At 71.9% G+C, this 45155-nt stretch carries 39 protein-coding genes and 2 riboswitches (1 of these 41 running past the window's edge); of the genes, 26 read left to right on the forward strand and 13 right to left on the reverse strand.

Annotated features, from left to right (window positions below):
- A protein-coding gene (locus ACZ60J_RS33125; protein ID WP_469687593.1) for an energy-coupling factor ABC transporter permease crosses the window boundary here: on the reverse strand, positions 1-166 show its 5' end (the start). Its footprint begins 530 nt before the window's first position; the window shows 166 of its 696 coding nt (coding positions 1-166); it begins with the start codon at positions 164-166; its stop codon lies off the left edge, out of view.
- 29 nt (positions 167-195) lie between these two features.
- Positions 196-389, reverse strand: a riboswitch (cobalamin riboswitch).
- 280 nt (positions 390-669) lie between these two features.
- On the opposite strand from ACZ60J_RS33125, the gene ACZ60J_RS33130 reads away from it, so the two are divergent.
- The gene (locus ACZ60J_RS33130) at positions 670-1395 is read left to right on the forward strand and encodes a flavodoxin family protein (RefSeq protein ID WP_469687595.1); all 726 of its coding nucleotides are present in this window, start codon (positions 670-672) and stop codon (positions 1393-1395) included.
- Positions 1396-1401: 6 nt separating this feature from the next.
- On the opposite strand, the gene ACZ60J_RS33135 is transcribed toward ACZ60J_RS33130, so the two are convergent.
- From ACZ60J_RS33135 to gcvT, 8 genes are all read right to left on the reverse strand, one after another.
- Complete coding sequence (locus tag ACZ60J_RS33135) at positions 1402-1926, reverse strand: AMIN-like domain-containing (lipo)protein (protein WP_469687597.1); 525 nt, start codon at positions 1924-1926, stop codon at positions 1402-1404.
- A 114-nt stretch (positions 1927-2040) separates the two neighbouring features.
- On the reverse strand, positions 2041-2448 hold the full coding sequence (locus ACZ60J_RS33140) for an SsgA family sporulation/cell division regulator (protein ID WP_469687598.1): 408 nt from the start codon (positions 2446-2448) through the stop codon (positions 2041-2043).
- 239 nt (positions 2449-2687) lie between these two features.
- A complete protein-coding gene (locus ACZ60J_RS33145; RefSeq protein ID WP_469687600.1) occupies positions 2688-3002 on the reverse strand; it encodes a hypothetical protein in 315 nt (104 codons plus the stop codon).
- A 281-nt stretch (positions 3003-3283) separates the two neighbouring features.
- Positions 3284-4666 (reverse strand): L-serine ammonia-lyase, encoded by a 1383-nt coding sequence (locus ACZ60J_RS33150; RefSeq protein ID WP_469687601.1) that lies wholly within the window; start codon positions 4664-4666, stop codon positions 3284-3286.
- A 144-nt stretch (positions 4667-4810) separates the two neighbouring features.
- Positions 4811-6463, reverse strand: a complete 1653-nt coding sequence (locus ACZ60J_RS33155; RefSeq protein WP_469687603.1) for an APC family permease — start codon at positions 6461-6463, stop codon at positions 4811-4813.
- Between the two features lie 173 nt (positions 6464-6636).
- A complete protein-coding gene (glyA, locus tag ACZ60J_RS33160; protein WP_469687605.1) occupies positions 6637-7893 on the reverse strand; it encodes a serine hydroxymethyltransferase in 1257 nt (418 codons plus the stop codon).
- Between the two features lie 14 nt (positions 7894-7907).
- Positions 7908-8288 (reverse strand): glycine cleavage system protein GcvH, encoded by a 381-nt coding sequence (gene gcvH, locus ACZ60J_RS33165; RefSeq protein WP_469687606.1) that lies wholly within the window; start codon positions 8286-8288, stop codon positions 7908-7910.
- 107 nt (positions 8289-8395) lie between these two features.
- Complete coding sequence (gcvT, locus tag ACZ60J_RS33170; RefSeq protein WP_469687608.1) at positions 8396-9511, reverse strand: glycine cleavage system aminomethyltransferase GcvT; 1116 nt, start codon at positions 9509-9511, stop codon at positions 8396-8398.
- Between the two features lie 183 nt (positions 9512-9694).
- Positions 9695-9798: riboswitch (glycine riboswitch) on the reverse strand.
- 179 nt (positions 9799-9977) lie between these two features.
- On the opposite strand from gcvT, the gene ACZ60J_RS33175 reads away from it, so the two are divergent.
- The 11 genes from ACZ60J_RS33175 to ACZ60J_RS33225 all read left to right on the forward strand — a co-directional run bounded on the left by ACZ60J_RS33175 (position 9978) and on the right by ACZ60J_RS33225 (position 22291).
- Entirely contained in the window at positions 9978-10664 is a 687-nt protein-coding gene (locus ACZ60J_RS33175) for an AAA family ATPase (protein ID WP_469687610.1), read from the forward strand.
- A 108-nt stretch (positions 10665-10772) separates the two neighbouring features.
- Positions 10773-11483, forward strand: a complete 711-nt coding sequence (locus tag ACZ60J_RS33180; RefSeq protein WP_469687612.1) for an enhanced serine sensitivity protein SseB — start codon at positions 10773-10775, stop codon at positions 11481-11483.
- A gap of 68 nt (positions 11484-11551) precedes the next feature.
- The gene (locus ACZ60J_RS33185; RefSeq protein WP_383953039.1) at positions 11552-12292 is read left to right on the forward strand and encodes an enhanced serine sensitivity protein SseB C-terminal domain-containing protein; all 741 of its coding nucleotides are present in this window, start codon (positions 11552-11554) and stop codon (positions 12290-12292) included.
- A gap of 474 nt (positions 12293-12766) precedes the next feature.
- Positions 12767-13762 (forward strand): ABC transporter permease, encoded by a 996-nt coding sequence (locus tag ACZ60J_RS33190; RefSeq protein WP_469687614.1) that lies wholly within the window; start codon positions 12767-12769, stop codon positions 13760-13762.
- A gap of 102 nt (positions 13763-13864) precedes the next feature.
- The gene (locus ACZ60J_RS33195) at positions 13865-15646 is read left to right on the forward strand and encodes an ABC transporter substrate-binding protein (RefSeq protein WP_469687616.1); all 1782 of its coding nucleotides are present in this window, start codon (positions 13865-13867) and stop codon (positions 15644-15646) included.
- Between the two features lie 126 nt (positions 15647-15772).
- Positions 15773-16771 carry an ABC transporter permease gene (locus ACZ60J_RS33200; protein ID WP_469687618.1) on the forward strand — a complete coding sequence of 333 codons (999 nt, stop codon included), beginning with the start codon at positions 15773-15775 and terminating at the stop codon, positions 16769-16771.
- Positions 16768-17889, forward strand: coding sequence for an ABC transporter ATP-binding protein (locus ACZ60J_RS33205; RefSeq protein WP_469687619.1), 1122 nt, complete (start codon positions 16768-16770; stop codon positions 17887-17889). The genes ACZ60J_RS33200 and ACZ60J_RS33205 overlap by 4 nt, the downstream gene beginning before the upstream one ends.
- Positions 17890-17894: 5 nt before the next feature.
- Positions 17895-19013, forward strand: coding sequence for an ABC transporter ATP-binding protein (locus ACZ60J_RS33210; RefSeq protein ID WP_469687621.1), 1119 nt, complete (start codon positions 17895-17897; stop codon positions 19011-19013).
- Positions 19014-19227: 214 nt separating this feature from the next.
- Positions 19228-19884 (forward strand): trimeric intracellular cation channel family protein, encoded by a 657-nt coding sequence (locus ACZ60J_RS33215; RefSeq protein WP_469687624.1) that lies wholly within the window; start codon positions 19228-19230, stop codon positions 19882-19884.
- Positions 19885-19963: 79 nt separating this feature from the next.
- Positions 19964-20821: a thioesterase family protein gene (locus ACZ60J_RS33220; RefSeq protein ID WP_469687626.1), complete on the forward strand. Its 858-nt coding sequence runs from the start codon at positions 19964-19966 to the stop codon at positions 20819-20821.
- Between the two features lie 306 nt (positions 20822-21127).
- Entirely contained in the window at positions 21128-22291 is a 1164-nt protein-coding gene (locus ACZ60J_RS33225; protein ID WP_469687628.1) for a cysteine desulfurase family protein, read from the forward strand.
- A gap of 51 nt (positions 22292-22342) precedes the next feature.
- On the opposite strand, the gene ACZ60J_RS33230 is transcribed toward ACZ60J_RS33225, so the two are convergent.
- Positions 22343-23020, reverse strand: coding sequence for an N-acetylmuramoyl-L-alanine amidase (locus ACZ60J_RS33230; RefSeq protein ID WP_469687629.1), 678 nt, complete (start codon positions 23018-23020; stop codon positions 22343-22345).
- A 70-nt stretch (positions 23021-23090) separates the two neighbouring features.
- Here ACZ60J_RS33230 and mnmA point away from each other — a divergent pair, with 70 nt between their 5' ends.
- Positions 23091-24233 carry a tRNA 2-thiouridine(34) synthase MnmA gene (mnmA, locus tag ACZ60J_RS33235; protein WP_469687631.1) on the forward strand — a complete coding sequence of 381 codons (1143 nt, stop codon included), beginning with the start codon at positions 23091-23093 and terminating at the stop codon, positions 24231-24233.
- 79 nt (positions 24234-24312) lie between these two features.
- Here mnmA and ACZ60J_RS33240 read toward each other — a convergent pair whose 3' ends face one another.
- A complete protein-coding gene (locus tag ACZ60J_RS33240) occupies positions 24313-25236 on the reverse strand; it encodes an NADP-dependent oxidoreductase (RefSeq protein WP_469687632.1) in 924 nt (307 codons plus the stop codon).
- 145 nt (positions 25237-25381) lie between these two features.
- Between ACZ60J_RS33240 and ACZ60J_RS33245 the strand changes: the two genes are divergently transcribed.
- From ACZ60J_RS33245 to gatB, 12 genes are all read left to right on the forward strand, one after another.
- Complete coding sequence (locus tag ACZ60J_RS33245; RefSeq protein WP_469687684.1) at positions 25382-26416, forward strand: GlxA family transcriptional regulator; 1035 nt, start codon at positions 25382-25384, stop codon at positions 26414-26416.
- Positions 26417-26479: 63 nt separating this feature from the next.
- On the forward strand, positions 26480-29890 hold the full coding sequence (locus ACZ60J_RS33250) for a S8 family peptidase (protein WP_469687633.1): 3411 nt from the start codon (positions 26480-26482) through the stop codon (positions 29888-29890).
- A gap of 103 nt (positions 29891-29993) precedes the next feature.
- Positions 29994-30338 carry a DUF1330 domain-containing protein gene (locus tag ACZ60J_RS33255; protein WP_469687635.1) on the forward strand — a complete coding sequence of 115 codons (345 nt, stop codon included), beginning with the start codon at positions 29994-29996 and terminating at the stop codon, positions 30336-30338.
- A gap of 91 nt (positions 30339-30429) precedes the next feature.
- On the forward strand, positions 30430-31119 hold the full coding sequence (locus tag ACZ60J_RS33260) for an SDR family oxidoreductase (RefSeq protein ID WP_469687637.1): 690 nt from the start codon (positions 30430-30432) through the stop codon (positions 31117-31119).
- Complete coding sequence (locus ACZ60J_RS33265) at positions 31116-32111, forward strand: methionine synthase (RefSeq protein WP_469687639.1); 996 nt, start codon at positions 31116-31118, stop codon at positions 32109-32111. Before ACZ60J_RS33260 ends, ACZ60J_RS33265 begins: the two co-directional genes overlap by 4 nt.
- A 31-nt stretch (positions 32112-32142) precedes the next feature.
- The gene (ligA, locus tag ACZ60J_RS33270) at positions 32143-34353 is read left to right on the forward strand and encodes an NAD-dependent DNA ligase LigA (RefSeq protein ID WP_469687641.1); all 2211 of its coding nucleotides are present in this window, start codon (positions 32143-32145) and stop codon (positions 34351-34353) included.
- A gap of 388 nt (positions 34354-34741) precedes the next feature.
- Positions 34742-36949 (forward strand): putative bifunctional diguanylate cyclase/phosphodiesterase, encoded by a 2208-nt coding sequence (locus tag ACZ60J_RS33275; protein ID WP_469687642.1) that lies wholly within the window; start codon positions 34742-34744, stop codon positions 36947-36949.
- Positions 36950-36954: 5 nt separating this feature from the next.
- Positions 36955-37407: a nucleoside 2-deoxyribosyltransferase domain-containing protein gene (locus ACZ60J_RS33280; RefSeq protein ID WP_469687644.1), complete on the forward strand. Its 453-nt coding sequence runs from the start codon at positions 36955-36957 to the stop codon at positions 37405-37407.
- Positions 37408-37764: 357 nt separating this feature from the next.
- Positions 37765-38061, forward strand: coding sequence for an Asp-tRNA(Asn)/Glu-tRNA(Gln) amidotransferase subunit GatC (gatC, locus tag ACZ60J_RS33285; RefSeq protein ID WP_007266718.1), 297 nt, complete (start codon positions 37765-37767; stop codon positions 38059-38061).
- Between the two features lie 5 nt (positions 38062-38066).
- Positions 38067-39566, forward strand: a complete 1500-nt coding sequence (gene gatA, locus ACZ60J_RS33290; RefSeq protein ID WP_469687646.1) for an Asp-tRNA(Asn)/Glu-tRNA(Gln) amidotransferase subunit GatA — start codon at positions 38067-38069, stop codon at positions 39564-39566.
- Positions 39563-39814, forward strand: a complete 252-nt coding sequence (locus tag ACZ60J_RS33295; RefSeq protein ID WP_266904189.1) for a hypothetical protein — start codon at positions 39563-39565, stop codon at positions 39812-39814. The genes gatA and ACZ60J_RS33295 overlap by 4 nt, the downstream gene beginning before the upstream one ends.
- Positions 39815-39829: 15 nt before the next feature.
- On the forward strand, positions 39830-41338 hold the full coding sequence (gene gatB, locus ACZ60J_RS33300) for an Asp-tRNA(Asn)/Glu-tRNA(Gln) amidotransferase subunit GatB (RefSeq protein WP_308402544.1): 1509 nt from the start codon (positions 39830-39832) through the stop codon (positions 41336-41338).
- Between the two features lie 120 nt (positions 41339-41458).
- Here gatB and ACZ60J_RS33305 read toward each other — a convergent pair whose 3' ends face one another.
- Positions 41459-43405, reverse strand: a complete 1947-nt coding sequence (locus ACZ60J_RS33305; protein WP_469687649.1) for a protein kinase domain-containing protein — start codon at positions 43403-43405, stop codon at positions 41459-41461.
- Between the two features lie 159 nt (positions 43406-43564).
- Between ACZ60J_RS33305 and ACZ60J_RS33310 the strand changes: the two genes are divergently transcribed.
- Positions 43565-44368 carry an alpha/beta fold hydrolase gene (locus tag ACZ60J_RS33310; protein WP_469687651.1) on the forward strand — a complete coding sequence of 268 codons (804 nt, stop codon included), beginning with the start codon at positions 43565-43567 and terminating at the stop codon, positions 44366-44368.
- A 53-nt stretch (positions 44369-44421) separates the two neighbouring features.
- Here the strand turns inward: ACZ60J_RS33310 and ACZ60J_RS33315 are convergent, their stop codons facing one another.
- Positions 44422-44940 (reverse strand): DinB family protein, encoded by a 519-nt coding sequence (locus tag ACZ60J_RS33315; protein WP_469687652.1) that lies wholly within the window; start codon positions 44938-44940, stop codon positions 44422-44424.
- Between the last annotated feature and the right edge of the window lie 215 nt (positions 44941-45155).

Consider the following 45155-nt stretch of genomic DNA (forward strand, 5'->3'; position numbering starts at 1 on the left):
ACAGGACGAAGGTGAAGGCCCCGGACGCCCCGAGCAGCAGCGTGCTCTCCGGGTTGGCCTTCACCTCGCGGGTGAGCGCGCGGACGCCGTGGACGACGAACGGGGCGGACGCGGCGCCCCAGGCGACCGCGTGCAAAGGGGGCAGGAACCCCTCGGCTATATGCATGGGTAGGGAGACCTCTCCAGCACCTCGTGGATGGACAACGCGCCCCGGCCGGTCTCCTGGCTCACGGGTTGGCGTCCATGCCCCGCCTTCCCGGGCAGCGCGGAACCTCCCGCGCAGCCCAGTGGCTTTCCCGCAGGAGTGGAGCCGGACTTCCCGATCACAGTGGCGAGGGCCGCACCGGTTTCCCACCGGTTTCCCGAACACCAAGGCCCGCTGACCCTAGTCGGCCGCACGGACCGGGAACAACCCGCCCCAATCACGCCGGGCGGTGACCGGATTCCGCTTCTGCGTCACCCTGTGCGCCCGTGGCGCCACCGTCCGCGGCAAGGGCCGCACCTGAAAAGGGAGTTCCGCATGCCCGCGGCCACCGAAGGCCTGCTGCCCGGCATCGCCGCCCCGTTCCGGCTGCCGGGCCCGGGCGGCTCGCCGCGCCGGACGGCCCGCCGCGCCCGGACGGGTGCGGTCCGGTGGCGGGGCCACCGGGGCCCGGTGAGGCTGGACGCGTGGCTACCGACCCCGCGCAGGACCTCGACTACTCCGACCTGACCGCCGTGTACGTCAACTGCACGCTCAAGCGATCGCCCGAGCCCAGCAACACCGAGGGCCTGATCGACAAGAGCCGGGCGGTGATGGAGGCGGCCGGGGTGCGGACCTCGCTCATCCGGGCCGTCGACCACGACATCGCCACCGGTGTCTGGCCCGACATGACCGACCACGGCTGGGAGAGCGATCAGTGGCCGGTGCTCTACAGCCGGATCATGGACGCCGACATCCTCGTGCTGTGCGGCCCGATCTGGCTCGGGGACAACAGCTCGGTGATGAAGCAGGTCATCGAGCGGCTCTACGCCTGCTCCTCGATCCTGAACGAGCAGGGCCAGTACGCCTATTACGGGCGCGTGGGCGGGGCGCTGATCACCGGCAACGAGGACGGCGTCAAACACTGCGCCATGAACGTCCTCTACAGCCTCCAGCACCTCGGCTACGCGATCCCCCCGCAGGCCGACGCCGGATGGATCGGCGAAGCCGGACCCGGGCCCTCGTACCTGGACCCGGGATCCGGCGGCCCCGAGAACGACTTCACCAACCGGAACACGGCCTTCATGAGCTGGAACCTCATGCACCTGGCCGCGCTGCTCAAGCGGTCCGGCGGGATGCCGGCGCACGGCAACCAGCGCTCCCTGTGGGACGCGGGATGCCGCTTCGACTTCCCGAACCCCGAGCACCGGTAGGCGCCGTCAGCGGACGTTCGGGTGCGCGACGTCCAGGACGAAGCGCTCCGGGGCGTGCAGTGTGAAGGAGGTGTAGGCGGGCTTGGTGTCGAAGGCGGCGCCGAAGGTCACGTACCCCTCGTAGTCGCCGGTCAGGGCGATGCCCTTCAGCTTGGGCAGGTTGATCTTGAGGAGCTTGGGCCCGCGGTAGACGTTGGTGCCCGCGTCGTCGTGTCCGGCGGCGGGGTGCAGGCGGACTTCCAGGAAGTACCGCCCGGCCAGCGGTACGGGCTTGCCGGACCCGTCGTAGACCAGCTTGGCGACGGGGGTGACGGTGACCCCGGGGACGTACCCCTGAAGGTCGATGACCACCCGGTCGTACGTGCAGTGACCGCCCCAGCGGGCATTGACGACGAGCGGAGTCTGGGTGGCAGTGGTGGTGGATGCGGCCGTGGTGGCCGCGGCGGAAGCCGGTGCGGCGAAGGCCAGGGTGGCGGCGAGCAGTGCGCCCGCCCCCACTGCGACGGCCTGCCGGCGGCGTGGACGGTTCATTGCGTCCCCTCGATTCCGAGAGACGGGGAACGGTGACACCCGTGAAGACGCGCCCGCTACGGCCGTGGTTGCACCGGGTTCGCCGGCTCCACCGGCTCGACCGGGTTTGCCCGGTCAGCTGGGCAGGAGGGCGCTCAGCTCGGCGTCGAGGTCGTAGTGCCGGTGCTCCTGGCCGCGCGGCACCAGCTCGGTCATCCTGCGGCACAGCGCCTGTACGTCCTTGGCCCGGGCCGACACCACGCACGACTGCTCGCCGTTGCTGAAGGCGAAGAAGACCCGCGGCTCGGTGCCCTTCCAGCGCGGCCACACCTGTATGTCGCCCTCGCCGGTGGCGCAGACCTGGCCGTCGAGCAGCAGTTCCCGGGAGAAGACCCAGCGGGCGAGGTGCATGCCGGCGCCCTCGAAGTCGAGGGAGATCTCGTAGGGCCGCTCCGTGCGGTACACGAAGACGCCCCGTACCGGGACGGCCGTGGGCGAGGCCTCCAGGCGCAGTGGGAGGACGCGGTGCTCGGTGCCGGTCATGCGGGCGCCTCTCTCTCGGGGGGCACTCGCCGGCGCACGCGCCACATGCCCACTCGGGCAAGCTAGCCCACCCCCGGGCCCCTTTCCCGCGGCCGAAGGTCCCGTCCGGCCGGGCCGCTCGGCCCCACTTCGCCCGCCGCGCCGCGCCGAGCCCCGGCCCGACGCACCGAGCCCCGGCCTCCGGGGGGAGGTCGGGGCTCGGCGGAAGGGCGTGACCGGGGCGGGGGCCCCGGCCGGAACTACGGGAGCGGGTTGTAGATGAAGGACTCGTGCGCGTTGGACTGGCCGATCGCGGTGAAGCCCGAACCGTTGGCCTGGGCGCCGTTGTTCTGGTTGGAGGCGCCGAAGCCCGAGGCGACCTGCTGGGCCGTGGAGGAGTTGCCGGTGTTGCTGCCGCCGACCCCGCTGCCGAGGACGCCGGCGAGGGCCGCGTTCGACGCGGTCCCGGCCGCACCTGCCCCGTTGTCGGCCTGGGCGACGCCCGAGAAGAGCGCGAAGGCGAGGGGGAGAGATGCGGCTGCCGCCATCACGCGGATGCTGCGGGTGCTTGCCATGTTCCAAGTCCTCCAGATGAGCAAAACGGCTGTGGTCCAAGACGGTTGGCCGACCGCCGGGGGTGTGGACGCGACGTCGTGCCTTCACCCTGGCGCAAGTGATCATCAAGAAACCAGCCCAGACTGCCTTGTTCCCCCGCAAGCGTGATCAACTTCTTGCCAAACCTCATATACCCCCCAATCTCGAACGAAGTTACTGGCGTAACCCGCCTGCCCGGCAGGGGAAACGACGAAGGCCCCGACGCCAAGCGTCGGGGCCCGAATCGGTCAGAGGGTGCGGGTCAGCACTCGATGACGTTGACCGCGAGGCCGCCGCGGGCGGTCTCCTTGTACTTGACCTTCATGTCGGCGCCCGTCTCCTTCATGGTCTTGATGACCTTGTCGAGGGAGACCTTGTGGCTGCCGTCGCCGCGCATCGCCATCTTGGCCGCGGTGACGGCCTTGACCGCCGCCATGCCGTTGCGCTCGATGCAGGGGATCTGCACGAGGCCGCCGACCGGGTCGCAGGTCAGGCCGAGGTTGTGCTCCATGCCGATCTCGGCCGCGTTCTCGACCTGCTCCGGGGTGCCGCCCAGCACCTCGGCCAGCGCGCCGGCCGCCATCGAGCAGGCGGAGCCGACCTCGCCCTGGCAGCCGACCTCGGCGCCGGAGATCGAGGCGTTCTCCTTGAAGAGCATGCCGATCGCACCCGCGGCGAGGAGGAAGCGGACCACGCCGTCCTCGTCGGCGCCGGGGACGAAGTTCATGTAGTAGTGCAGGACCGCCGGGAGGACGCCCGCCGCGCCGTTGGTCGGGGCGGTGACGACCCGGCCGCCGGCCGCGTTCTCCTCGTTGACCGCCATCGCGTAGATGGTCGCCCACTCGCTGCGGTGCAGCATCGGGTCGCCCTCGGTGCGCAGCTGGCGCGCGGTGGCCGCGGCCCGGCGCTTGACCCGCAGGCCGCCGGGGAGGATGCCCTCGCGGGACATGCCGCGCGCGACGCAGGCCTGCATGACGCGCCAGATCTCCAGCAGACCCTCGCGGATCTCCTCCTCGGTGCGCCAGGCCTTCTCGTTCTCCAGCATCATCGAGGAGATCGACAGGCCGGTCTCGTTCGCGAGACGGAGCATCTCGTCACCGCTGCGGAAGGGGTACTTCAGCACGGTGTCGTCGAGCTTGATCCGGTCCTCGCCGACCGCGTCCTCGTCCACGACGAACCCGCCGCCGACCGAGTAGTAGGTCTTCTCCAGCAGCGGGGTGCCGGCCTCGTCGTACGCGAAGAGGGTCATGCCGTTCGCGTGGTACGGGAGCGAGCGCCGGCGGTGCAGGATCAGCTGGTTCGGCTCGTCGAAGTCGATCTCGTGGCCATCGCCTATTTCCGTGCCGAGCAGGCGCAGCCGGCCGCTCTGGCGGATGCGCTCGACCTCGTCGTCGGCGGTCTCCACGTTCACGGTGCGGGGAGAGTGGCCCTCCAGGCCCAGCAGCACCGCCTTGGGGGTGCCGTGGCCGTGCCCGGTGGCCCCGAGGGAGCCGAAGAGCTCGGCGCGGACCGAGGCGGTCTGGGCGAGGACGCCGTCCTTCTTGAGCCGGGTCACGAACATGCGCGCGGCGCGCATCGGTCCGACGGTGTGGGAGGAGGAGGGACCGATGCCGATCGAGAAGAGATCGAAGACGGAGATGGCCACGGTTGCGGACTCCTATGTCTGCTCGTGGGTGGGAAGCGTGGGCAGGAGGGGTTGATCGGGGTGATCTGCGGATTTTGTCCGGCAACCGAGCTTAACGCGGTGAGGTGAACGGCTCGGTCGCCGGACGGGTCGGGAGGGGGACGCTCAGGCGTGGCTCAGTTCGCGCTCCGGTGCGTCCGAGTGCTCGGCGGTGGCGGGGTCGGCCGCGGGGGCGTCCAGGACCGGGTCCGGGCCCGGCAGGCCCGCGTAGTGGGCCTTGACCCCGGACCGTACGGCCCAGAAGTAGAAGCCCAGGGCCGAGAGGCCCACGAGGGCGATGTCCACGCCGCCCGGGATGACCCCGTGGCCGCCGAATTCCTTGCTGCCGAGCGCCGACAGGGTGCCGAGCCACAGCAGGAAGGCGATCATCCACCAGGCCGGGGCGAACTGCTTGGCCAGGTTCTTCTCACCCTTGCGCTTGAGCACGACGGCCGCGATCGGGGCGGCGACCAGGGTGAGCAGCACCACCTTGCCGGTGTCCGGCCACTTGGACCAGTACAGGGCGCAGGCGGCGAAGGCGAAGGTGATCGGGCAGAGGACCTTGGCGGCCGGCAGGCGGAAGGGGCGCGGCAGCTCGGGCTTGGTCTTGCGGAAGACGCCGACCGCGATCGGGCCGATGAGGTACGAGACCACCATCGCGGCGGAGACCACGCTGGCCAGGGCCTCCCAGCTGTGGCCGACGGTGACCAGCAGCAGGATCGAGAAGCCGAGGTTCAGCCACATCGCGGGACGGGCGGTGCCGTACTTCGGGTGGACCTCGCGGATCTTCTTCGGGAAGAAGCCCGTGTCCGCCAGGTTCTGCGCCATGTACGAGGCCGAGGCGACGTTGCCGATGTTGGCGCCGGACGGGGAGATGAAGGCACCGAACTGGAGCATCGTGACGACCCAGTGCAGCATCAGCATCTTGGCGAGGTCGGCGAACGGCGAGGCGAAGTTGATGCCGCTCCAGCCGCCGGCCTCGGCCAGCTTCTCCGGCGGGACTCCGCCGATGAAGGCGATCTGCAGGGCCAGGTAGATGACCAGGCCGAGGGAGAGCGCACCGACCAGGGCCAGCGGAATGGCACGGCCGGGGTTCTTGGCGGCGCCGCCGAGGTTGACGACGGCCTGGAAGCCGTTGAAGGCGAAGACCACGCCCGAGGTGGTGACGGCGGTCATGACCGCCGACCAGCCGTTGGGCGCGAAGCCGCCGTGGTCGGTGAAGTTGCCGGTGTGGAAGCCGGAGGCGATCAGGGCGATCACGGCGAGCACCGGGATGGCGAACTTGACCAGGGTGAGGAGGTTGTTCGCCTTGGCGAGCAGCGCGACCGACCAGTAGCAGGCCAGCCACAGCGCCACCGTCAGGAACAGCGCCATCGCCATGCCGGAGGTCGTCAGGCCGCCGTTCTCGACCAGGCCCTTGGCCCAGCCGAAGTTCCAGGAGGACATGTACTGCGTGCCGGCGATGGACTCGATCGGGATCAGGGCCGCGATGGCGATCCAGACCGCCCAGCCGGTGATGAAGCCCAGCACCGGCCCGTGCGAGATGGTGCCGAAGCGGGCCATCGAGCCGGGCAGCGGGTAGGCGGCGCCCACCTCCGCGTAGGACATGGCGATCATGCCGATGAAGACGGCACCGATGACCCAGGCGATGATCGCCGCGGGCCCTGCGACGGCGGCCGCCTGGCCTGCCCCGAAGAGCCAGCCCGATCCGAAGATCGAGCCGAGCCCGATCATGATCAGGGCGAAGAGACTGAGTCCCTTCTTGTTCGCTGCGCTCATGTCCATGAGGTGTGCTGTCCGTCCTGCCAGGGGGCTGCGTCGATCCTTTATCCGGAGCCTATTTGCCATTTATTGGAAGATTCAGCGGCAATAGGTCGCATCCGCCTGGGGCTTTGGTCATGAAAGGGGCCCGGCCCTGTGCACAACAAGACCGGGCCCCCTCAAGCCGCTGCTTAGAGCGACGGGTACAGCGGGAACTTCGCGGCGAGCGCGGAGACGCGCGCCTTCAGGTCCTCAGCGTCGTAGGCGGGCTTCAGCGCCTGCGCGATGATCTCGGCGACCTCGGTGAAGGCTTCGGCGTCGAAACCGCGGGTGGCCAGCGCCGGCGTACCGATCCGCAGACCCGAGGTGACCATCGGCGGCCGCGGGTCGTTCGGGATGGCGTTGCGGTTGACCGTGATGCCGACCTCGTGGAGGCGGTCCTCGGCCTGCTGGCCGTCCAGCTCGGAGTTGCGCAGGTCGACCAGGACCAGGTGCACGTCGGTGCCGCCGGTGAGGACGTCCACGCCCACGGCCTTGACGTCTTCCTGGACCAGGCGGGCGGCGAGGATCTTCGCACCTTCCAGGGTGCGCTCCTGGCGCTCCTTGAACTCGGGCGAGGCCGCGACCTTGAAGGAGACCGCCTTGGCCGCGATCACGTGCTCCAGCGGGCCGCCCTGCTGACCCGGGAAGACCGCGGAGTTGATCTTCTTGGCCAGTTCCTGCGTCGACAGGATGACACCGCCGCGCGGACCGCCGAGGGTCTTGTGCGTGGTGGTGGTGACGACGTGGGCGTGCGGGACCGGGTTCGGGTGCAGACCCGCGGCGACCAGGCCGGCGAAGTGCGCCATGTCGACCATCAGGAACGCGCCGACCTCGTCCGCGATGCGGCGGAAGGCGGCGAAGTCCAGCTGGCGCGGGTAGGCGGACCAGCCCGCGACGATCAGCTGCGGCTTGGTCTCCTTGGCGAGGCGCTCGACCTCGGCCATGTCGACCTCGCCGGTCTCGTCGACGTGGTACGGGACCACGTTGTAGAGCTTGCCGGAGAAGTTGATCTTCATGCCGTGGGTCAGGTGACCGCCGTGGGCCAGGTTCAGGCCCATGATCGTGTCGCCCGGCTTGATCAGCGCGAACATCGCGGCCGCGTTGGCCTGTGCGCCCGAGTGGGGCTGCACGTTCGCGGCCTCGGCGCCGAAGAGCGCCTTGATCCGGTCGATCGCGATCTGCTCGACCACGTCGACGTGCTCACAGCCGCCGTAGTAGCGGCGGCCGGGGTAGCCCTCGGCGTACTTGTTGGTCAGGACCGAGCCCTGGGCCTCCATGACGGCGACCGGAGCGAAGTTCTCCGACGCGATCATTTCCAGGGTGGACTGCTGGCGCACGAGTTCGGCGTCGACGGCGGCGGCGACGTCCGGGTCGAGCTCGTGGAGGGGCGTGTTCAGTACAGACATCAGGGTTCCCTGGGTCAGTTGCCGGCGGTGAGCTTGGCGTACTCGTCCTCGGAGAGCAGGTCGGCCGGCTCCTCCGTGACGCGCACCTTGAAGAGCCAGCCACCCTCGAACGGAGCCGAGTTCACCAGCGACGGGTCGTCGATGACGTCCTGGTTGGACTCGACGATCTCGCCGGTGACGGGGGAGTACAGGTCGCTGACCGACTTGGTCGACTCCAGCTCGCCGCAGGTCTCGCCCGCGGTCACCGTGTCGCCCACCTCGGGAAGCTGGGCGTAGACGACGTCACCGAGCGCGTTGGCCGCGAACTCCGTGATGCCGACCGTCGAGACGCCGTCGACGGCGCCCGACAGCCACTCGTGCTCCTTGCTGAAACGCAGCTGCTGGGGGTTGCTCATGACCTGATTCTCCTGGATGCGGGGGAGTGGATACGAACGGTGGTCCGGCAGGACCGGCGCCGAAGCGCGCCGGTCACCGGGGCGGTGCGGTACGCGGCTGTACGGGGCTACTTCTGCCGCTTGTAGAACGGCAGGGCCACGACCTCGTACGCCTCATGCGTACCGCGAATGTCCACGCCGACGCCGGAGGTGCCGGGCGCGGCGTGCGCCGCGTCGACATAGGCCATCGCGATCGGCTTGCCCAGCGTCGGGGACGGGGCGCCCGAGGTGACCTCGCCGACGACCTGGCCGTCGAAGGTCACGGCGAAGCCGGCGCGCGGGACGCGGCGGCCCTCGGCGATCAGGCCGACCAGCTTGCGCGGCGGGTTCGTGGCGGCGCGCTCGGCGGCGGCCTCCAGGGCGGCGCGACCGACGAAGTCGCCCTCCTTCTCGAACTTGACGACCCGGCCCAGACCCGCGTCGAACGGGGTGAGGGAGGTGGTCAGCTCGTGCCCGTACAGCGGCATGCCCGCTTCCAGGCGCAGGGTGTCGCGGCAGGACAGGCCGGCCGGGACCAGGCCGACGCCCTCGCCCGCCTTGGTCAGGGCCTCCCACAGCTGGACGGCGTGCTCGGGGGCGACGAACAGCTCGAAGCCGTCCTCGCCGGTGTAGCCGGTACGCGCGATCAGCGCGGGCACCCCGGCGACCGTGCCGGGCAGGCCGGCGTAGTACTTCAGCCCGTCCAGGTCGGCGTCCGTGAGGGAGGCGAGGATGCCGGGGGACTCCGGACCCTGCACCGCGAGCAGCGCGTACGCGTCGCGGTCGTCGCGGACCTCGGCGTCGAAGCCGGCGGCGCGCTCGGTGAGCGCGTCCAGGACGACCTGGGCGTTGGAGGCGTTCGCGACGACCATGAACTCGGTCTCGCCCAGGCGGTAGACGATCAGGTCGTCGATGATCCCGCCGTCCTCCTGGCAGATGTGCGTGTAGCGGGCACGGCCGACGCCGACGGTGGAGATGTTGCCGACCAGCGCGTAGTCCAGGACCTTGACGGCCTCCGGGCCGGTCAGGGTGATCTCGCCCATGTGGGAGAGGTCGAAGAGACCGGCCCTGGTGCGGACGGCGTTGTGCTCGTCGCGCTCGCTCGCGTACCGCAGGGGCATGTCCCAGCCCGCGAAATCGGTCATGGTCGCACCGAGGGAACGGTGCAGCGCATCGAGGGCGGTCAGGCGGGGGGCAGTGCTCATGGGTGTGGCTCCCGGGTCCCAGGGCATGACATGACGAGGAGGAGTTCCTCCCCATCTGTCATCGGAACCTGAGAGGTTCGCCGAGAGTTCCCCGCTTCCAGGGGAGGCCATCGACTTGCACCTTGGGTGGAACCGTCGCCGGAGCCCTCACGGGCGGTGGCGCGGCTCGCTTTTCAGATCTGCCTCATCCACGCGGTACGGGGCCTGAGAGATTCAAGGGAGGTACTTGCTCCTTCGGCGCCCGGGCACCGCCTCGCGGCGTGCCGGGACTCTCCCGCGCGGATTCAAGCGGCCGGTATGCAGTTAGGTGTCCAGATGGCGCACATCATTGCACGACGTGCGGCCGAATGGGGGAGGGGGTCCGCAAGCGGATCGGACCCGGAGCGGAACCGGCGCCGCCGGATTACCGTCTCTTTACACTCAGGGGGAACGGGTCCACCGACCCGTATCGGGGGAGGCGATCACTGTGCGGAGATTCGGAGTACTGGCGACGACGACCGCGGGCACCGTCGAGGACCCGGTGACCGGGGTGCCGACGCAGCGCGCCGTCGTACGGGAGCCGGCGGCGGCCGGGGCGGCGGGGGAGCACGCAGCCGTACGAGACCTGCGCGGAGCCGAGGGCCCGCGGGCGCTCCGCTTCGCCGCCGGGGACGTCGTGGTGGTCTCCGGACTGCCCGGCGGCGGCAAGAGCACCCTGATCAAGCGGGCCGCGGAGGGCGGCGGCATCGACTCCCAGGACGCCCGCGAGCGGTGGGAGCGCCGGATGCCGGCCGCCCTGCCCTACGCGGTGTACCGGCCCGCGGTCCGGATCGCGCACTACTGGGGCCTGTGGCGGGTCCTGCGCTCCGGGGCCCCGGCCGTCGTCCACGACTGCGGTACGCAGAGCTGGGTACGGGGGCTGCTGGCCTCGGCGGCCCGGCGGCGCGGCCGCGCGCTGCACCTCGTGCTGCTGGACACCACGCCCGAGGAGGCCCGGGCCGGGCAGGCGGCACGGGGCCGGGGCGTCTCGGCGTACGCCTTCGCCCGGCACCGCGGCGCGGTGGCCCGGCTGCTGCGCGAGGCCGAGGCGGGCCGCCCGCCGGCCGGCTGCGCCTCGGTGACCCTGCTGGACCGCCCGGCGGCGTCCCGGCTGACGTCGATCGGCTTCCGCTAGCGGGGCGCGGGCAGCGGGCGGGCGGGCTGCGGGGCGGCCCCCGGCCGGGGTGCCGCAGGCGCCCGTTAATCTCGGGTCGAGACCAAGGGCAAGCGAGCGGAGACGTACATGTGGCCGGGTAACGAGCTGGAGCAGGTGCTCGGGGCGGCGCTCGGACAGGCGGACGCCGGGGGGCGGATCCTCGAGGTCCTCGGGCGGAGCCGGCTGTGGATCCCGCTGCCCGGCGGGGTGAACAGCCTGAGCCTGCCCACCATGGACATCGGCGGCGCCGCCTACGTGCCCGTCTACAGCTCCGAGGAGCAGTTCCGCGCCTGCGCCGGACCCGCCATGGACTTCGCCGTCGCCCCCGCCGTGGACTTCGCCCGCGGCCTGCCCCCGCAGCTCGGCATCGCGGTCAACCCCGAGGGGTCCGTCGGCGTGCCCCTGCCCCCGCCGGCCGTCGCGGAGCTCTGCCGCACCGGCCGCACCCCGCTCGACGGCCCCGCCACCGGCGGCCGGGTCCGGCTCTACGAGCCCGACTGGCAGGAGGATCCGGTCGAGTTCCTGGCCGCCGCCGCGGAGGAGTTCCGCGCCACCGGAGTGGTCGCGGCCGCGCACCGCTGCCTCGCCAGCGTCGAGGGCGGCCCGCCGGAGCTGTACGTCGGAGTCCACCTGCTGGGATGGGAGCCCGGCATGCGAAACGCCCCGATGGACGCGCTGGGCCGGGCCCTGACCCGCGTACCACCGCCCTGGCCGGTGCAGTTGATCCTGCTCGACGCCGCCGAGGACCCGGTCGTCGACTACATACGTGAGCGCGTACGCCCCTTCTACCTGCCGTAGTGACGCTTAAGCTGGTCGCCGACACGCGTGGACGACGGGCGGACGAACAGACGAAGAGGGGTACCCGGGTGAGTGCGTCAGGCACGGCCGCGGTCGGGCAGGTCGAGCACATGCTGCGCCAGGTGACTCCGGGGCGCTACGAGAGCTACGAGTCTCTCCTGCACGCCCTGGCCGAGGGACGGCTGTGGATGCTCCTCTGGCAGGGGCAGCCCGGCTCTCCCGAGGCCCAGTACGGCGGCATGGAGGTCGACGGCCTCGGGTACGCGCCCTGCGTGACCTCCCCGCAGGAGCTGGCCGCCAGCGGCTGGAACCGCGGGTACGAGGTGGTCACCGGCCGGGACATCGCCCGCGCCCTCTACCCCGACCGCTGGGGGCTGTGGCTCAATCCGCACGCCCAGGGCGGCGGCGTCGGCCTCCCCTGGGCCGACCTGCGCCGGATCGCCACCGGGCTGGACCGGATGCCGGCCGGCCCGCTGCGGCTGTCCGAGCCCGCCATCGAGCTGCCGCAGTTCTACGGGCTGCTCACGCAGCACGCGCACCGCACGCCCGCGGTCCGCTCGCTGCGCCGCGCCTGGGTGCAGCCCGCGCTGGGGTCCCCGTACCTCGCCGTCGGGCTCGACCTGTACGACGCCTCCGCGCACGCGCTGGAATCCGTGCGCGAGATGATGCGCCAGTCGGTCGGCGCGGTCCCCGAGGGGGTGCCCGTGTGCACGGTCGCGCTCGCGGACGAACACGATCCGGTGGCGATGTGGCTGCGGGCGCAAACCAGGCCCTTCTACGACCGAGAGGGACAGGCGCCCGCCTACTGAGACATCGGTATCCAGCCACCCGAGGCCGCACGGAACAGTCGTTCCGTGCGGCCTTTGCGTTGTCCGGATTTCGACGCTGATGTGCGCCCAATAGGCGCGCTAGTACGCCGAGTTGGGCGCCATGTCCGATTCCGTACCGAACAGGATGTCTTGCTCCGCTGAGATGACAGCGAAGTCCGGATAACGGGAACTCGACCCTCAGATCACGGTTGCGCATCCATTCACCTGCGGGTCTGGCGGGTGATCGAGCGCCCGATGAAGACTCCCCACCCAAGAGCGGGTGAGTCCTCCAACGACGATCCCGTCACGGGAACTTCGCCTGTCGTTTCGCACAGCACCACGCGCACCACCGGCACGACCCGCTCCTCAGCAACGCATCAGTACCTCGCACTCCGAGCGCCACTCCGCACCAACGCCGCCACAGCGGCGGGCATGGGCCGGCCCACCCGTCGGCCGAGAGGGGTCCCCACCACGATGACGGCACCACTGCACGACATGAGCGCGGAGACACCCGCACCCGTGTCCGTAGCCGACGTCCCCGCCAAGGCCATCGAAGGCCGCTCGCCCGGCCGCATCGCCTGGATGCGGCTCAAGCGCGACAAGGTCGCGCTGGCCGGCGGTTTCGTCGTGCTCCTGCTGATCCTCGTCGCACTGTTCGCGCCGCTGATCGTCAGCGCGTTCGGCCACCCCCCGGAGGAGCTGCACGAAGACCTGCTGGACCCGTTGCTGGGCCTGCCCGCCGGCGACTACGGCGGCATCAGCAGCGACTTCCTGCTGGGCGTCGAGCCGGTCAACGGCCGCGACGTGTTCAGCCGCATCGTCTACGGCGCCCGCATCTCCCTGCTGGTCGCCTTCCTCTCCGCCTTCGTGGCGGTCTCGCTGGGCACCTTCTTCGGCATCGTCGCCGGCTACTTCGGCGGCTGGGTCGACGCGGCCATCAGCCGGGTCATGGACCTGCTGCTGGCCTTCCCGCAGCTGCTCTTCATCATCGCGCTGGTCTCGGTCGTCCCCGCCAAGCTCTGGGGCTTCGAGGGGTCGGGCCTGCGGATCGCCGTACTGGTCCTGGTGATCGGCTTCTTCGGATGGCCCTACATCGGCCGCATCGTCCGCGGACAGACCCTGTCGCTGCGCGAACGGGAGTACGTCGAAGCCGCGCGGAGCCTGGGCGCGGGCCGGATGTACATCCTCTTCCGCGAGCTGCTGCCGAACCTGGTCGCGCCCATCACCGTCTACGCCACGCTGATGATCCCCACCAACGTGCTGACCGAGGCCGCGCTCAGCTTCCTGGGCGTCGGCGTCAAGCCGCCCACGCCGTCCTGGGGCGAGACCCTCTCGACGGCCGTGCGGACCTATGAGGACGATCCGCTCTTCATGATCTTCCCCGGCATGGCGATCTTCATCACCGTGCTGGCCTTCAACCTCTTCGGCGACGGCGTCCGCGACGCCCTCGACCCGAAGGGCTCCCGTTAGCCGTCCCCGCAGGTCATCCCGCAGGGCACCCGTAGGCCAGAACCGCAGGGCACACCGGAACCCGGCTTCGTGCCGGAATCACAACGGAGGGTTGCGAGCATCGTGACTACCCATCGCATGTCCAAGCGCAGGCTCGTCGCCGGCACGGCCGTCGTGCTCGCGACGATGCTGTCCGCGACCGCCTGTGGCGGAGACGACGGCAAGTCCAAGGACGGGGACAAGCCGGCCGCGGCGGGCGGCTTCAACGCCGCCATCGGCAAGGTCGCCAACGCTTCCACCAAGACGGGCGGCGAGCTGAAGTTCGTCGGTACCCAGGAAGCCGACTCGTGGGACCCGCAGCGCGGCTACTACGGCTTCATGTGGGACTTCTCCCGCTACTACGCCCGCCAGCTCGTCAGCTTCAAGGCGGAGCCGGGCACCAAGAGCACCGAGCTCGTCCCCGACCTGGCCACCGCCAACGCGGAGATCAGCGACGGCGGCAAGACCTACAAGTACACCCTCAAGGACAACGTGACCTGGGAGGACGGCACCCCCGTCACCGCCCAGGACGTGAAGTACGGCATCGAGCGCACCTGGGCCCAGGACGTCATCTCCGGCGGCCCGGTCTACCTGATGCAGGTCCTCGACCCGAAGACCGAGTACCCGGGTCCGTACAAGGACACCAGCCCGGACAAGCTCGGCCTCAAGGCGATCGAGACCCCGGACGCGAAGACCATCATCTTCAAGCTCCCCGCGCCCAACGGCGACTTCGAGCAGATGCTGGCCATGCCGGCCGCCAGCCCGGTCAAGCAGGAGAAGGACACCGCGGCCAAGTACGGCCTCAAGCCCTTCTCCAACGGCCCGTACAAGATCGACTCGTACGAGCCCAACAAGAGCATGAAGCTCTCGCGCAACACCGCCTGGAAGGCCGAGTCGGACACGATCCGCAAGGCGCTCCCGGACACCATCTCGGTCACGTTCATGGCGAACGCGGACGACATGGACAAGCGCCTGATGAACGGTGAGTTCGACCTGGACATCAACGCGACCGGCATCGGCCAGGCGGCCCGCGCCACCGCGCTGAAGGACCACAAGGACAACCTGGACAACGGCCAGACCGGCTTCATCCGGTACGCCGTGATGCCGCAGACCGTCGCGCCGTTCGACAACATCGAGTGCCGCAAGGCCGTCATCTACGCGGCCGACAAGAAGTCCCTGCAGACCGCCCGCGGCGGCCCGCAGGCCGGTGGCGACATCGCCCCCAACATGCTCCCGCTCGGCATCAAGGGCGCCGACGGCAAGTACGACCCGTACGGCGTGCTGACGAACGACGGCAAGCCGGACACCGAGAAGGCCAAGGCCGCCCTGAAGGCCTGCGGCAAGGAGAGCGGCTTCAAGACGACCATCGCGGTCCGCAACAACAAGCCGGTCGAGGTCGCCACGGCCGTCTCCCTGCAGAACGCCCTGAAGCAGGTCGGCATCGAGGCCGACGTCGACCAGTTCGACGGCGCCCAGACCTCCGGCATCATCGGTTCGCCGAAGGTGGTCAAGGAGAAGGGCTACGGCATCATCATCATGGGCTGGGGCGCCGACTTCCCGACCGGTCAGGGCTTCTCCCAGCCGCTGGTCGACGGCCGCTTCATCCTGCAGAGCGGCAACAACAACTTCTCCGAGCTCAACGACCCGGCGATCAACAAGCTGTTCGACGACGCCATCGCGGAGACCGACCCCAACAAGGCCGGCGACATCTACAAGCAGATGAACCAGAAGGTCTCCGAGGCCGCGGTCTACCTGCCCTTCGTCTACGACAAGACGATCTCCTGGCGCAGCAGCCGTCTGACCAACGTCTACACCTCCGACGCGTACAACGGCCGCTACGACTACGCCTCGCTCGGCGTCCAGTAGACCGACCGTCCGATTCAGTTCCAGTGCCACACCCGCTAGGCACGAAGGGCAGGTGATGGCCGCGGCGGCGGCTCGGGGGCGCTCTCCAGAAGAGGGCGTTCCCGGGCCGCGGTCAGGCCGAGCGCAGTGCTTGCATATCTCATCCGGCGGATCTTCGCCGTCATCGTCATGCTGTTGGTCATCTCCCTGGTGACCTTCGGAATCTTCTTCCTCTTCCCGAAGATGATCGGGACGGACCCGGCCCTGTACTTCGTCGGCAAGCAGTCCGACCCCGCCGCCATCGAGGGCATCCGGCAGAAGATGGGTCTCGACGACCCGATCCTCGTCCAGTTCGGCAAGTTCGTCGTCGGGCTGGTGGCGGGTCGTACGTACGCCAACGGCAACGACGTCACGCAATGCGCCGCGCCCTGCTTCGGATACTCCTTCAAGACCGAGCAGGAGGTGTGGCCGCTGCTGACCGACTGGCTGCCCGTCACCCTCTCGCTCGCCGCCGGCGCCGTCGTGCTCTGGGTGATCGGCGGTGTCGCCGCCGGCGTCATCTCCGCCCTCAAGCGCGGTACCGTCCTGGACCGCTCGGCCATGGGCCTCGCCCTCGCCGGCGTCTCCCTCCCCATCTACTTCACCGGCATGCTCGCCATCGCCTTCTTCTCCGACCAGCTCGGCTGGTTCGGACGGCCGGAGAAGACCTTCGCCGAGGACCCGGGCACCTGGTTCAACGGCATGGTCCTGCCGTGGGTCTCGCTCGCCTTCCTCTACGCGGCGATGTACGCGCGACTCACCCGCGCGACCATGCTCGAGGTGCTCAACGAGGACTACATCCGCACCGCGCGCGCCAAGGGACTGACGGAACCCGTCGTCATCGGCAAGCACGCGATGCGCTCGACCATGACGCCGATCCTCACCGTCCTGGGTCTCGACCTCGGCGCGCTGATGGGCGGCGCCGTCCTCACCGAGTACACCTTCTCGCTGCACGGCCTCGGCTACAGCGCCGTCCGCGCCATCAGCGAGCACGACCTGCCGGTCATTCTCGGCATCACCCTGATCTCCGCCTTCTTCGTCGTCGCGGCCAACCTCGTCGTCGACCTCCTGTACGCGGTGATCGACCCCCGAGTGAGGCTGTCATGACCGATTCGACGACGCCCATCGTGACGGGCGCACTGAACGAGCCCGTCGCCACCGGCGCACCCGGCACCGCGTTCCTCGACGTACGCGACCTCAAGGTCCACTTCCCCACCGAAGACGGCCTGGTCAAGTCCGTGGACGGACTCTCCTTCACGCTGGAGAAGGGCAAGACCCTCGGCATCGTCGGCGAGTCCGGCTCCGGCAAGTCGGTGACCTCCCTGGGCATCATGGGCCTGCACCGGGTCGGCCAGTACGGCCGCCAGCGGGCCCGGATCTCCGGTGAGATCTGGCTCGACGGCAAGGAACTGCTGTCCAGCCCCGAGGAAGAGGTCCGCAAGCTGCGCGGCCGGGAGATCGCGATGATCTTCCAGGACCCGCTGTCGGCGATGCACCCCTACTTCACCGTGGGCAAGCAGATCGCCGAGGCCTACCGGGTCCACCACAAGGTCGACAAGAAGGCCGCCCGCAAGCGGGCCGTCGAACTCCTCGACCGCGTGGGAATCCCCGAGCCGCACAAGCGGGTCGACAGCTACCCGCACGAGTTCTCCGGCGGCATGCGCCAGCGCGCGATGATCGCGATGGCGCTGGTCAACAACCCCGAACTGCTCATCGCGGACGAGCCCACCACCGCCCTCGACGTCACCGTCCAGGCGCAGATCCTCGACCTGATCCGGGATCTGCAGAAGGAGTTCGGCTCCGCGGTCATCATGATCACGCACGACCTCGGCGTGGTCGCCGAGATGGCCGACGACCTCCTCGTGATGTACGGCGGCCGGTGCGTGGAGCGCGGCAGCGCCGAGAAGGTGTTCTACGAGCCCCGCCACCCCTACACCTGGGGCCTGCTCGGCTCTATGCCGCGCATCGACCGGGAGCAGACCGAGCGCCTCATCCCGGTCAAGGGTTCGCCGCCCAGCCTCATCAACATCCCGAGCGGCTGCGCCTTCAACCCCCGGTGCCCGTACGCCGACCTGCCCAAGGGCGATGTCACGCGGACCGTACGGCCCGAGCTGTCCCTCGTCGACACCTCCGCGGAAGGCGCCGGCCGGCACTGGGCCGCCTGTCACCTCTCCCCGGAGCAGCGGGACCGGATCTGGACCGAAGAGATTGCGCCGAAGCTGTGACCGACATGACTGCGCCCCACGACAGCGGGAACGAGAAGGCCGCCACGGCCACCGTCCCGGCCCAGGCGGTGGACTCCCCGGAGCCGCTGCTCCGCGTGACCGGACTGGTCAAGCACTTCCCCATCACCAAGGGGCTGCTGCGCCGCCAGGTCGGGGCCGTGAAGGCCGTCGACGGCATCGACTTCGAGGTCTACCCCGGTGAGACCCTCGGCATCGTCGGCGAGTCCGGCTGCGGAAAGTCGACCATGGGCCGGCTGATCACCCGGCTGCTCGAACCGACCGGCGGAAAGGTCGAGTTCGAGGGCAAGGACATCACGCACCTGGGCGTGTCCGGCATGCGCCCGATGCGCCGCGACGTGCAGATGATCTTCCAGGACCCCTACGGCTCGCTGAACCCCCGGCACACGGTGGGCACCATCGTCAGCGCCCCGTTCAAGCTCCAGGGGGTCGTGCCCGAGGGCGGCCTCAAGGCGGAGGTCCAGCGCCTCCTCTCCCTGGTGGGCCTCAACCCGGAGCACTACAACCGCTACCCGCACGAGTTCTCCGGCGGTCAGCGCCAGCGCATCGGCATCGCCCGTGCACTGGCCCTGAAGCCGAAGCTCGTCGTGGCGGACGAGCCGGTCTCGGCCCTGGACGTCTCCATCCAGGCCCAGGTGGTCAACCTGCTGGACGACCTCCAGGAGGAGCTCGGCCTCACGTACGTGATCATCGCCCACGACCTGTCGGTCATCCGGCACGTCTCGGACCGCATCGCGGTGATGTACCTCGGCAAGATCGTCGAACTCGCGGACAACAAGTCCCTGTACACGGCGCCCATGCACCCGTACACCAACGCCCTGATGTCGGCCGTGCCGGTGCCGGACCCGCGCCGGCGCGGAGCCAAGAGCGGCCGCATCCTGCTCAAGGGCGACGTCCCTTCGCCGATCTCCCCGCCCTCCGGCTGCCGCTTCCACACCCGGTGCTGGAAGGCGACCCAGGTCTGCACCACGCAGGAGCCCCCGCTCGTCGCGCTGAAGACCGGCCACCAGGTGGCCTGCCACCACCCGGAGAACGCCCCCGACCAGGTCCCGGGCGACCCGGCCCTCCCGGGCGCCTCGGACGCGGTCACGGGCCCGACGGCCTGAGCCCCCGGGCGGCGCCGACCACACACGGCGCCGCCGGGGGAGCTCCGCCACCTGCGGCCCGCGCCCCGGCCGTCTGCTCGCGGCGCCGCACCCGGCCGCGGTCCGCGGCCCCACGGGGTGCGGCCCCGCCCCGGCAGGGCCGGGGCGCGCCCTCGGAGCCGTGGCCGCGCCACACACGTTCGAGCAAGCCGCAGGCGACCGGCACAATGAGCCCGTGCTCCACGATCTCTTCCCGCCCGGAGTCCAGCACGGCCTGGACCTCGCGGGCATCTTCGTCTTCGCCACGGCCGGCGCCCTGCTCGCCGTACGCAAGAACTTCGACGTCTTCGGCATCGTCGTCCTCGCGCTCGTCACCGCCCTCGGCGGCGGCCTGTTCCGCGACATCGTCATCGGCGCCACCCCCGCCGCGGCCTTCAGCGATCTCGGGTTCTTCGTCACACCGCTGGTCGCCGCCGCGTTCGTCTTCTTCCTGCACCCCGAGGTCCAGCGCATCAACCGCGCCATCGCCGTCTTCGACGCGGCCGGCCTCGGGCTGTTCTGCGTGACGGGCACGACCAAGGCGTACGAGTACGGTCTGGGCCTCACCGCCTCGGCCGCGCTCGGCGTGGCGACGGCCGTCGGCGGTGGCGTCCTGCGCGACGTCCTCGTCAACGAGGTGCCCTCGCTGCTGCGCGACCGCGAGATGTACGCCGTGCCGGCCCTAGTCGGCGCCTCGATGGTGGCGCTCTTCATCAGCTTCGACAACCTGAACGCCGTCACGACGGGCCTGGCGATCGTCACCACCTTCGTCCTGCGGCTGCTGGCCATGCGCTATCACCTGCGGGCGCCCCTCGCGTGGAACCGCCGCTCGTCGGTGGCGGAGGAGCCGTAGGGGGACCGCGGGGGCACCGTAGCGACCACCACACCATGCAAAGCTACCGCTTAGTAGGAGTCGGGTGTACGGTCGTTCCATGTCACACGCAGCTGCCAAGGCGTCCATCGGCGACAGCGAGTTCGACCGCGACACCGCCGTCACCGCCCGTGCGGGCGAGCCCGGTGTGTACGACGCGGACCTCTCCGCCGGCTGGACGATCATCACCGCCGTCAACGGCGGCTACCTCCTGGCCCTCGTCGGCCGCGCCCTGTCGGCGGCCCTGCCGCACCCGGACCCCTTCACGGTCTCCGCGCACTACCTGACCTCGTCGGTCCCCGGCCCCGCCGTGATCCGCACCGAGGTCGTACGGGTCGGCCGCACGCTCTCCACCGGACAGGCCTCCCTCTTCCAGTTCGACGAGAACGGCGCCGAGATCGAGCGGATCCGCGTCCTGGCCTCCTACGGGGACCTCGCGGCGCTCCCGGACTCCGTCCACACCACGGCCCTCCCGCCCGTCATCCCCGCCTACGAGGACTGCCTCGGCCCCGAAGCCGGCCCGGCCCCGATCCCCGGCAGCTCCGCGATCGTGGACCGGCTCCGGCTGCGCCTGGACCCGGCGACGGCCGGCTGGGCCGTCGGGCAGCCCTCCGGCAAGGGGGAGATGCGGTCCTGGTTCGAGCTCGCCGACGGCCGCGACGCCGACCCCTTCTCCCTCCTCCTGGCGGTGGACGCGCTCCCGCCGACCTCCTTCGACCTCGGCCTGCTCGGCTGGACCCCGACGGTCGAACTCACCACCCACATCCGCCACCGCCCCGCGCCCGGCCCGCTCCGGGTGTCGATCACCACGCGGAACCTGGCGGGCGGCTTCCTGGAGGAGGACGCGGAGGTCTGGGACTCGGCGGACCGCCTGGTGGCCCAGTCCCGCCAGCTGGCGAGCGCACCCCGCCTCTCCTGACACGGCCGCCTGCCGTTCTGCCCGATGCGCGGCACAATCCAGCCTCGCCGGCGTTTGAGGCGCGGGGTCCGGGGCGGAGCCCCGGGGGCTCGGGCGCTGCCCGGGGCCGGACGGGTCAGGGCGGAGCCCTGGGAACGGTGGAAGGGCGGGTAGGGGACCTCGCCCCGCGCAGCGGCACCCCGGCGCGGGCCGGGCGGACCGGGCCCGGGGTGCCGGGCCGGGAAGGGCCGAGTGGGCCGGCAGCGGAAGCAGCGGCACCCCCGGCGGGGAAGCGGGGGTGCGGGGGGCTCGTAGAATCGGGGGATCATGGCCTACCTCGATCACGCCGCCACCACCCCGATGCTGCCGGAGGCCGCCGCGGCGATGACCGCGCAGTTCGGCGTCACGGGCAACGCGTCCTCCCTGCACGCCGCCGGCCGCCGCGCCCGCCGCACCGTCGAGGAGGCCCGCGAGGCCCTCGCCGACGCGCTCGGGGCCCGTCCGAGCGAGGTGGTCTTCACCGCCGGCGGCACGGAGGCCGACAACCTCGCCGTCAAGGGGCTCTACTGGGCCCGCCGCGACGCCGATCCCGCCCGGACCCGCGTCCTCGCCAGCCCCGTGGAGCACCACGCCGTCCTCGACGCCGTGCACTGGCTCGCCGAACACGAGGGCGCGCAGGTCGAGTACCTGCCCGTGGACCGCTACGGGCGCGTGCACCCCGAGGCCTTCCGCGAGGCGATCGCGCGGAACCCGGAGGACATCGCGCTGGCCACCGTCATGTGGGCCAACAACGAGATCGGCACCGTCATGCCGGTCGCCGAACTGGCCGCCGTCGCCCGGGAGTCCGGCATCCCGCTGCACTCCGACGCCGTCCAGGCCTTCGGTCAGCTCGACGTCCGCTTCGGCGACAGCGGCCTCGCCGCCATGACCGTGAGCGGCCACAAGATCGGCGGACCGTACGGGATCGGCGCGCTGCTGCTCGGCCGCGACCAGACCCCCGTACCCGTCCTGCACGGCGGGGGCCAGGAGCGGCACGTCCGCTCCGGCACCCTCGACGTCCCGGCCATCGCCGCCTTCGCGGTGGCCGCCGTACTCGCCGCCGAGCGGCGCGAACGGTTCGCCACCGAGATCGGCGCCCTGCGCGACCGGCTCGTCGCCGCCGTGCTCCGCGAGATCCCCGACGCGGTCCTGGGCGGCGACCCGGTGGACCGGCTCCCCGCCAACGCCCACTTCAGCTTCCCCGGCTGCGAGGGGGACTCCCTGCTGCTCCTGCTCGACGCCCAGGGCATCGAGTGCTCCACCGGCTCCGCCTGCACGGCCGGCGTGGCGCAGCCCAGCCACGTGCTGCTGGCCACCGGCACCGACCCGCGCCTGGCCCGCGGAACCCTGCGCTTCTCCCTCGGCCACACCTCCACGCAGGCCGACGTGGACGCGGTCGCCGCCGCCATCGGCCCGGCCGTGGCCCGCGCCCGCACGGCGGGGCTCAGCTAGCGCCCCGACAGCACGCCCGGGCACGGCACCAGGCGCCGCGGGCCCGGCCGCTCAGGTCCCCGCGGCGCCGGCCTCGTCGACCATGCGGAGGTAGCGGGCCCAGTCCCAGTGGCGGCCCGGGTCCGTGTGGTCGGCTCCGGGCACCTCGGAGTGGCCGAGGAAGTGCTTGCGGTCGGCGGGGATGCCGTACCGCCTGCAGACGTCCGCGGCGAGCCGCGCCGAAGCCCCGTACATCGCGTCCGTGAAGTCCTGCGGCCGGTCCACGAAGCCGACGTGCTCGATGCCGATGCTGCGCTCGTTCATCGAGCGGTTGCCCGAGTGGAAGGCGACGTCGAGCTCGCGCACCATCTGCTCGATGTGCCCGTCCTGGCCGACTATGTAGTGCGCCGACGCCCGGTGGAACGGATTCCTGAAGGCGTCCACCGAGGACTTGAAACCGCCCTGGGTGACGTGCACCACGATCCGGTCCACCCGGTAGTCGGCGGGCCGGTCCGCCAGCCGCCAGTTCGCCGGAGAGGCCGCCGTCCAGGAGGCCCCCGCGTGGTCCAGCTCGCCTTCCTTCCGCGGCTTGGACACCCCCGGCACCAGCCACCAGGCCCGCCCGAGCTCATCGCGCCCGGCGACCGCCGCGGCCGTCACCACCCCGAGCCCGCCGAACAGCACCGCCCTGCGGGTCCGGCCGGGCCGCCCCTTGTTGCCCGTACCGCCCTTGTCGCTCTTGCTCCCCATGGTGATCCACCCCCTGCCACCGAGAACGCGCTGTGACCCCGCCCGGTTCCCCCGTACCCTGGACGGTGCTATGACTGAGAACCTGCCGAGCGTCCCCCGCCCCCTCCGCGTCCTGGCCGCCATGTCCGGCGGTGTGGACTCCGCCGTCGCCGCCGCCCGTGCGGTCGAAGCCGGGCACGACGTGACCGGCGTCCACCTCGCCCTGTCCGCGAACCCGCAGTCCTTCCGGACCGGAGCCCGCGGCTGCTGCACGATCGAGGACTCCCGCGACGCCCGCCGCGCCGCCGACGTCATCGGTATCCCGTTCTACGTCTGGGACCTCGCCGAACGCTTCCGCGAGGACGTCGTCGAGGACTTCATCTCCGAGTACGAGGCCGGCCGCACCCCGAACCCCTGCCTGCGCTGCAACGAGAAGATCAAGTTCGCGGCGCTGCTCGACAAGGCCCTCGCCCTCGGCTTCGACGCCGTCTGCACCGGCCACTACGCCACCGTCGTCCTGAACGAGGACGGCAGCCGCGAGCTGCACCGCGCCTCCGACATGGCCAAGGACCAGTCCTACGTCCTCGGCGTCCTCGACGAGAAGCAGCTCGCACACGCCCTCTTCCCGCTCGGTGACACCCTCACCACCAAGGAGGAGATCCGCGCCGAGGCCGAGGAGCGGGGCCTGGCCGTCGCGAAGAAGCCCGACAGCCACGACATCTGCTTCATCGCCGACGGGGACACCCAGGGCTTCCTGGCGAACCGCCTCGGCAAGGCCGAGGGCGACATCGTCGACGAGGCCACCGGCGAGAAGGTCGGCACCCACGAGGGCGCCTTCGGGTTCACCATCGGCCAGCGCAAGGGCCTGCGGATCGGCCACCCGGCCCCCGACGGCAAGCCGCGCTACGTCCTCGACATCTCCCCGGTGAACAACACCGTCACGGTCGGCCCGGTCGAGGCCCTGGACGTCACCGCCCTCACCGCGATCCGCCCCCGCTGGTGCGGCTCCACCGCCGCCGCCCCGGGGACGTACACCGCGCAGCTGCGCGCGCACGGCGGCGAGACCGAGGTCTTCGCGGAACTGGTGGAGGGCGAACTGCACGTCCGCTTCACCGAGCCGGTCCGCGGCGTGGCCCCCGGCCAGGCGATCGTCCTCTACGACGGCACCCGCGTGGTCGGCTCCGCGACGATCGCGACGACCACCCGGGCGACCGCGACCGCAGCCACCGTCTGACCGGCCGGCGGGGGCAGGGGGCCGACGCCCCCGTCCCCGCCCCGTCCCCGCCCCGGCTCCCCCGGGTCCCGGCCTCCGGTCAGACCACCGTCAGGACGACCTTGCCCGTGGTCCGGCCGCGCTCGACGAGCTCGTGGGCCTTCGCGGCCTCGGACAGCGGCAGGACCGCCTCGACGACCGGGCGCAGCTTGCCCTCCTCCACCAGGGCCGCGATCTCCAGGAGGCCCCGGTAGTCCGGCTCGACCAGGGTCCAGCCGGTGCGGACGCCCTCGGCGTCCGCCGGTACGTCGTCCGGGGAGGGCAGGGTCACCAGGCGCCCGCCGGGCTTGAGGACCTTCAGCGAGCGCTCGCCGGCACCCCCGCCGAGGGAGTCGATCACCACGTCGACGTCCGAGACCGCCTCGGTGAAGTCGGCCGACCGGTAGTCGATCAGCTCGTCCGCCCCCAGCTCGCGCAGCAGCCCGTGCTTGGGCTCGCTCGCCGTGCCGATGACGTAGGCGCCGCGCGCCTTGGCGATCTGCACCGCGAGGTGGCCGACTCCGCCCGCCGCCGCGTGGATCAGGACCCGCTGGCCCGGCTCGACCGCGGCCGTGTCCACCAGCGCCTGCCAGGCGGTCAGGGCCGCCAGGGGCAGCGCGGCGGCCCGTACGTGGTCCAGGGAGGCGGGCTTGGGGGCGAAGTGCCGGGCCGCGCCCACCACGTACTCGGCGTAGCCGCCCGCCTGGCGCGGGAAGCTCGGCATCCCGTACACCTCGTCGCCGGGGGAGTAGAGGGTCACGCCGGGGCCGACCGCCTCGACGGTGCCGGAGACGTCCCAGCCCACGATAGGGACCTCGCTCCAGGAGATCAGGCCGCCGCTGGCCCGGGTCTTCGCGTCGACCGGGTTCACCCCGGCCGCGTGGACGCGCACCAGGATCTCGTTCAGGCCCGGCTCCGGGCGCTCGATCTCCCGCTCGACCAGGGTCTCGGGGCCGCCCCACTGGCTCACGACCATCGCGCGCATGTCTGTTCTCCTCGATCCGTGCACTGCATACGAATGCGTCCGAAACCGGAGTGTTCCCCGGTGACACGTCTCAGATTCCGGCACATCGCCCCCGTCCGGTGTTGGCCGTCCGGCCACCCTGTGACAGGATCTGGCCATGAGCGGAATGAGTGAAATGAGCGAAAAGGCCGGGGCGGCCCGCGGCAGCGGTGAAGGCGGCCGGCACCTGATCGCCGTACTCGCCCTGCCGGGCTTCCCGCCCTTCGAGCTCGGCATCCCCTCCCGCGTCTTCGGGCAGGCCGTGGACGAGGCCGGTGAACCGCTGTACGAGGTCGTCGTCTGCACCGTGGACGGCCGGCCCGTGCCCAGCGACTCCGGCTTCGTCCTGCAGCCCGCGGCCGGAGCCGAGGCGCTGGCCGCCGCCGACACCGTGATCGTGCCGCCCACCCACGCCATGCCCGAGCTGGCCCTCGGCGGCCCGCTGCCCGCCGGGGTCGCCGAGGCCATCGCCGGGATCCGCCCCGGCACCCGCCTGGTCTCCATCTGCTCCGGCTCCTACGTACTGGCCGCCGCGGGACTCCTGGACGGCCGCCCGGCGACCACCCACTGGAACCTCGCGCCGGAGTTCCGCAGGGCCTACCCCCGCGTCCGGGTCGACGAGGACGTGCTCTTCGTCGACGACGGCGACGTCCTCACCTCGGCGGGCGTCTCCGCCGGGGTCGACCTGTGCCTGCACCTGATCCGCCGCGACCACGGCGCCGCCGTCACCAACCGGGCGGCCCGGATGTGCGTGGTGCCGCCCTGGCGGGACGGCGGGCAGGCCCAGTACATCGACCGGCCGGTTCCCGAGCCGACGGTCGCCACGACCACCGCGACGCGGGCCTGGGCCCTGGAACGCCTCGCCGAGCCGATCGCCCTGTCCGAGCTGGCCGACCACGCCCGGATGAGCCTGCGCACCTTCACCCGCCGATTCCGCGACGAGGTCGGCATGACCCCGGTCCAGTGGCTCACGGCCCAACGGCTCGAAGTGGCACGGCACTTGCTGGAATCCAGCGACCTGCCCGTCGACCTGGTCGCCCATCGCTCCGGCTTCGGCTCGGCCAACTCCCTGCGCCAGCACATGCGGACGGCACTGGGCGTCTCACCGATCGCCTACCGCCGCACCTTCCAGCCCAACTCCTATGCTCCTGCGCACCATTGATGGAGTGTCAGTAGCTCGGCATACTGCGTGGCCCTGCACACTTCTTCTCTCAGGGGGAACCACGTGCGCAACCACCACTCCAGGGCGGGGGCGGCGGCCTCGGTCGCGGCGGCCGCCGCCCTCGCGCTCGCGGCGGGGCTGACCACCCCGGCCGCCGCAGCGCCCGCGATCGGATCCTTAGCCACCGCGGCCGGCGCGAGATCCGCCGCCCCGCCGGTCCCGACCACCCGCATCACCCTCGTCACCGGCGACCGCGTCGTCCTCGCCGCCGACGGCAGGCCCGTCTCCCTCGAACGCGCCGAGGGCCGCGCGCGCATCCCGTTCTCGGTGCGCACCGAGAACGGCCACACCAGCGTCGTGCCGTACGACGCCCAGCCCCTGATCCGCGCCGGCAAGCTCGACCCGCGCCTGTTCGACGTCACCGAGCTGAGCCGCTCCGAGGCAGCGGCCCACGGCCAGGGTGCCCGCCCCGCCGATCGTCTCCAGCTGATCGTCGGCTATGAGAGTCCCGCCGCTGCGGCCGCCCCCGCCGCCGCCCGGTCCGCGCTGCGGGCCGCCGACGGGGTCGAGGTGACCCGCTCCTTCCCCACCCTCGACGCCGAGGCCGTCAGTGCGACCCCTGTGGGCGCCGCGGCCCTCTGGGAGGCGCTCACCGACACCCGACCGGACGCCGGCGGCCGCGCCGCCGCCCCCGGCATCGCCACGGTCTGGCTCGACGCCGTGCGTACCGCCACCCTCGACCGGAGCACCCGCCAGATCGGCGCGGACAAGGCCTGGGCCGCCGGGTACGACGGCGCCGGCGTCAAGATCGCCGTACTCGACACCGGCATCGACGCCACCCATGCCGACCTTGCGGGGCAGGTCGTCGCCGCACAGAACTTCTCCCGGTCCGCCGACGCCGTGGACCGCGTCGGCCACGGCACGCACGTCGCCTCCACCGCCGCCGGTACGGGCGCCCGCTCGGGCGGCGCCTTCAAGGGGGTCGCGCCCGGCGCGAAGCTCCTGAACGGCAAGGTCCTCGACGACAACGGCTCCGGCAACGACTCCGGGATCCTCGCCGGCATGGAATGGGCCGTCGCCCAGGGCGCCGACATCGTCAACCTCAGCCTCGGCGCCCCCGACACCCCGCAGCTCGACCCCGTCGAAGCGGCCGTGGACAGGATCAGCGCCGAGAAGGGCGTGCTGTTCGCCGTCGCGGCGGGCAACCGGGGCCGTCGCGGTCCCGGCACCATCGACTCCCCGGGCAGCGCGAAGGCCGCCCTCACCGTGGGCGCCGTCGACGACGCGGACGCCCTCGCCCCCTTCTCCGGCACCGGTCCGCTCCCCGGCGGCGGCGTCAAGCCCGACGTCACCGCGCCCGGCGTCGACATCACCGCGGCCGCCGCCCCGGGCAGCGAGATCGACCGCAAGCAGGGGCAGAACCCGCCCGGCTACCTGTCCCTCTCCGGCACCTCCATGGCCACCCCGCACGTCGCGGGCGCCGCCGCCCTCCTCAAGCAGCAGCACCCGGACTGGAAGGGCCCCGAGCTCAAGGGCGCACTGATCGGCTCCGCCAAGGGCAGCACGTACACCCCGTACCAGCAGGGCACCGGCCGGATCGCCGTCGACGGCGATCCGGGCCGCAGCGTCGTGGTCCTGGAGGGGACGCTGACCTTCGACACGCAGCGCTGGCCGCACGCCGACGACACCCCGCAGTCCCGGAAGATCACTTACCGGAACCTCGGCGGCGAACCCGTCACCCTCGACCTCGCCGTCGCCGGCAGCGCCCCCGGCGGCGCGCCCGCACCTGAGGGCTTCTTCACCCTCGGCGCCCGCCGGCTCACCGTCCCGGCGGGCGGCACCGCCGAGACAGCGCTGACCGTGGACACCCGCCTCGGTGGCTCGGTGGACGGCACGTACAGCGCGTACGCCACCGCCACGGTCACCGGCGGTCCCGGCATCGGCGGGCAGGTGCGCACGGCGGCCGTCGCCGAACGCGAGCTGGAATCCTACGACCTGACGCTCCGCCACCTCGGCCGGGACGGACAGTTGGCCGGTCACCACGCCACGACCGTTCAGGGCGTCCGAGGCGCCGCGGCCACCCGCCGCTACGAGCCCCACGACCCGTCCGGCACCGTCACCCTGCGCGTCCCCAAGGGCGGATACCTGCTCGACGCCACCGTCGTCGTCGACCCGCTCGACCTCACGAAGGGCACCGACTGGATCGTCCAGCCGCAGCTGGAGATCACCTCGGACACCACGGTCACCCTCGACGCGCGCACCACCCGCCCGGTGGACATCACCGTGCCCTCGAAGACGGCGCAGGTCGGGTTCTCGACGCCCACCTACACCCTGCGCGAGGGCGACACCCAGTACCACTTCGGTCTGTGGCTCAACTCGCTCACCGGGCTGCGCACCCGCCAGCTGGGTCCGCAGCCCCAGCCCGGCACGCTCACCCAGCAGTGGGACGTGCACTGGGACGACGGCGCCTCGGCGGAGTACCACGTGGTGCTCGGCGGCCCCGTGCGCGGCTTCGCCACCGGCTACACCCGGCACCTGGGGCGCCGGGACCTGGCGACCCTCGTGGTCGGCCAGGGAGCCTCCGCCCCGGGCAAGACGGGGGCGGCCGTGGCCATGGGCAGCATCCCGGGGGGCCTGTCCGGCAGCACGGCATCCGCCCGGCGGCCCCTGCCGACCACGTCCACCCTCTACGTGTCCACCCTCGACGGGGCCACGTGGGACCTCTTCTTCACCCAGAGCTCCGGCTACGACGGCAACGGCGCCCCGCGCGACGAGACCACGTACGAGGCGCAGAGCGCCCGCACCCTCAAGGGTGGCCGCACCTACCACGAGCGCTTCAACGCGGCGGTCTTCGGACCCAAGGTGGACGACCTCCACGGCGTGCTGCGCGAAGGCGACTCGATCAGCGGCTCCGTACCCCTCCTGGCCGACGGCGCGAACCACGCAGGCGGGTTCTTCGACGCGACCGGCTCCACGGTCCTGCGCCGGGACGGCGTCGAGGTGGGCCGCAGGGAGACCCCGCTGGAGTCGAGCGCACCCTTCGTGGTCCCACCGGGCGAGGCCGCCTACGAGCTCACCACGACCACCCGGATCGGCCCGGAGCTCTCCGCCACCTCCTCCGAGACCACGGCCACCTGGCGGTTCCGCTCGAAAGAAGGGGCCGAACCGACCCCGCTCCCGGTGTCGGTGGTCCGCTTCGACGCCCGCCCGGCCCTGGACGGCACCCTGCCCGCGGGCCGCACGGAGAACTTCCCGGTCACCGTCCAGGGCCCGGCGGCCACCGGCCGGGCCGCCCCGCGGGTCCAGGTCTCCTACGACGAAGGCCGCACCTGGAGCCCGCTGCGCGTCCGGCACGGCAAGGTCGAGGTCCGCACCCCCGCGAAGGGCGGCACGGTCTCCCTGCGCGGCACCGTCACCGACCGCTCGGGCAACACCTCGGAGGTGACCGTCCTGCGCGCATACCTCGCGGGCTGAGCCAACCCCACCCGCCGATGACCCCGGAGGTAATCGCCTCCGGGGCCGTCAGCGGGCAGGATCGTCCCAACAAGCCGATCCCGCAAGGAAGAAGAGGCCCGAGATGACCGCGTACGCCATCGCCCACATACGCCCCGAGAGCATGAACGAGGACATCCTCCGCTACATCGAGGAGATCCAGGCCACCATGGACCCCTTCGAGGGCCGCTTCCTCGTCCACGGCCGGGACGTCGAGGTCGTCGAGGGCCGCTGGCCCGGCACGGTCGTCATGATCGCCTTCCCCGACCTGGAAGGGGCCCGCGCCTGGTACGCCTCGCCCGCCTACCAGGCCCTGATCCCGCTGCGCACCGACCACATGGCGGGCGACATCGTCCTCGTCGAGGGCGTCGCCGCGGACTACGACGCCTCGAAGACCGCGGCCGCCCTGCGCGAGGCCGCGGGGCTGTAGCGGGTCCGCCCCGGGCCTCGCGGGCCCGGCCGGGCGGACCGGTCGGGCGGACCGTGCCGGCCGGGCGGCGGCGGGGTGCGAGCATGGCGGCATGGCTACTCATCTGATCACCGGCGCCGGCTCCGGCATCGGCAAGGCCGTCGCGGACCGGCTGCACGCCCGCGGCGACGACCTCGTCCTCCTCGCCCGCGACGCCGCCCGCGCCCGGCAGCTCACCGACCGCTACCCCGGATCCAGCGCGCTCGTCGGCGACCTCGCCGACCCCGACCGGCTGTCGTGGGCCTTCTCCAAGCAGGCGATCCCGGAGCGGATCGACTCCCTCCTGCACATCGCCGGCGTCGTGGACCTCGGTCCGGTGGGGGAGCTGCGCCCCAAGACCTGGCACCAGCAGATCAACGTGAACCTGATCGCCCCCGCCGAGGTCACCCGGCTCCTGCTGCCCACCCTGCGCACCTCCCACGCCACCGTCGTCTTCGTGAACTCCGGCGCCGGGCTCGCCGCCCACGCCGACTGGAGCGCGTACGCCGCCTCCAAGCACGGGCTCAAGGCCCTCGCCGACTCGCTCCGGGCGGAGGAGAAGGAGCACGGCATCCGCGTCACCTCCGTCTACCCCGGCCGCACCGCCACCCCCATGCAGATGAAGGTCCGCTCCCAGGAGGGCGAGTCCTACAACGCCGCCGACTGGATCGACGCCGAGTCCGTCGCGACCACCGTCGTGATGGCCGTCGACCTGCCCCGCGACGCCGTGGTCAGCGACCTCACCGTGAGGCCCGGCCGATGAGCACGAGCCCCACCGGCGGTGCCACCGGGGTCGGCTCGCTCCCCGGCGGCGACGCCCGCGAGGCGGCCAAGACGGTCACCGGCTCCTTCGAGGAGTTCCCGTACCTCGCCGAGCTGCCCGCCCGCGGGCCCGGCGCGGACATGATCGGCCGCTCCCTCGGGCTGCTCGTGGACATGTACGCGCACGTCGAGCCCAGCGGCTGGCGGATCAGCGACCGGCCCGGCCGCGACAGCAAGCGGGCCCGGTCCTGGCTCGGCGAGGACCTGGACGCCCTGGAGGAGTTCACCCAGGGGTACGAGGGGAAGCTCAAGGTCCAGGCCGTCGGCCCGTGGACGCTGGCCGCAGCCCTGGAACTGCACGGCGGCGAGGCCCTCCTCCAGGACCCGGGCGCCTGCCGGGACCTGGCCGGGTCCCTCGCCGAGGGCGTCCGCGAGCACCTGGCCGACGTGCGCAAGCGGATCCCCGGCGCCGAGATCGTCCTCCAGTACGACGAGCCCTCGCTGACGTCCGTCCTGCTCGGCCGGGTGCGCTCCGCCAGCGGCTACCGCACGTACCGCGCCGTCGACCGGCAGGTCGTCGAGGGGACCCTGCGCGAGCTGTTCGCCGTCCACGACGGAGAGGTCGTCGTCCACTCCTGCGCACCCGAGGTGCCCTTCGGCCTGCTGCGGCGCGCCGGCGTCTCGGGCGTGTCGTTCGATTTCTCCTTGCTCACCGAGCGCGAGGACGACGCCATCGGGGAAGCCGTCGAAGCCGGTACGAAACTCTTCGCCGGAGTGGTGCCGGGGACCGACGGCCCGTTGTCGGACCCGGGCGGTAGCGTCATGGGTGTCAGGAAGCTCTGGCGCAGGCTGGGGCTGTCCCCGGGGACTCTGGCGGAGTCCGTCGTGGTCACCCCGGCGTGCGGTCTGGCGGGCGCTTCGCCCGCCTACGCACGGGCGGTCATGGCGCACTGCGTCAGGGCGGCGAGGTCGCTCGCCGACAACCCTGAGTGATGGATCGAGACGGGTCACGGGAGGACACGGCATGGCAGCCGAACAGAAGCAGGGCAGCGAATCGGCCGTACCGGCGGCGGTGCGCGAGCAGCACGCGCTGATCGCCGAGCAGGTCGAGGAGCACCGCTTCCGGTACTACGTGAACGACCAGCCGGTCGTCAGCGACGCCGAGTTCGACAAGCTGCTGCGCTCGCTCGAAGCGCTGGAGGAGCAGTACCCGGAGCTGCGCACGCCTGATTCGCCCACCCAGAAGGTGGCCGGGGCGTACGAGACGGACTTCGCCTCCGTGGAGCACCGCGAGCGGATGCTCTCCCTCGACAACGCCTTCGACGACGAGGAACTGGCGGCCTGGGCCGAGCGCGTGGCCCGGGACGCCAACACCTCCGACTACCACTACCTGTGCGAGCTGAAGGTGGACGGCCTCGCCGTCAACCTCACCTACGAGAACGGCCGCCTGACCCGCGCCGCCACCCGCGGCGACGGCCGCACGGGCGAGGACATCACGCCCAACGTCCGCACCATCGCCGACATCCCCGACCGGCTGAAGGGCGACCGCATCCCCGCCCTGGTCGAGATCCGCGGCGAGGTCTACTTCCCGATGGAGAAGTTCGAGGAGCTCAACGCCCGGCTCGTCGAAGCCGAGGGCAAGCCCTTCGCCAACCCGCGCAACGCGGCGGCCGGTTCACTGCGCCAGAAGGACCCGAAGGTCACCGCGAGCCGCCCGCTGCACATGGTCGTGCACGGCATCGGCGCCCGCGAGGGCTTCGAGATCGAGAACCAGTCGCAGGCCTACGCGCTGCTCCACGAGTGGGGCCTGCCCACCGCCCAGCACAACAAGGTGGTCTCCACGCTGGCCGAGGTCCGGGAGTTCATCGCCTACTTCGGCGAGAACCGCCACTCGGTGGAACACGAGATCGACGGCGTCGTCGTCAAGCTCGACGAGATCGCCCTCCAGGGCCGGCTCGGGTCCACCGCCCGCGCCCCGCGCTGGGCCATCGCCTGGAAGTACGCGCCCGAGGAGGTCAACTCCAAGCTGATCGACATCAAGGTCGGCGTGGGCCGCACCGGGCGCGTGACCCCGTACGCCCAGGTGGAGCCGGTGACGGTGGCGGGCTCCGAGGTGGAGTTCGCGACCCTGCACAACCAGGAGGTCGTCAAGGCCAAGGGCGTGCTCATCGGGGACACGGTCGTGCTGCGCAAGGCCGGCGACGTCATCCCCGAGATCCTCGGTCCGGTGGTCGACCTGCGGGACGGCAGTGAGCGGGAGTTCGTCATGCCCGCCGAATGCCCCGAGTGCGGGACGGCGCTGCGGCCGATGAAGGAGGGCGACATCGACCTGCGCTGCCCGAACGGGCAGACGTGCCCCGCCCAGTTGCGCGAGCGGCTCTTCTACCTCGGCGGCCGCCAGTGCCTGGACATCGAGAACTTCGGCGCGGTCGCGGCGGCCGCGCTCACCCGCCCGCTGGAGCCGGCCGAGCCGCCGCTGCGGGACGAGGGCGACCTCTTCGACCTCACCATCGAGCAGCTCCTGCCCATCAAGGCCTACGTGCTCGACCCGGACAGCGGACTGCCCAAGCGGGACCCGAAGACGGGCGAGGAGAAGATCGTCACCGTCTTCGCCAACCAGGAGGGCGAGCCCAAGAAGAACGCCCTGGCGATGCTGGAGAACATCGCGGCCGCCAAGGACCGCCCGCTCGCCCGCATCATCAACGGCCTGTCGATCCGTCACGTCGGCCCGGTCGCGGCGGAGGCGCTGGCCCGGGAGTTCCGCTCCATCGAGCGGATCGAGCAGGCGACGGAGGAGGAACTCACGGCCACCGACGGGGTCGGCGCGATCATCGCGGCCTCCCTCAAGGAATGGTTCGCCGTCGACTGGCACCAGGAGATCCTGCGCAAGTGGCGGGCGGCCGGAGTCCGGATGGAGGAGGAAGGCTCCGGCGAGGACGAGGGGCCGCGCCCGCTGGAGGGCCTGACCGTCGTCGTCACCGGCACTTTGCAGAGCCACACGAGGGACGGGGCGAAGGAGGCCCTGCAGAGCCGCGGCGCCAAGGTGACCGGGTCCGTCTCGAAGAAGACCTCCTTCGTCGTGGTCGGCGACAACCCCGGCTCGAAGTACGACAAGGCAGTGCAGTTGAAGCTCGCCGTCCTCGACGACGCCGGCTTCGCCGTCCTGCTCGCCGAGGGCCCCGACGCCGCGCGCGCTGCCGCGCTCCCGGTGGACGGCAACGCCGAAGCGGAGTAACGAAGGCGAACGGATGCGTGGCGTCCGGCCGTACGAGCGGGCGCGCGCCGGGCGCGCCCGGCGGCGGCTTCCGGCGCCGCACGGCCGGTACCGGGTCCATGCGAGGCCGGTACAAGGCTGGTGGCGGCCCCCCGGCCTGTCGGATCATCGGACGGGCGACCGGGGGGCCTGGTCCAAACTCACCCGTTCGGCGGATACCGTACTGATGAGGATGGCTGGGTCGTATTCGGGCAACCGCCGCCGACCGCTGCCCCTGGGCGCCTCCCGCGTCCTACTGTTGAGGGGTGCGCCTGTCGTGCACGGCTGCTTGACGCGCTTCCGGCCGTGATGGCATGACGTTCGGGGCCATCGCGTGGCATCGGCATCGCCGGCTGTGAGAGGGACGGGCATGAAACCCACCGAAAGCGCCGACCCGTCACCAGATTTCGGCGGGGAGTTCCCGTCCATGCGGACGGGCCGGCTCGGTCTCCTGGGCTCCAGGACACCGCGATCGCGCGCGCTCGACACCGCAATGGGTGCCGGCGGCCGGGCGGGCCGGCGCGCCGCGCTGCCCTTCGCCGTCGTGGGTCTCGCCGCCGTCCTGCTCGGAGTCGGCGTCATCAGCGCGCTGACCGGCCGTCACGCCCTGTTCCCCGGCGGTCCGGTCGGCTGGGCGCTCGCCCTGCTCACCGGCATCATCGTCGGCCACCTCGTCGCCCTCGGCCGCGACCGCTGGTGGGGCGGCACCGGATCGGGCGCGGCCCTCACCCTCGGCGTCCTCATCCTCTACGGATGGGTCCCCGCGGGCCTGGTCTCCCTCGCCGTGGTCTCCCTCGTCGGCGCAGCCCGCAGGCACCGCTGGCGCCAGGGACTGCTGCACGGAGCCACCGACATCCTCGGCATCGGCGCGGGAGCCCTCGTCCTCGCCGCCTTCGGGGAGTCGCCCTCCGTCGAGAACCCCTGGCGGCCCACCGGCTGGGAGCTCGACGCGGTCCCCGAAGTCGTCCTCGTCGCCCTCGCCTACCTGCTCGTCACCCGCGTCCTGCTGTGGCTCGCCCTCGCCCCGAGCGGCGGGGGACTGCCCACGGTCGCCCGTACCGCACTGCTGCGCCAGGCCCTGGTCGCCGTCGCGCTCCTCGGCATCGCCCCGCTGATCTGCGTGGTCGCCGAATCGCAGCCCGTGCTGCTGCCGCTGTTCGCCGTACCGCTGATCGCCCTGGACTCCACCCTGTGGATCGCCCGGGCCCGCGCCGAGGAGCAGCTGCGGGACCCGCTCACCGGGCTCCCGAACCGGCAGTGGCTGCTGGAACGCGCCTGGAGCGCGCTCGACCAGGCCGAACGCACGGGCACCCGCGCGGCGCTGGTCCTCATCGACCTCGACCGCTTCCGGGCGGTCAACGACACCCTCGGCCACCTCGCCGGAGACCGGCTGCTCCTGCAGATCGCCGACCGGCTGCGCCAGGCCCTGCCCCAGGACGCGGAGGCGGCCCGCCTCGGCGGCGACGAGTTCGCCGTCCTCCTCCCCTTCACCGACTCGACCACCAGCGCCCAGCGGGTCGCCCGCAACCTGGTCGCCGAACTCAGCTCCCCCCTCGACCTGGACGGCCTGACCCTGGTCCTGGAGGCCAGCGCCGGCCTCGCCGTCTTCCCCGACCACGCGCTCGACGCGGAGGGACTGCTGCGCCGCGCCGACGTGGCCATGTACCAGGCGAAGCGGGACCGGACCGGAGTCGAGGTCTACGAGTCCAAGCGGGACAGCAACACCCCCGACCGGCTCGGCCTGCTGGGCGACCTGCGCAGGGCGCTGGACGCGGGAGAGGTGGAGCTGCACTACCAGCCGAAGGTGCGGTTCGACGGCAAGGTCGCCGGGCTGGAAGCACTGGTGCGCTGGGTGCACCCGGAACGCGGGCGGGTCCCGCCGGACGAGTTCATCGCGATCGCGGAGACCTCGGGCCTGATGCCGCACCTGACGGAGTACGTCCTGGAGACGGCCCTGGCGCAGGTCGCCCGGTGGCGGGCCCAGGGCCTCAAGGTCCCGGTCGCCGTCAACGTGTCGCCGCGCGACGTCCACACCCCCGGCTTCGCGGGGGCCGTGGCCGCACGGCTCGCCCGGCACGGGGTCCCGGCGAGCGGGCTCCAGCTGGAGATAACGGAACACGTCCTGCTGGAGGACCCGCAGCGGGCCGCCGACACCATGGCCGGGCTCACCGGCCACGGCGTGAAGATGTCCCTGGACGACTTCGGCACGGGGTACTCCTCCCTCGTCCACCTGCGGCGGCTGCCGGTCAGCGAGCTGAAGATCGACCGGTCGTTCGTGGCCCGGCTCGCGGTCGACGCCCAGGACGCGGAGATCGTCCGCTGCACGGTGGACCTCGCCCACTCCCTCGGCCTGCTGGTCGTCGCGGAGGGCGTCGAGGACGACGAGACCTGGGAGCGGCTCCGGGACCTGGGCTGCGATGCCGTCCAGGGCTGGCTGGTCGCCGCCGCGATGCCTCCGCAGGAGGCGACGGCCTGGCTGCTGGCCCGCGGCGAACGCGGCTGGCGGCGGCCGGCGGACATCACGGCGGAGCTCGCCGCGGAAACCGCCGCCGCGGCGGCGTCGTCCCAGACCCCGTGAGGTACGTGGAGGCACCGGCGCGGTACCGCCCCGCGCCGGGGGACCCGCCGTCGGTCTTCCTCGCGGGCGGCATCACGCACTGCCCCTCCTGGCAGCCGGAGGCGGCGCGGGAGCTGGCCGACTTCGTCGTGCTCAACCCCCGGCGGGCGGACTTCGACGTGTCCGACCCCGCGCAGACGGACGTCCAGATCGCGTGGGAGTACGCACACCTGCTGCGGGCCGACCTGACGCTGTTCTGGTTCCCCGCGTGCGATGCGTCCCTCACGGTCCAGCCGATCACCCTGTACGAACTCGGCGCCGCCGCAGCCACCCCCGGCCGCCGCCTGGTCGTCGGCGCCGACCCCGGCTACCCGCGGCGCGCGGACGTCGTGACGCAGCTGAGCCTGTCCCGCCCGGACCTCACGGTCCACGCCACCCTGGCCGAGACCGTCGCGGCGGCCCGCACCACCCTGACCTGACACCTGCCCTGCGGGGCCGTCCCCGACCCACCCTTCGCGGCATGTCCAGCCTCGCCGGCGTTTGAGGCGCGGGGTCCGGGGCGGAGCCCCGGGGGCCCGGGCGCAGCCCGGGGCCGGACGGGTCAGGGCGGAGCCCTGGGAACGGTGGAAGGGCGGGTAGGGGACCTCGCCCCGCGCAGCGGCACACCCGCAGCGGGGGCCGCGCGGCGGCCCGGGACGGGCGGGCCCGGCCGGTCGAATCGCCCCCGCGTGGGCGCTTCGTACCGCCCCGGGGGCAAACCGGGGCGCCGGGCGGGGGCGGGGCCCCATAGGATTGGGGCCGAAACCTACACACCCGAACCCCCAGAGGATCGCTGCATGCCTGGCATCACGCGCGAGGAGGTCGCCCACCTCGCTCGGCTGGCACGTCTGGAGCTGAAGAGCGAAGAGCTCGACCACTTCGCTGGACAGCTCGACGACATCATCGGCGCGGTCGCCCGCGTTTCCGAGGTCGCCGACCAAGACGTCCCCCCGACCTCCCACCCGCTGCCGCTGACGAACGTCATGCGCGCGGACGAGGTCCGTCCGTCGCTCACCCCCGAGCAGGCGCTTTCTGGCGCTCCCGCCCAGGAGCAGCAGCGTTTCAAGGTGCCGCAGATCCTGGGGGAGGACTAATCACCATGGCTGACATCAACATCATCAAGCTGACGGCCGCCCAGACCGCCGAGAAGATCGCCTCCGGCGAGCTCACGGCCGTCGAGGTCACCGAGGCCCACCTGGCCCGCATCGGGGCGACCGACGAGAAGGTCAACGCCTTCCTGCACGTCGACCGCGAGGGCGCCCTCGCCCAGGCGGCCGCCGTCGACGCCAAGCGCGAGCGCGGCGAGGAGCTCGGCCCGCTGGCCGGCGTACCGCTCGCCCTCAAGGACATCTTCACCACCGTCGGGATCCCCACCACCGTCGGTTCGAAGATCCTCGAAGGGTGGATCCCGCCGTACGACGCCACCCTGACGCGCAAGCTGAAGGAAGCCGACGTCGTCATCCTCGGCAAGACCAACATGGACGAGTTCGCCATGGGGTCCTCCACCGAGAACAGCGCCTACGGCCCCACCGGCAACCCCTGGGACCTCGCCCGGGTCCCCGGCGGCTCCGGCGGCGGCTCCGCGGCCGCGCTGGCCGCCTTCCAGGCGCCGCTGGCCATCGGCACGGACACCGGCGGTTCCATCCGCCAGCCCGCCGCCCTCACCGGCACCGTCGGCGTGAAGCCCACCTACGGCGGCGTCTCCCGCTACGGCATGGTGGCCTTCTCCTCCTCCCTCGACCAGGGCGGTCCCTGCGCCCGTACGGTCCTGGACGCGGCCCTCCTCCACGAGGTCATCGCCGGTCACGACCCGATGGACTCCACGTCCATCGACGCCCCGGTCCCGCCGGTCGTCGAGGCGGCCCGCAACGGCTCCGTCGCGGGCATGCGCGTCGGCGTCGTCAAGCAGTTCGCCGGCGAGGGCTACCAGGCCGGCGTCGTCCAGCGCTTCAACGAGTCGGTGGAGCTCCTCAAGGGGCTCGGCGCCGAGATCGTGGAGCTGGACTGCCCGTCCTTCGACCTCGCGATGGCCGCGTACTACCTCATCGCGCCGTCCGAGTGCTCCTCGAACCTGGCCCGCTTCGACGCCATGCGCTACGGCCTGCGCGTCGGCGACGACGGCACCAAGTCCGCCGAGGACGTCACCGCCCTGACCCGCGAAGCCGGTTTCGGCGACGAGGTCAAGCGCCGCATCATCCTCGGTACGTACGCGCTCAGCTCCGGCTACTACGACGCGTACTACGGCTCCGCCCAGAAGGTCCGCACCCTCATCTCGCAGGACTTCGACAAGGCCTTCGAGCAGGTCGACGTGATCGTCTCCCCGACCACGCCCACCACCGCCTTCGCGATCGGCGAGCGCACGGACGACCCGCTGGCCATGTACCTCGCGGACCTGTGCACCATCCCGACCAACCTGGCCGGCAACTCCGCCATGTCGCTTCCCTGCGGCCTGGCCCCGGAGGACGGTCTGCCGGTCGGGCTCCAGATCATCGCCCCGGCGATGAAGGACGACCGCCTGTACAAGGTGGGTGCCGCAGTCGAGGCCGCCTTCGTCGAGCGCTGGGGCCACCCGCTGCTTGAGGAGGCTCCGTCGCTGTGAGTTCCAACACGAGTGCGCTGTCCAAGGCCAAGGGCTTCAGGAAGTCCAAGTCCGGTACGTACCTGTCGATCGGCACCACCGCTTTCGGTGCCCTCAGCGTCGTCAAGCAGGCCAAGAAGGCCCGCACCGAGCACGACACGCTGAAGCTGATCGACGCCGTCGTGTCCGCCGCCGCCATCGTCACCGGCCTCGCGATCCTGTACCGCGAACTGAAGCGTCTCGGCGACGACGACGTCCTGCTGGGCTGAGAGGGAATTTCCACTGTGACTGTCACCGAACTGCTGTCGTACGAGGACGCCCTCGCGTCGTACGACCCCGTCATGGGCCTGGAGGTCCATGTCGAGCTCGGCACGAAGACCAAGATGTTCTGCGGCTGCTCGACCGAGCTGGGCGCCGAGCCCAACTCGCAGACCTGCCCGGTCTGCCTCGGACTGCCCGGCGCACTGCCGGTGGTCAACGAGATCGGCATCGAGTCCGCCATCAAGATCGGCCTCGCGCTGAACTGCGAGATCGCCGAGTGGTGCCGCTTCGCCCGGAAGAACTACTTCTACCCGGACATGCCGAAGAACTTCCAGACCTCCCAGTACGACGAGCCGATCGCCTTCAACGGCTTCCTCGACGTGCAGCTGGAGGACGGCGAGATCTTCCGCGTGGAGATCGAGCGCGCCCACATGGAGGAGGACACCGGCAAGTCGCTGCACGTCGGCGGCGCCACCGGCCGCATCCACGGCGCGTCCCACTCGCTGCTGGACTACAACCGCGCCGGCATCCCCCTCATCGAGATCGTCACCAAGCCGATTGAGGGCGCGGGCGTACGCGCCCCCGAGGTGGCCAAGGCGTACGTCGCCGAACTGCGCGAGGTCATCAAGGCGCTCGGCGTCTCCGAGGCCCGCATGGACAAGGGCCAGATGCGCTGCGACGTCAACCTGTCGCTGCGCCCCACCCCCGAGTCCGAGTTCGGCACCCGCAGCGAGACGAAGAACGTCAACTCGCTGCGCTCCGTCGAGCGCGCGGCCCGCTTCGAGATCCAGCGCCACGCGGCGGTGCTCTCCTCCGGCGGCTCGATCGTGCAGGAGACCCGGCACTTCCACGAGGAGGACGGCTCCACCACGGCCGGCCGCATCAAGGACAACGCCGAGGACTACCGGTACTTCCCGGAGCCCGACCTGGTCCCGATCGCCCCGGCCCGCACCTGGGTCGAGGAGCTGCGCTCCGGCCTGCCGGAGATGCCGCGCGTGCGCCGCAACCGCCTCCTCCAGGAGTGGGGGATCAACGAGCACGACATGCAGTCGATCCTCAACGCCGGTGCGGTGGACTCCATCGTCGCCACCATCGAGGCCGGCGCCGACTCGACCGCCGCCCGCAAGTGGTGGATGGGCGAGCTGGCCCGCAACGCCAACGAGCAGGGCGTCGTCGTCGACGAGCTGCCCATCACCCCCGTCCAGGTCGCGCGCGTCGCGGCCCTGGTGGCGGCCGGTGAGCTCAACGACAAGCTGGCCCGCCAGGTCCTCGAAGGCGTCCTCGCCGGCGAGGGCACCCCGGACGAGGTCGTCGAGAAGCGCGGCCTGAAGGTCGTCTCGGACGAGGGCGCGCTCGGCGCGGCCGTGGACGAGGCCATCGCGGGCAACGCCGGCATCGCCGACAAGATCCGCGGCGGCAAGATCGCCGCCGTCGGCGCCCTGGTCGGAGCGGTCATGAAGACCACCCGCGGCCAAGCCGACGCGGCCCGCGTCAAGGAGCTCATCCTGGAGCGCCTGGGCGTCTCGGAGTAGTCGTACGGGAGGGACGGTGCGGGTACCCGTACCCGTACTTGTGTCCCTACCCGTACCCCGTACGTACGCGGCGGCCCCGCACCGGATCTCCGGTGCGGGGCCGCCGCGTTGGTTCCGCTGCTACCGCTTGAGCTGGGGAGCGGCGATGACGACCGTGCCGTTGTCGCAGCCCTTGTCCACCTTGATGCGCAGCCGCAGGGCGCCGCTGACATCCACCGTGTGGGTGATCGGCTTGCCCAGCTCGACGAGTTCGGAGAAGGCGGCGGGCTGGCCGTCGAGCGAGATGCTGACCCGGCCCTTCTCGTTCTCCGAGCCGTCGTCGATCCCCGCGGTGAACTCCAGGGTCTTCCAGGCCCGGTTGAGGTCGAACTCCGCGTACGCGTCGAAGTCGCAGCTGCGTTCCTGGATGAACGCGGCCCCGTACATCTTGGTGTTGATCTTGGCGGGTCCGACGGTGAACCCGCCCAGGTCCTTCACCGGGGCCATGACGGTCAGATCGGCCGCCTTCACACCCGGCGCCACCCCCGACGGGGGCTCCGAACCCGTCGCCGTGGGCTGGGTCGTGGGCCCGTCCGAGGGGTCGGCGGAGGACGCGGAGGGCTCTGCGGAGCCGGGCGTCGGGGTGGGGGTCGGGCTCCCGGGGGCGGACGAGGACGCGGAGACGCTCTTGTCCCCGCCGGCCGCCGTCTTCGAGTCGTCCCCGTCCTTGTCGCCCAGGAGCTTGACGCCGGCCACCGCACCGCCGGCCACCACCAGCACCGCGAGCACCGCCCCGAGCACCAGCCCGGTCCGCCGCCGCTTGCGCGGGGCCGGAGCGGGAGCCGGTTCCGTGGCGGAGACGACCGTGGGCGCGGGTCCGTACCCGGGCGGCACGCTCGCCTGGACCGGCGGCGGGCTGTACACGGGCTCGGCGGTGGGCGGGGTGTACACGGGCTGGGCGGGCGGCGGGGTGTGCACGGGCTGCGCCGGAGGTCCTGCCGGGGGGCCCGTCGGGACGGCCGGTGCGGCCCCTGGTGCCGCGGCCGGTGCCGCCACCGGCGCGGACGGCGGCTGCGCCGGCTGCTGGGGCGGAGCCACCGGCTTCGGCGGGGCCGCCGTCGGGACCGGGGGAGCGGCGGGGGGCGCGGCCGGTACCGGCACCGCGTCCTGGACCACCCGCTGGGAGGTGGACGTGGTCGTGGACACCACCGCGCGGCGGATGTCCTTCATCCAGCTCGCCAGGTTCACCGGACGCTTCAGCGGGTCGGCGGCGTAGATGGACGCGATCCGCGCCCGCTGCTCCGCGTCCAGCACCGCGAACTGCGGCAGCCGTACGAGGGCCCCCGCGAGCAGTTCGGGCGTCGAGGGCGGGGACTCCCCGCTCAGCAGGAAGTACGCGATGGCCCCGAAGGCGTACCGGTCCGCGCCCGGGGTCCGCTTGCCCTCGAAGACCTCCGGCGCCGCGTAGCCCTGGGTGAACCACACCTCGGCCGTCTGGTGGTCGGCGGTCAGCTTGCTGAGGCCGAAGTCCACCAGCGTGGCCTGCCCGTGCGCGTCGACCATGACGTTGCCGGGTGACAGGTCACCGTGGATCACCTGGCGCCCGGAGGGAGTTGCCTTCCCCGAGTGCAGCCAGTCCAGTACGTCGGCCAGCTGCTCCAGCGTGCGCATCACCTCGCGCCGCTCGGCGGCCGTGGCGAGGGTCCGCTCGGCCCGCCAGTCCCGCAGGTCGAGTCCGTCGACGTGGTTCATGACCAGGACCAGGGCCCGGCCGGTCAGCGTCGAGGACTCCCCGGGCCGGTGGATCGGCGGCCCCTCGAAGTGCTCCCGTACGCCCACGACACCGGGCCGGTGGACGAAGCGCAGCAGTTCGGCCTGCTCGTTCCACTTCTGGCTGATCCGGTCGAAGACGTCCGGGGTGATCGTGGTCTTGGAGTCGAGCACCTTCACGACGACGGGCTCGGATCCTCCCGCGAGCTCGATCTCCGCGAGATAGAGCACGGCCTCCCCGCCGCGCCCGATGGACCGGAGCAGTCGGTAGCGGTCTGCTGCCGAGTCCGGCCCGATGTGCAGATTCTGGCTGGTCAATTTCCCCCCAGCGCCGGTTGTTTGAGTGGGGATCAGCTTCCCGGCGCAGCGGGGCGGTGGTCAAGCCGTGACCATGGGCCGAGATTCTGTAGCGATCGCTAATTTAATCGGGTACGGTTCTTTCTGTAGTGATCGTTATCGAAGTCAGGGGAACCTCTCGTGCCTGCCATCCAGACCAGCGCCTACGCCCGCACCGTCCGCAAGGAGAGCGGGGGGCCCGGCCTCCTCCTCGCCCACGGCGGGGGCGGTTCGGTGGAGTCGAACTTCGGGCCGATCCTCGACGCCCTGGCCGAGGGCCACAGTGTCGTAGGCGTCGACTACCCGGGAACGGGCGCCACCCCGCGCGCCACCGGACCGCTCGAACTGGACGAAATAGCCGACCAGTTGGTTGCCGCCGCCGACGCCGAGGGGCTGGACCGGTTCGCCGTCCTCGGCTACTCCCTCGGCGGGAACGTCGCCGTGCGCCTCGCCGCCCGGTACCCGCAGCGGGTCACCGGACTCGTGCTCACGGCAAGCTTCGCCCGCGCCGGACACCGGCTCGGACTCGTCACCGACCTGTGGGCCGAACTGGCCCGCCGCGGGGAGGACGAGCTGCTCGCCCGGCTCCTGGTGCCGCTCGCCCTCAGCCCGCACGTGTTGGAAGGGCTGACGGAAGAGCAGGTGGAGGAGGCGGTACGGGCCACCGCGGCCTCCTTCCCGCCCGGCGGCGGGGACCACGCCGCACTCGTGAAGGGGGCCGATCTGCGCGCCGACCTCGCCCGGCTCGACGTACCCGCGCTCGTCATCGCCACCACCGCCGACCTGCTCGTACCGCTGGAGGTCCAGCGGGAGCTGGCGGACGCGCTGCCGGGCGCCCGGTGGGCGGAACTGCCCACCGGGCACCTGCCGTTCGCCGAACTCCCGGGGGAGTGGGCGGCGCTGATCACCGCATTCCTGGCGGAGCTGCCGGCGGACCGCGGGTGAGGGGAGGGGTTAGGGGCGGGGGCGAGGGGCGGGGTCGAGGGAGTGTGCCGGCCTCAGGCGCCCGTGGCGCCGTCGACGGCCTCGCGGAGGAAGTCCGCGTGGCCGTTGTGGCGGGCGTACTCGTGGATCATGTGCAACATGAGCAGGCGCAGCGAGGCGTCCTCCTCCCACTTCTCGACGCGCACCGTCACGTCGAGGGACTCGGCCGCCTCCTCCACCGCGCGGGAGTGCTCGACCTCCGCCCGCCACGCCGCGAAGGCCTCGTCACGGGTCGAGCCGGAGGCGTCGTAGGCGGCCTGGAAGTCGTGGGTGTCCGACCACAGATGGGGGACGTCCGCCCCGCCGAACGTACGCCGGAACCAGTGCCGCTCCACCTCCGCCATGTGCCGCACCAGCCCGAGCAGGGACAGCGTGGAAGGCGGGGACGACTGGCGGCGCAGCTCCTCGTCGGTGAGGCCCTCGCACTTCCAGGCGAGGGTGGCCCGGTGGAAGTCGAGGTACGCGCGGAGCGTCTCGCGCTCACCCCCGGCAAGGGGAGGGCCGACGCGGTCGGCGGATTCTGTTGCAGCCATGGCTGAGATCTTGCCCCGCGAGCCCCGGGGGCGGAAGCCCCGGAGGGGGTGTGGGGGGCTCGGGGGCGCGGGTGGTGGCCTGGGCTGCGGGCCGGCCGGTGACTTCGACATGCTCCGGGGGGAGCCCGGCAGTCCAGTGTCCTTCCGGCGCGGGCCGGTCCCTCAAGGGCGCTCCCTGCGGTCGCGTCGCTACGCGATGGCCTACGGCCACCCTT

Source organism: Streptomyces sp. NPDC104226 (assembly GCF_055584085.1).

What these genes read in the sequence shown, in the direction of transcription:
- ACZ60J_RS33275 (WP_469687642.1), top strand. Translation starts at nt 34,742, where the DNA reads ATGAAACCCACCGAAAGCGCCGACCCGTCACCAGATTTCGGCGGGGAG.
- ACZ60J_RS33205 (WP_469687619.1), top strand. Translation starts at nt 16,768, where the DNA reads ATGACCGATTCGACGACGCCCATCGTGACGGGCGCACTGAACGAGCCC.
- ACZ60J_RS33315 (WP_469687652.1), bottom strand. Translation starts at nt 44,940, where the DNA reads ATGGCTGCAACAGAATCCGCCGACCGCGTCGGCCCTCCCCTTGCCGGG.
- ACZ60J_RS33225 (WP_469687628.1), top strand. Translation starts at nt 21,128, where the DNA reads ATGGCCTACCTCGATCACGCCGCCACCACCCCGATGCTGCCGGAGGCC.
- ACZ60J_RS33155 (WP_469687603.1), bottom strand. Translation starts at nt 6,463, where the DNA reads ATGAGCGCAGCGAACAAGAAGGGACTCAGTCTCTTCGCCCTGATCATG.
- ACZ60J_RS33265 (WP_469687639.1), top strand. Translation starts at nt 31,116, where the DNA reads ATGAGCACGAGCCCCACCGGCGGTGCCACCGGGGTCGGCTCGCTCCCC.
- mnmA (WP_469687631.1), top strand. Translation starts at nt 23,091, where the DNA reads ATGACTGAGAACCTGCCGAGCGTCCCCCGCCCCCTCCGCGTCCTGGCC.
- gcvH (WP_469687606.1), bottom strand. Translation starts at nt 8,288, where the DNA reads ATGAGCAACCCCCAGCAGCTGCGTTTCAGCAAGGAGCACGAGTGGCTG.
- ligA (WP_469687641.1), top strand. Translation starts at nt 32,143, where the DNA reads ATGGCAGCCGAACAGAAGCAGGGCAGCGAATCGGCCGTACCGGCGGCG.
- ACZ60J_RS33140 (WP_469687598.1), bottom strand. Translation starts at nt 2,448, where the DNA reads ATGACCGGCACCGAGCACCGCGTCCTCCCACTGCGCCTGGAGGCCTCG.
- ACZ60J_RS33230 (WP_469687629.1), bottom strand. Translation starts at nt 23,020, where the DNA reads ATGGGGAGCAAGAGCGACAAGGGCGGTACGGGCAACAAGGGGCGGCCC.
- ACZ60J_RS33220 (WP_469687626.1), top strand. Translation starts at nt 19,964, where the DNA reads ATGTCACACGCAGCTGCCAAGGCGTCCATCGGCGACAGCGAGTTCGAC.
- ACZ60J_RS33260 (WP_469687637.1), top strand. Translation starts at nt 30,430, where the DNA reads ATGGCTACTCATCTGATCACCGGCGCCGGCTCCGGCATCGGCAAGGCC.
- glyA (WP_469687605.1), bottom strand. Translation starts at nt 7,893, where the DNA reads ATGTCTGTACTGAACACGCCCCTCCACGAGCTCGACCCGGACGTCGCC.
- gcvT (WP_469687608.1), bottom strand. Translation starts at nt 9,511, where the DNA reads ATGAGCACTGCCCCCCGCCTGACCGCCCTCGATGCGCTGCACCGTTCC.
- gatA (WP_469687646.1), top strand. Translation starts at nt 38,067, where the DNA reads ATGGCTGACATCAACATCATCAAGCTGACGGCCGCCCAGACCGCCGAG.
- ACZ60J_RS33145 (WP_469687600.1), bottom strand. Translation starts at nt 3,002, where the DNA reads ATGGCAAGCACCCGCAGCATCCGCGTGATGGCGGCAGCCGCATCTCTC.
- ACZ60J_RS33180 (WP_469687612.1), top strand. Translation starts at nt 10,773, where the DNA reads ATGTGGCCGGGTAACGAGCTGGAGCAGGTGCTCGGGGCGGCGCTCGGA.
- ACZ60J_RS33135 (WP_469687597.1), bottom strand. Translation starts at nt 1,926, where the DNA reads ATGAACCGTCCACGCCGCCGGCAGGCCGTCGCAGTGGGGGCGGGCGCA.
- ACZ60J_RS33190 (WP_469687614.1), top strand. Translation starts at nt 12,767, where the DNA reads ATGACGGCACCACTGCACGACATGAGCGCGGAGACACCCGCACCCGTG.
- ACZ60J_RS33240 (WP_469687632.1), bottom strand. Translation starts at nt 25,236, where the DNA reads ATGCGCGCGATGGTCGTGAGCCAGTGGGGCGGCCCCGAGACCCTGGTC.
- ACZ60J_RS33255 (WP_469687635.1), top strand. Translation starts at nt 29,994, where the DNA reads ATGACCGCGTACGCCATCGCCCACATACGCCCCGAGAGCATGAACGAG.
- ACZ60J_RS33245 (WP_469687684.1), top strand. Translation starts at nt 25,382, where the DNA reads ATGAGTGAAATGAGCGAAAAGGCCGGGGCGGCCCGCGGCAGCGGTGAA.
- ACZ60J_RS33210 (WP_469687621.1), top strand. Translation starts at nt 17,895, where the DNA reads ATGACTGCGCCCCACGACAGCGGGAACGAGAAGGCCGCCACGGCCACC.
- gatC (WP_007266718.1), top strand. Translation starts at nt 37,765, where the DNA reads ATGCCTGGCATCACGCGCGAGGAGGTCGCCCACCTCGCTCGGCTGGCA.